Origin of the sequence: Dactylosporangium salmoneum (assembly GCF_039532525.1) — a bacterium.
Classification (GTDB): domain Bacteria; phylum Actinomycetota; class Actinomycetes; order Mycobacteriales; family Micromonosporaceae; genus Dactylosporangium; species Dactylosporangium salmoneum.
Window position 1 is genome coordinate 26068 of the sequence record NZ_BAAARV010000031.1, and the last position, 42516, is coordinate 68583.

A 42516-nucleotide genomic window follows, 5' to 3' on the forward strand; every position below is an offset into this window, starting at 1 on the left:
CGTGCGCGCCTCGACCGCGCACGCGAGCCCGTCGGCCAGCTCGGCCCGGATAGCGGCCCGCGTGCGCCGCCCGGCGGGCAGCGCGGCGAGCACCGCGTCGAGATACGCGGCGACCAGGCGGTCGGCGGCGGGCCCGTCCATATGTAGCGATGCTACGTTCGACGGTCAGAGTCGGCGAGCGCCTCAGCTAGTTATTTAACCTGCGGCCGGTCGGTGGTGACCCCGGCTGATCATGGGACAGCCCTTGGTTGATCCTTCTTCTTGTCGAGGGAAGAAGATCTATGACCAAGGGCTGTCTGGATGATCAGTGTGCCTGATGCTGCCGTGGCGGGCGCGTTCGGGGAGTTGGGCAGGTTCCGGCGGGAGTTCTACCGGTGTGTGACCGCTCGGGCTGACGCGTTGTTCGAGCTGACCGATGCGCTGCTGTGTACCGACGGGCCGGTCAAGACGTTGGTGGACCTGACGTTGGCGCCGGAGCACCGGCGTGGGCACGGCGCGATGTACGACGGACTCAACGCCGGCCGTATCGATGTGCAGCGGCTGCGCACGGCGGTGGCGGGCCTGCCGTTACCCCGCTCGGGCGAGGGACGGCTCATGCTTGCCGTGGATGTCAGTCCGTGGCTGCGCCCGGACGCGGCGAGCAGCCCTGACCGGCTGTTCTGCCACGTCCACGGCCGGGGCCGGAACCAGGATCAGCAGATCCCGGGGTGGCCGTACCGCGCGCCGGCACGGCCGCCGCCGGATCTGGCTGGCCGCCACGGTGGCCGTCGCGGCCCTCATCGCCGTCGCGGTGGTGGTGCTGGCTTGGCAGCGGCCCACACCCACTGTCGCCCTGCCGCTGCGCCCCGCCGGCGAGATCTCCCTACCCGGCGACAGCTCCCGATTCGACTACGCCAGCCTGGACGCCGACCGCGGGCTGCTGTTCATCGCGCACCTCGGCGCCAGCCAGGTCATCGAGGTCGACGTCCACGCCAACCGGGTGGTACGGGTCATCGACGGCGTCGACCAGGTCCACGGCGTCCTCGTCGTACCGCAACAGCATCGTGTCTACGCCACCGCCACCGCCGCCAACCAACTCGTCATCCTCGACGAGGACACCGGCGCCCGGCTCGGCCAGGCCCCCACCAGCGACTACCCGGACGGGCTCGCCTACGACCCGCAACACCACACGATCTGGACCACCAACGAGACCGGCGGCTCCGAAACCGTCATCGACGCCGACAACGGACACATCCGCGGCACCGTCGACCTCGCCAGCGAGGCCGGCAACGTCGCCTACGACCCGGCCACCGCCCGGATGCTCGTCGACGTGCAGACCCGCGACGTCCTCGCCGTCATCGACCCCGCCACCCTGACCATTACCCGACGCCTGCCACTGCCCGGCTGCGACCACAACCACGGACTCACCCTTGACCCCGCGCACCGCATGGCGTTCGTCGCCTGCGACGGCAACGCCACCCTGCTCACCATCGACCTCAACCGTTGGAAGGTCCTCGGCACGCAACGCGTCGGCGACGATCCGGACGTCCTCGCCTACGACCCGTCCGCCGGCCGCCTCTACGTCGCCGCCGAAAGCGGCCGGCTCACCACCCTCGACCAGCACGACCGCCGCCTCACCGTCGCCGGCCGCGCGCATCTCGCCGACGGCGCACACGTCGTCGCCATCGACCCCACCACCCACCGCAGCTACTACCCCGTCCCACACGGAACGACCGGCCAACCCGCCCTGCTGAGCTTCGACTCGACGCGCTAACCGATCGTCCGTGCACAGGGGTACCGGTGCCATGCACCGGCCACCCGGCATCGAAGTCGGCGACGATGCCACCCTCCGCAGTCTTCAGCACCGAGCGCGGGTCACCCGGACTCGGCTCGAGGTCACCATCGTCCAACCCGGGCTGTCCGCTGCCCGCGCCAGCGCAGCTCAACTGCAACTGCTGGCCTGCGCCGAGACGTACCTCTACGAGACCGCCAACGCACCACTCGAGGTGCTCTGCAGCAGTTAGCAACTCGACGCCAGCACCCCGGACTCCTCGGCCGCCCAATGCGGAATGCGGCAGGCTGCTCCAGCTCAGCCGTTCGCAGGCAATCTTCGGTTCTCCGAGCCGTCTGCCCAGATCGGCCGAGTCACTCTTCAGATGGCTGCCACCATGCCGGTTGAAGCCGTACGCTGAGCTGGCTACGCTATCGGCATGTGCACACGCTTCCGGCGTGTGTGCTGGCTTTCTGTGTCGAGATCCCCCCTTCGACACCAACCCATAGCATCCCTGCGTCGTCTGACGCACCCGTGTTCGAGCGTGTTCGAACACTCCAAACAAGCATCTGTGCTGGGCGAAGTTGGACGGTGGTGTCGTCCATGACCAGTACCGTGCCCGCAGTCGTGCCGAGCTCTTTCGCAACCGCTGCGAGCGGTCAGGCAGCGACGAGACGGCCTGCCAGTGGTCCGCTGCCACTGCCGGCCTTCACCGATCGACGGACCCGCCGGACGGTCTACGCGCTGCCGGCGATCGATTGCAACGGCAGGCTCGCCGATCAGGCCATCGTCCGGGTGATGGGCTGGAAGCCCGGCACCCGGTACGCCATCCAGGAGCAGAGCGGGCTGCTGCTCGTCGACGCCAACCCACGAGGGGTGTTCGCGGTCACCCGGCAGGGCCACCTGTACATTCCAGCCGTCGTCCGGCGCCGCTGCGCGATCTCGCCAGCCGATCGGCTGCTCATCGCCGCAGAGCCAGGCGAACGGCGGCTGGTGATTCATCCACCGGCCGCCATTGACGCCATGATCGCCGATCGTCACCGCCACGTGCTGGACGGTGACGCCACATGAGCGCCGCACAAGCGGACATCGACGCTGCCCTGCTGTTGCTGGACCGTCTCGGCGTATCCCCCGCCGATCTGCACCGGGCCGCACGCGACCGTCGACAGACACCCACATTCGCCGAGTACGTACCTGTGGTAGCCGACGCTGTGGGGAACGGCAGCCGCCGCGCCTACAGCTCCTACTGGAAGCGGCTGGCGGAGACCTGGGGAGACCGACGGCTCGACGAGGTGACCCCGTCCGAGATCGAACGCCTGGCTCAGCAAATCAAGGCGAACGTCGTGTCACGGCGCAACGCGCGCGGAGGCCGCAGTGCCGCAGAGCTGTTCATCGCCGCCTTGCGCTGCCTCTACAAGCGAGCCGTCGCGGACGGGTACCTGACCGCCGCGGATGATCCAGCCCAGAAAGTGGAGAAACCTCGCCGGCTGCCCAGCACCCGCCGAGCGATCGCCGATGCACGGCTGGCAGAGATCAACCAGGTCGCGAGCACCACGGGCGACGATCCGGACCTGGACACTCTGCTGCTGCGCCTGCACACCGAGACCGCGTGCCGCCGAGGCGGCGCGCTTGCCCTGTTGCCGACGGACCTTGACTCGGAGCAGTGCCTCATCCTGTTGAAGGAGAAGGGCGAGACAGTTCGATGGCAACCGGTCTCCCCCACGCTGATGCGTCACCTTCTGCGACACATCGGGGAACGCCAGGCTTCACCAAGCACTCCCGTTCTCCGCTACCGCGACGGACGGCCGATCTCCCGGCGCCGATACGACCACCTCTGGGAACGCGTCGGACGCGTACTCCCCTGGGTGACCACACAGCAGATCAGCACCCACTGGCTGCGGCACACGACGCTGACATGGGTCGAACGCCAATTCGGCTACGCGGTCGCGCAGGCGTACGCCGGTCACATGGGCGGCGACGTCAGCGTCACCGCGACGTACGTCAGGGCGACACTCCACGAAGTCGCCGCGGCGCTCGCAGCGCTCACCGGCGAGGCTCACCCCCTTGCCCCGTCAACGACATCAGGCCCGGTCGCGGTAGGCCAGGCCGTCCCCGTCCGGGAACGGTGCTAACCATGACGCTCGCCGATCAAGGCACAGCTTCACCGGCCGAACCCGCAGCCTTCCGATTACAAGGTGTCGCCTCGGCGAGGATCTGGCAGGCCAAAGCAGCTCACAGCAGGTGCATTGAGCTACAGTGATTACCCCTGTGACCTCGCGAGACCCGGTGGATCCGGGCGTGGTTTCGCTACCGATCTTGCTACCGGTTTCGCGCTATGAACGCTGTCCACGGCGGTCCAGAGCCTCCGCGGCGGTCGTTGCGTCGTGCTGCGGATGCGAATCGCCCCCTTGCTGGCGTGGGCAGGCAAGGGGGCGACGGTCAGCGGCAGGATGTCCGACTGAGGCGACGAGGCTACGCAGCGGCGTGGGAATCGCCATCCTCGAAGCCGCGGATTTAGCCGGCCAGGTAGGTGGCGCTGGGCCGAGACGGATCATTCCGGCGGTCAGGTGTCGAGGGACTGAGGCGATCACGTTTCGTGAGATGTCGTGCCAGTGCGAGTCCGGCACCGAGACCTATGAGTGCCGCGGCTCCGCAGGCCGTCATGGTCCGAGCCGTGCTGTCCATCGGCCTGTCCCCCGTCAGCGTGTCCGGAACGTCGCCTACACGATGCCGTGTCAGCGCTACCTGCGGTAGTTGGCCAGCCTTGCCGGGCACCACGTGCGCGGCTTCCGGGCCGGCATCGGCGCTAGTTGATCAAGGTGGCCTCAGCGGGTTGCCGCCCACTGAGGCCGTTCCACCCCTCTTTGGACTTGGAGTGCAAGAGAGATGGCAAGGAGCAGCGTACGTGCGCGCCCCGGACCTGACGTCGATCAGGATGGTCGAGATCCGGGTTGGCGTGAGCGTCGGGTTCGCCGGCTGGAGCGCGATGTCACTGTTGTGGAGCGGACCGGCGGGTGGATCAACCGCGCCGTGTGGGGCATTGCGTTCGGCGTGATGGTCTATGGAGCGGTCAATGTCACGCCGCTGCTGATCGAGCATGGTGTGCTGCGGTGGACGGCTCCGGGTCTGCCGTTGATGGTGGACCTTGCGATGTGTATCGGGCTCTGGGGCGACCGGATCATGCACCAGTACGGCCGCACGGCCGGGTGGGTGACCGCGCTGCGGTGGATCACGGCAACGATGACGCTCGCGCTCAACATCGCTGGCCCGATGTTGGGCCTGGACTGGGTCGGGCTGGGCATTCACGCCTGCGGGCCGCTGCTGATCCTGGTGGTCGCCGAGGCGGCCGGGTCGTTCCAGCGGCTCTTCGCCGAGATCGTCGCGGAGTTGCAGACGGATATCGACCGGCAGCGCGGCGCTCTGGCCATGGACACCACAGCGGACGCCAGCACCGTCGTAGTCGGCTCGGCCCAGCCCGGGCCACTCGCCGGAGACGAGACTGCAGAACCGCGGCCGGTGCACGATGCGCGAGACCAGGGCTGTGGCGGGCTTGTCTCGGAGCCGACCCTTCTCGGAGCGGTTGCGAGGTCGACCGCGACGCCCGCGACAGGAATCGGTCGGCTCGACCGAGACCAGACACCCGGCCGCGACCCGGTGCCCGCCGCAGGTGTCGAGGAGACTCGCCAGACCTGGCGGGACGAGACTCCGGCCGGAACACTCGCTGGCCAGCTCAGTGCGGCGGGCGCTAACGCCGACTTGAGCGAGACGGTTTCACGAGACGAGACGGCGTTGCTGGCGCGATCGGAGTCAAGACGAGACGAGAGCCGAGACCACGAGACGGGCCCCGCGCATGAGAGACGAGACGAGACGGCACGGAGTCGCGGCCGGTTGCGAGACGCGACAAGACACGGCGAGAGCCCAAGGGGCCAGAACACTCCGGACCGCGCGGTTACGCCGCTGGCAGCCGGTTCGCGTCCAGCTGACGGCGACATCCAGGGCAAGATGTGGTCCCACTTCCAGCAGTGCCGCGCTACCGGGATTCCGGTCACCGGGGCAGACCTGGATCGGGCGGCCGGAACGAACAACTATGCAAGCCGCGTCCTGCGGAGCTGGATCGAGACGGGCTTGATCACCGAGCAGGACCGCGACGACGCGCGTGCAGGCCGTGGCACGGCTGCCGCTTCGGACGTTGAGCCGGCAGCGTCCGAACGGGGCGAAAAGGACAAACGGGACGAATCGCCATTGCTGGTATCAATCTCTTCGATGGCGGGGTAGGCGGCGAGGGATGAACAACAACGACATGACCGCCCGTGGAGGCAGCGCGGGCGCTGGTGGCGCCAGCTCGGCCCGCTCGGCGACCTATCGCTGCCCGCGTGCTCCTGAGCATCACGCGGTGGCGGTCCCGATGCTGTATGAGTCCGGCCGGACGCACATCGACGGCACTGCAGCACGGCCCAGGTGGCGTACACGGCCGGTCGACGGGTCAGGCGCGAGCCGAGACGGGGCTGTCTGCGGCGCTGGCGCCGCCGGCCCAGCTGCCGTCATGGCAGCGGCCTGTTCGCGTGGCGGTCGGCGCGGTCGCGTTGTTCGCGTTCTTGGCGTTCGGTACCGCCGCTTCGCCATCTGAGCAGAACGTTGCCGCGTTCAAGTTGTTCGGCACGGTCGCGGTGATCGTGGCTGTGGTGTCCGGGCTGAAGGCGCTGGTCCGGCGTCGGGCCCACGAGCAGTTCGGCGGAGCCCACACGGCGGCGGCAGCGGCGTGGCGCCGGGCGATGTTCTGCACGCAATGTGCCGCATCGTGGGTGCCTGGCGACCGGCGCATGATCGGGCACGACCGTGTGCTCGGTCGGGTGCTCCTCCACCGGGCCAAGGCCGATCTGACGCAAGCACAGGGCTGAACGCGGCTGCACGAGGAGATGCGACGTCGACGCCTCGCGGACGACAGCACCACCGCGGCCGATGACAGAACTGATTAGCATCATGGTCCCGCTCGGGCTTACCGAGTCGCACGTCCGGCTATTGCTCTGCACGATCGTCGCCGAGTTTCCCGACTGAGAGGCCCTGACACCGTCGCGGAAGCGCGTCGGTGTCAGGTGCCAGGATGGGCGCATGGCTGTACAGGAATGTGCCTGGCCGGGCTGCGCTCTGCAGGCCGCCTACAAAACGAGATCGAAACCGGCATGGTGCGACGGGCACATAACGGCCATCCTTCGCGAAGGCGGCCTAGCACCACTGGGACCGTTCACCGGGCCGAACGCGTGGCGGCTGACTCGCTGCCTCAAGTGCGGATGCGAGGCGCACTACCGATTCGCCTACACACTCGACCGGAACACGGCCGGGGAGCCGACTTGCCGAGCGTGCTGCTGGCGCGGCCGGGCGGCCGGGCAACGCGCCTTGCTGGCCGGCTTCGATACTGGGCGAAGCGAGACCGTCGAGAGCGTCCGGGCACATGCCGAAGCCCACGGGTACGACTACCTGGGACCGCTCACCGGCCCCGTGTGCGAGGGCGACCCGCACCGGGTCCGGTGCCGCTACTGCGGCAGGATCAGCGCCGCCCGGGGCGGTGACATCGGTTTCGGGTGCAGTTGCCAGACCAACCCGCGGCGGGCCCACATGACCAAGCCCGCCGCTGAGCTGCTCCGCGACTCCGATTCTCAGGCGCGTGAATGGTGGGACCACGATCGCAACCCCGCGGATCTCTGGGCGACGGCGACCGAGCGGACCCGGCGCGCGGCGTGGTGGCGCTGCCCCGAGTGCGGGCTGAGATTCGAGGCAAAGGTCGCGGACATGTTCGCTGATCCGACGTGTCCCGACTGCGCCGAGCGTCGCCGTGCCGCGTGGGACGCGGAGTACCAACGGGCGAAGGTAACGCCGGTTACCGCCTACCCCGAGCTGCTCGCGGCTTGGGCCGACGACGCGGACCCGGCGACCGTCATGCTCGCTGGTCACTGGCTGCGCCGGTTCCGCTGCTCGAGCGGGCACTATCCGAGGGTTACACCTGGGACGTACCTCCAAAGCGGGTGCCCGACGTGCCGTGGGCAGGACACCCGGGCGGCCAACGTCGCGGCACGGGCGGAAGCGTTCACCGAGGGCCGGCACGTCGACGGGCTCACGATGAACCCCGAGATCGCCGAACAATGGCACCCGACCCGCAACGGCACCCGCCGCGCGGCTGACGTGTCTCCGGGGTCCCGAAGAGCCGCGTGGTGGCTGGAGCCGAGTTGCGGCCATGAATGGCACGCGTCGCCAGCCGAGCGGGAGAAAGGGCAACGACTGCGCTGCCCGGTATGCCGGACGATCCTCGATTCGCTCTCCTACCACTACCCAGACCTAGCCGCCGAGTGGTCGCCGGACAACCCGCGGACCCCGTGGGAGGTACGCCCCAGCGCCTCCCTGCCGTTCGTTCCGGAGTGGGTCTGCCCGACCAATCCCGCCCATCGGTGGCGTGTGGCGACCGCGGTCCGGGTCCACGGTTCCGACTGTCCGATGTGCCGGGAGACTGGCAAGTCGCGGATCGAGCTGCTCCACTTCGAGGCCGTTCGTGCCGCCTTCCGGGAAGCGTTCTCAGGGCTCGCCATGCGTCACCCGGCTTTCACCCGACGATCTGTGTGGGTGCCCGACGTGACCGTGAACCTCGCCGACGGGCGGACGCTGCTCGTCGAGTACGACGGGGCCTACTGGCACGCCGACAAGGGCGACGTCGACCGCGACAAGTCGCGCGATCTACTCGCCGCGGGCTCGCTCGTCGTCCGTCTCCGCGAGACCCCGCTGCCGACGCTCGGCCTCAGCCACCCGGACTACCTCGAGCTGACGGTCTACCCGACCCTGCCGGAACCCGAGCGCGTGGTCGAGGCGATCCGCGCATGGCTCGCAGCCCCGTCCCCCGTCACCTCGAGCCCGGTAGCGGCCGAACTTCCCGACTAGTGTCGCGTGACCCCTGTTTCCGCTATCTACTCATGACCGTTGATGGGCGTGATTCGACCTTGGCGGTCCATCATGGTCTTGCGGTGCGGACGGACGAGCAGGCGGCTGAGCTGCGAGCGGTGGTCAACAGCCGTGACGTGCCAGCGGTGATGGCGACCTGGGCTCGGACCGTGTTGTGGACGGCCGAGGGCCGGCTGCGCAAGGACGCCCGTGAGCTGCCCGGAGTGTCACTGCCCGCTGCGGACCGTTGGAGGATCGGTACGAGCGGTTCGGGCTGGCCGGTTTGGAGGAGCGCAAGCAGGGTGGCGGCCGGGAGCAGGTCCGGGCGGAGGTACGGCCTGATCCTGGTGTTGACCCACATGACGCCGCCGGTCAAGAGGGGGTTGTCGCACTGGTCGAGCCGGGAGATGGCCCGCTAGGTCTCGCGCACTGAGGAGGTGTCAGTGTCCTGGCACTACGTGGCGAAACTGTGGCGGGACGACGACCTGCAGCCGCACCGTCCGGGCGTGTTCTAGCGCAGGGACGAGCCTCGCTGGCAAACGGCACGTATCGAGGTCCCGCAGTACACATCCTGACATCGGTCACTCACTGCATTCCGGGGCGGACACGGAAACTGGCTAACCCTGGCCAACTATCGCCGGATCGGCGGGACCGGCAAGGTCGAGACGTGCCTCCCAGCTCCAGACGGCCCTCGGGTCCGGGAGCTGGGGTGCGTGTCTGACTGCTGCGCGTGTGCGCGTTGATGCCAACGGGGGCCGATCGATGACGAGTCACCATGTGAGGGGGGCCGCTGGCCGGCACCGGTCGGCTGCGGGCTGGATGGCGACGTTCACGTCGCGCTATCGGGGCCGGCACCGGCCGAAGGGCTGGACGGCGGTGCGTGGGTTGCGGGACCGCATCCGGTGACCGCGCCGACATCTGGGGCGTCCGGAACGCCGCCGGCCGTACCGCCGGCGGGGGCGGTGCTCGGCGCGGCGCGGGTGGCCGCTCATCTGCGTGGTGAGGTGGAGCGGCGTGTGCTCGAGCCGGCCGGGGTGAGTTGGACCGCGTTCGCGGCGCTCGCCGCGATCGTCGACGGCCAGGACGCCGTCCGGATGCATGTGGTGGCTGCCGCGACGGGGATGGCGCAGGGGACGACACGCAGCGCCGTGGCCCGGTTGGAACGGCTGGGGCTGGTCAGCCGGAGCACCCCGAGCCGCGATCACCGCCAGGTCGAGCTGGTGGCCACCGAGCCCGGGCGGCAGCAGGCTGCACAGCTGCGTGCGGCGGTCGCGTCCGTCGAGGCGAAACTCATCCCGGATCCGCGGACGCGGCATGTGCTGTTCGCCATGGCCGAGCGGGTCCGGCCGTATCCGCGGCGTGGTCTCCGTCAGGGCCGGGGGGCTTGACGGTGACCACGCCGCATCACGCCCAGCCCCGCCCCGCAGCCGGCGTGGCGCTGCGCTTCGATCACACGGCGGCGTTCCGGCACCCGGCCCCAGCAGAGCTGGTGCGACGTGCGCCGGGCGAGGGGTCTGTCGGCTTCGACGAGCGGTCCGGCCTGTGGCTGATCACGGGTGACGCCGTCGTTGGCCAGGCGTGTTGTGATCCAGTGACGTTCGGCGAGGTACCGGTGCCGGTCGCGCTGCCCGAGGACGCACACGGTTGGCGCGGTGCGCTGGCCCGATCACCGATCCGAGCGCCGACGGTACCGCTGGATGTGCGAGCGCGGGCGGTGCTGCGGATCGTCTGGCCAGCGTCGACGATGCAGGCCGGCCTCGTGTGGGACCGCCGCGTCCGGGTCCACGCCGGGCAGGCCGCCGCAGCGCTCGCCGGCCTGCCCGGCGGCGCCGCATCCTGGCCGGCCGGTGGCGGCGCGCCGGTCGAGCGGCTGGCGTGCGCGGTGGTCGGTTCGGCGTTCGGCGTCTGCGGCGCCACGATCGACAAGGTCGGCGCGCTTCGTGAGCAGCTCGCGGATGCGTGCACCACGCCGGTGACGGAGGCAGTGCTGCCGCTCGCGGTGCTGCGCGAGATCGTGGGCCGGATCGTACGCGACCGCGCGGCAGCACCGATGGGCGTATTGCATCCGGACCGGCCCGACACCATTGTCGACGACCTGCTCGCCTGCCGGGGTATGGGTGCCGACCGGGTGCCGTTGGACGACATCGCCGCCCTGTGCAGCGCGCTGTTCGCCGCGGCCTGGGACGCCACCGCCGAGCTGCTGCCCCGCGTCGTCGACGCCCTGGGCGTCACCATTGCGAACGACCCGGCCGCGGTCGCCGGCCTGGCCACCGACGCTGGGCAGCGGGCCGACCTCATCGCCGCCGCCATGCCACCCGCGCCGCTGGCGGCCGCGTGGCTACGAGTCACCACACAGCCGGTCCTGCTGCACGAGGTCCGCATCCCGGCCGACGTGCCATGCCTGCTCCTGGTCCACGCCGCGCCGAAAGCCGACCGGCAGCCGCCACAGCTTGCCGCGCTGCGCTGGCTGGCACCGGCCAACCCGGACGGCGCCGGCATGACCCTGGCCCGGCTGGCCGGCGATCGACTGCTCGCCGCGGCCACCCAGCGTCTCACCGGCCGCCTGACCCCTTGACCACCGCGGCGCACGTCCCGAGGTGATCGCACCTCCCCTTTGGTTGAAGGAGCATCATGCCCACCGTTGCCCCCCACGAACGCGACCGGATGAGCCTGCTGCAGCTGCAGCTGCAGGACACCATTGCCGACCCGACCGGTTTCTATGACCGGCTTCTGGACGCCGGCACGGTGCTCGATCCGGTCCTCGGGGTGTGGCTGGTGCCGCGGCACGCCGACGTCCGGGCGGTACTGGCGCACCCGGCCGCGTCAGTCGCGATGGACCACGCTGGCGCGCTCGCTCGTCTCCCAGGCGCCGGTCTGGAGCAGGCATTCGAGGCGCTGGACCTGCACGTGTCGTTCGTCGACGGCGACGGGCATCGCCGGCTGCGCCGCGTGCTGGCCGAGCCCGTCCAGGTCCGGCACGTCCGCACCCGCCTCGCCGACCTGATCACGGACGCGGTCACCGGCGCCCTCGACGACCTCACCGGCCAGCCCATGCCTGACCTGGTCACCGGGTTCGCCGCCCGGATTCCGATCGACGTCACCCGCCAGTTGCTCGCCATCCCGGCCGACGTCAGCACCGCCACCATCCGCCGCTGGTCCCTGGCCTGGGGCGACGTGGTCGCCGCCCCCGGACACGTGCCGACCACCGACCGGACCGCGACCATCGCCACGGCCGCGGAACTCGCAGTGTTTCTGCGCCAGCACGTCACCGACCGCGAGGAGGCGCCCGGCACCGCGATGATCGACGCGCTCGTCGCGGCGATGCGCCAGGAAGCGATCAGCCGTGACGCGCTGATCGCCAACCTCATGATGCTGATCACGGCCGGGAACGAGACCACCACGAACCTGCTCTCCGCGGTCCTCATGGCTCTGGCCGACGAACCCCGTCTCTGGGCCGTCCTGCGCGAGGACCCGCAGCAGATCCCCGATGCCGTCACCGAGCTCGGCCGGCTGCACCCGCCGACGCAATACACCGCGCGGCGCATGCTGGAGCCGGTGACCCTGTCCACCGGCCAGACGCTGCCGGCCGGGGCGAGCGTGGTCCTGATGCTCGCCGCCGCCAACCGCGACCCGCAGGTCTTCCCCGAGCCAGACCAGATCCGGCTCGACCGGCCGAGCCGCCCGGTGACGTTCGGCCACGGCCCGCACGCCTGCTTCGGCGCGCCCTTGGCCCGGCTCGAGGTCGAAACCGCCGTCCGCATGCTCACCGCCCGGTACGCGCGCCTGCGGCCCCGGCCGGGGCGCAGCTGGCGGCACAACGCCAACCTCCGCGGCCTCGCGCACCTGCCCGTCCAGCTCGACCGCAACAACGTGGCGGGTGCCCGGTGAGCCCGCGCAGCCGCAGCACCGTCGCTGCCGGCACCGCCGCGGACCTGATCTGGTCGTGGGCTGACCGGTCGCCGGACGCACCTGCGATCGTCGACGCCACCGGCGCGCCAGTGACCTATCGAGAGCTTGTGTATCGGGCCGACGCCGTCGCCGCCGAACTTGCCGCGGTCGCAGTCGCTGCGGACGAGGTTGTCGGGGTCTGCTGGCCGCGATCCGTCGACGGGCTTATCCAGATGCTCGGGATCTGGCGGGCCGGCGGTGCCGTGCTCTACCTCGACCCCGACTGGCCGGCCCGGCGCCTGCAGTATATGGCCGCCGCCTGCGCCGTCCGCCACGTCCGCGCCGCCGATCCGGCCTCGGACCTTTCGCCGCTGCGGCCTGCAGCCGCCTCCGCCGGTGTCGGGCTGGAGCCTGTGCACGGCCCGCTGTGCTACGTGGTGTTCACGTCCGGCTCGACCGGTACCCCGAACGGCGTCCTGATCGAGCATCCCGGCGTCGTCAACATGGCCACCGCCCTCGCCGACCGGTTCGAGGTCCGGTCCGGCACGCGGGTGCTGCAGTTCGCCGCCTGGTCGTGGGACGCCGCGATGGCCGAGATCCTCATGACCCTCACCGCCGGTGCCACGCTCGTACTCGCCCCCGACAGCGCGCGAACTGGCGGACCAAACCTGGCCCGGGCGCTGCGCGAACACCGCATCGAAGTGGCCACGCTCACCCCCTCGGTCCTCGCCGCCGTCCCCTCCGACGACCTGCCCGCACTACGTGTTGTCGTCGCCGTCGGCGAGGTGTGCCCACCCCGTCTGGTCGAACGCTGGACCAGCCCGCACCGCCGCTTCTTCAACGGCTACGGGCCGACCGAGGCGACCGTGGCCGTCGCCGTCGGCGAGCTCCACCTCGGCCATGAGGTGCACATCGGCACGCCGCTGCCCGGCGTCGCCGTCCAGATCGTCGACACCAACGGCCGCCCCCAGCCGCCAGGTACGGCCGGCGAGATCGTCGTCGGCGGGATCGGCGTCGCTCGCGGCTACGCGGGCAGCCCCGCTGCCACCGCCGCCCGGTTCACCAGCGACGCGGCCGGACACCGCTGGTACCACACCGGCGACCTCGGCACCCGGCGCGCCGACGGCAACCTCACCTACATCGGGCGCACCGACGACCAGGTCAAAATCCGCGGGCACCGGCTCACGCTCGGCGAAATCGAGCGCATCATCACCGCCCACCCCGCCGTACGCGCCTGCGCTGTCGTCGCCGTCGCCGACCGGTTTACCGCGCACGTCACCGCCGACCCGGACTACAACGGCGGGCCGCCCGAGGCCGACCTAGCCGGCACACTGCACGGGCACGCTGCGGCATTCCTGCCATCCCACGCAGTGCCCGACATCCACGTGATCGCGGCGCTGCCACTCACCGCCGCCGGCAAGATCGACCGCGAGGCCCTCCGGGCACAAGCAACCGCCGAAGCTCCGGCCACGTACGACAGGGAAGATCCGTTGCCAGGAGGAGCGCTGGCCACCGTGCTCGACGTCGTGACGGCCGCGCTCGACCGGCCTGTGCACCCGGACACCGACATCATCGACGTGGGTGGGCACTCGCTGCTCGTCGCGCAGCTGTGCGTCACGCTCAGCGACGCCCTCGGCGTCGAAGTCCCGTACGTCGCGGTGGCCCTCAACCGCACCCCGGCCGGCATCGCCGCCGCCATCGATGACCTCGCCGCCACACCCAGCCCGTCCATCGCATCGAGGAGTGCCGTGTGAACGCTACCCTCGCTACCCCGAACCGCCTGGTAACCGTCGCCGCAGGCGTCGACCTCGCCGTCCACGACACCTCCGGGCCCGATGTCGCGGCCGGCCCGCCGGTCGTGCTGCTGCACGGGCTGGCCAGCACGCACCGCTGGTGGGACCTCGTCGCCGACCGGCTACCCGACCGGCGCCTGATCTGGTTCGACCACCGCGGCCACGGCCAGTCCAGCACCCCACCCAGCGGCTACACCGTCGAGTCCTTCGCCGACGACGCCGCGGTGGTGCTCGACGCTCTGGCGACCGGGCCATGCGTCATCGCCGGGCACAGCCTCGGCGCCACCGTCGCCCTCGAACTCGCCGCCCGCCGCCCAGACCTCGTCGCCGGGCTGTGCCTCATCGACGGCGGCATCTACGACCCGCACATCCTGTTCGGGGCAAGCTGGTGGGAAGCGCAGTACCGCATGCTGCTCAACCGGCGCATCGCCCCCACGCCCGCCATGCTCACCGCCTGGGCCCGGGGCCACGGTCTTCCTCCTGCCGCCGTCCCCGCACTGCTCGCCAACTACCAACCCGAGCCCACCACCGCCCCGGATCACCACCGGCCGGCAGGGCTCAGGCTCGCCGTTGAACACGAGATCCAAGCCGCCCGCAGCCTCTGGCGCCACGACCCCGCCGCGACCCTCGCAGCGACCGCTGCCCCGACCATCGCGGTCCTCGCCCGGCCCGGGGATCCTGCGGCGGCCGCCACGCATCTGCAGGCGCTCCTGCACACCCTCGACCGAGCCGGCCGCATCGTCCCTGTGCGGTGGATCGACGGCGGCCATGACCTTCCCCTCGAACAGCCGGGGCACGTCGCAGCCGCCATCACCCGTCTCGCCGACACCGTCTCGGCGCACCACGGAGCGGACGCATGAGCCGTCAGGAGCAACGCGTCGTGGACCTGCGCAGTGACACCGTCACCCGGCCCACCCAGCGGATGCGCGCCGCCATGGCCGCCGCCGAAGTGGGCGATGACGTCTACGGCGAGGACCCCACCGTCCGCGCGCTCGAGGATCGCGTCGCCGGGCTCTTGGGCCAAGAAGCCGGGCTCTTCCTGCCGACCGCGACCATGGCCAACCAAGTCGCCATCCAGTTCCTGGTGCCGCATGGTAGCGAGCTGCTCTGCGCCGACGACGCCCACGTGGTCAGCTACGAAGGCGGCGCCGCCGCCGTCCACGGCGGCATCACCACCCGCACCTGGCACAGCCCCGACGGGTTCATCGAACCAGCCACCATCGCCGGCATGATCCGGCCCGGCGGCGGGTTCGCGCTGCGCACCGACGCGATCGCCGTCGAACAGACCGCCAACCTCCCGGGCGGCATCATCCACCCGCTCGACCGGCTCACCGCCCTCCACACCGTCGCCCGTCGCGCGGGCGTCGGCCTGCACTGTGACGGCGCCCGTCTCTGGCACGCCCACATCACGACCGGCACCGCCCTCGACGTCTACGGCCGGCTGTTCGACACCGTCGCCGTTTGCCTTTCCAAAGGTCTCGGTGCTCCCGCCGGGGCGGTCCTTGCCGGCCAGCACGATCTCATCGCCGACGCCAAGCGGCTGCGACTGCGCGCGGGAGGTGCCATGCGCCAGGTCGGCATCCTCGCGGCCGCCGGCCTCTACGCGCTCGACCACCATCTCCAGCGGCTCGCCGACGACCACGACCACGCACGCAGCCTCGCCAATGCCCTGTCCAACGCCGGTGTCGTCGACCCCGGCCGAGTGCACACCAACATCGTCCTGCTCAACCTCACCCGAACCCGGTGGAGCGGCCCGGCATTCGCCGCGGCCGCCGCCAAGCACGGCATCCTGCTCATCGCCATCGACCATTACCACGTCCGGGCCGTCACGCATCGGGACGTCACCATCGAGCAGATCGTGCACGCTGGCGGTGTGCTGCAACGCCTGCTGACGCCATAACCGGACCGGTTCGCAGAAGGATTTGACCGGTCATTGAGAGCCCCGTGACACGCCTGGGTGCGGGATGCATATCGGTCGCATGGTGATCATGCGTAGGTAGTTATGGCCTACCCCGGATTGGCTGTCAATGATGCATGCATCCAGGGCATCGATCTTAGTCACCGCAGCTGGCGTCGTCTCGATGCCAATCGTGAATTCGGCGCTGGACGACCTTTTTTGGGGGAATGCATGTCAGTCCTTACCGGTGTCGCGACCGCGGTGTCGCATGCGGTGCGGATGCGCTCGTCGGCACCCGCTGGCGCGGGCGGCGACGGGTTCGCCGTCCGTATCGACTGGCCGGCCTGCGGCGGCGATGGCATCAAGCATGACTTCACACAGTTCACTCCTAAGGTGGACACCGCGCGGCGGCGAGCTGCGCGTGCTGCGGCCTTTTGGCGACGGGGTCCGCTCCTGCCGCTGGCGGTGACGGTCGTGCCGATCAGCCGGGCCGCGTTCTGGGTGCATCCGCGCGACTGCACCTTGCGGGAGTGTCCGACGGCGGCGCCGCTGTACGGCATGCGCGCGGACGGCCACGGATGACCGGCGGAGCAGGCCGACCCGGCCAGCAGCGACGCATCGCGGACGAACCGCGTGCGGAGCGGCAGTACACGGGCCGGGCCGATGCAGCCGGGGCAGACGCAGACCGGGCGGATCGCTGGCTGGACGCGGTCCAGCAGGAGTTGCACCTTCTCGCGGAAGCCGGGGAAGGCCGTGCAGGTTCGGCCGCGGCTCCTGCCGCCGGGTTGCCCCCAGCGGTGGCTGCGCGGCTGGCGCAGCATGCTGCCGCGGCGAGCACGGCTGCGTGGCATGTGCGGCTGACGGCCCGGGCCGACGTGGTGTCGTGCGGGGTGAGCGTGCATGCCTCGCGGTAGCCGCCGGGCGGTTTCGGCAGGACCAGGTGGGCGGTGGCTGGCGAACGCGCCAGTGGCCCGCAAGGTGTGGATGCTGCTGGTAGCGCCGCTGGTGGCGGTGCTGCTGGCGAGCGCTCCGGCGGCGTGGTCGGCGAGCACCGCGGTCGGGCAGGCCGGGCAGCTGCATGCGACCGCCGCGTTGGATACCGCGTCGTCGGTGCTGGCGACGCAGTTGCACGTGGTGCGGGTGCGGCTGGCGGCCGCGTCGTTGGCTGGGGCGGATGCGGCATCGCGCGGGGTGGTTCTGGCGGCGCTGGACCGGGCGGCGGCGCTGCGGGCCGAGTTCGACGCCGCCGGGTCGGCGGTGTCGGCGCCGTCGGCGGCGCTGCGGCGGGCCATGCCCGAAGCGTTGCGGGCGCTGGATGCGGTGGATCAGGCGGCACTGCAGGTGCGGGCGAATGCGCCGATGGCGTTGTCGCCCACGCTGCTGCTGTTTCGGGAAGCGATCGTCGACTTGATCGCGGTGCGGGACGCCTCGGCGCAGAGCAGCCCGGATCCGGTGTTGGCCGATGCGATGCACGCGGCTGCTGCGTTGTCGCGGGCGCGGGAGGCGGTGGGTCGCGAGCAGCTGGTGGTGTTGCAGGCGGTTGCGGCGGGGCGGATGTCGGCGGTTTCGGCGCAGGCGGTGATCACCGCTCGGGCGGACGCGGCGACGGCGCTGGAGGACTTTGGCCGGCTTGGGCGCCCACAGTGGCGGGAGCGGCTCGCGGATGCTCAGGATGATCCGGGCGTGGAGGCCGCGACGCGGCTGTCCGGGGTGGTTCCGCTGTCGGCCGGTCCGCTGCCGGTCCTGCCGGGCGGTGCGGCGGGGTGGAACGCGGCGATGCAGGGCTGGGCGGATCGGCTGGGTCAGCTTGAGGCCGGTGTCGATGCCGATATTGCCGCGGCGGCGGATGCGATGCGTGCCCAGGCGTCGTGGTCGGTGGTCGTGGTCGGCGGCGGGGTGCTGCTGGCCGTCCTGGCCGCGCTGGGGCTGACGGTGGTGGTGGCGCGGTCGTTGACCGGGCGGCTGCAGCGGCTGCAGGCTGCGGCGCGGCGGGTCGCGGATCAGGAACTGCCCACGCTGATTAGCCGGATCATCACGGCGGAGGACCGGGACAAGGCGGCTCGGCTGGCGGCGGAGGCGTTGCGGGCCTCCGCGATGCCGCACACCGACCGCGATGAGATCGGGGTGCTGGCCCAAGTGGTGGACCGGCTGGTGCGGGCTGCGGCGTACGCGGCGGTCAGCCAGGTCGACTACCGGCTGGTGATGCTGGCGCTGGTCCACACGATCGGCGGGCGGGTCGACAGCGGTACGAAGCGAATGTTCAAGGTCCTCGACCAGATCGAGGGCCAGGAGACCGACCCGGCCCGGCTGGACAGTTTCTTCGAGCTGGACCTGGCGGTGGCGGAGCAGAGCCGGTTCGCGATGAACCTGGCGGTGCTGGCGGGTGGCGCGCCGATGACGCAGGCGGGGCCGGCGCCGCTGGCCGAGGTGGTCGGTGGCGCGGTGTCGAAGGTCCGCGACTACCGGCGGGTCGATGTGGGGCAGCTGCCGCTGGTCCGGGTGACGCCGGGCGCGGTGCTGGCGGTGCTGCACATCGTGGTCGAACTGCTGGACAACGCGGCCCGGTACTCGATGCCCGACACCAGGGTCCGGGTGGCCGCGGAGATGACCGACGGCCATGTGCGGGTCAGCGTCGACGACCTTGGCCTGGAGGTGTCCGATGCCCGGCTGGGCGAGCTCAACGCGACGCTGCTGCGCCCGCCGGTCGATGTCGGCAACGCCGGGCGGATCGGACTGCTTGTCGTGGCCCGGCTCGCCCGGACCCACGGCATCGGCGTGGCCTTGAACCGCAACGAGGATCGCGGGCTGACCGCTGTCGTCGACCTGCCGCCCGCGATCCTGCTGCCGGCCGGCCCGGACCGCTACCCCGCGATCACCAAGGTGCCGCAGCCGGCAGCGTCCGTCAGTGCGGGGCCGGCCGGCACGGCGGCGGCGTGGGACTTCCAGCCAGCGCCGAGGCCCGCGCTCACAGCGGTAGCCGGCCGGGTGGCCAGCGGTGAACCGGCCGTGCTCAGCACGGCGGCCCGCAGCGGCGGCCCGCCGCCGACAGGTGTCGCCGCCGAAGGGCCAGCTCCGCCCCCCCGGTTCGCCGCAAGCGCCGGGGGCTGGGGATGACGGGTTGCCGCGGCGGCGCAAACAGCGGCATGCCAGCGCGATGCCGCCGGTCGGGTCCGCGGCGGTCAGCAGACGGGATGTGCAAGCGGTCGCGGCCCAGATCACGGCCGTGACAGCAGCGATGCGGGCGACCAGGCCCGCACGGCGGACGCAGTGAGACGGGGAGACCGACCATGACCAGTACCACGCCCACCGTGGGCACCACCGGGTTGTTCGGCGACGCGAGCCTGGACACGTCCCGGTTCAGCTACGCCCTGGACGAGTTGTGCCAGCGGGTCCCAGGTGTGCTGGCCGCGGTCGTCGTGTCCGGCGACGGACTGCTGCTGGCCGCGAACACCACGTTGGAGAAAGACGACGGCGATCAGATCGCGGCCCTCGTCTCCGGGGCGATCGGGCTCAGCCGCGGCTTCGGCCAGCTAATCCAGGCCGGCAACATCGGTGTTCATCTGCGCCAGGACGACACGGTCGAGCTGGACTACCTGCTGGTGGCGTTCACCCACGCGAACTGGCTGGTCATGACTGCCGGGGACACGCTCCTGCTCGCCGCTGCGGTCCTCTTCGACAGCAACACCGCAGCCGTGGCCAACGAGCTGGACACGCTCGGGAAACGGTTCGTCGGCCACCTCACCCAAGCCCGAAGCGGTGCCTCCGGGACGTGAACCCACGCACCGGCCATGACGGCAACGACGAGCACCCCTGCCCGGCCCGTGGGTCCGGCGAGGCCCTCCGAGAGCAGATGAGAAGGTATCCATGACCGTTCTTCCAGGTTCTCCACCTACACACGCCCGCCCGGCACCGGCGACAGCAGCGCCGGTGCTAGAACGCCGCCAACTTGGCGCGCCGACGCTGTTCGTGCTCGCGATCAGTGCCTCGTCACCGTTGACCGTCCTCGGGGGTGGTATCCCGGCGACGCTCGCCGCGACCGGCGTGATCGCGGTCGCGGTGTCGTTCCCGCTCCTGTCGGTCATGCTGGCCGCGCTCGCCGTCGGCTACACCGCGGCGGTGAAGGCGATGGCGCACGCACCGGCTGGGCGGCGGTCCCCGGCGATCTCCGCGCCCGGGTACGCGTTGTGGACGACCGGGTTCGGCCGGGTCTTCGGCCCCGCCGGTGGCCTGCTCGGCGTGGTCGGCTACAGCGCCATCGGGATCAGCCTCTACGGGCTGTTCGGCTGGTACATGGCCCTGTTCCACGTCGGCGGCTGGCAGCTGTGGTCGTGGGTGGCCCTCGCTGTGGTGACGGTGTACGGGTTCCTCCCCGCCCGCGCGACGACGGTGACGGTGGCGGCGGTGTTCATCGGCCAGGTCGCGGTGATCGTGGTGTACCTGGTGGCCGCGTTCACCCATCCCGCCGCCGGTGCCGTCAGCTCCGCCGCTGTGGACTTCGGTCAGGTCTTCGCCGGCGGCTTCCTGGTCGTGTTCCCGCTGAGCCTGGCCGCATTCATCGGGTGGGAGGGTGTAGCCGCCTACAGCGCCGAGGCCCGCACTCCACGTAGCGTCGGCCGGGCCATCCATCTGGGGGTGTGGTTCCTCGCCGGGCTGTTCCTGCTGCTGGCCTGGGCGGTCGTCACCGGCTACGGCGAGGACACGGTCGTCGACGCGGCCCGTAACCCCAACGGTGGGGTGCCGTTCGGGCTGCTCGCCCGCGCCGTCGGGCCGGCGGCCGAGGTCATCGCCGGGCTCGTCGTCGTCCTGGCCGTGTTCACCGCGATGCTGGCCTTCCACCAGACGGCGACCCGGCACTGGTTCGCGATGAGCCAGGAACACCTGCTGCCCGCAGCACTGCGGGCGGTCACCACCCGGGCGCACCGCACCATCCCGACCGGCGGCGCCCTCACCCAGACCGTGCTCACCGCCGCCGTCCTCGCCGGGTTCCAGCTGGCCGGCGCCGACCCGATCGCCACCATGTTCACCTGGCTGTCCGCCATCGGCGCGTTGACCGTGCTGGTCCTGCTCATCGGCGCGGCTCTGGCCGCGGTCGGCTACTTCCACCGCGGCGGGGGCACCAACGAAACCCTATGGACCCGCACCATCGCCCCCGTCGCCGGCGCCGGCACCGTCGTGACCGGGCTGCTGCTGTGGCGGCTCCCGGTCCAGCTCAACACCACCGGCGACGACCACCACTGGCTGCTCGTCCCGGCCGTCACCGCCACCTGCCTCATCGGCGGCACCGTCTGGGGAGCCCTGGTCCGCCGGCTGCGGCCCGCCACCTTCCAGCAGCTCGGCCAGGCCCAGCCCGGCGCGCTCGAGGTCCCCGAAGAGCGATTGGCGAAGTACCTTGCAAAGTAACCCGCCCACACACCTCGCTACCGGGACGGCCGCCGGAAACTGGCCGGTCACGACGGCGATGGACGCCGCCGCCTGGGACGCCTGGTACGACCTGTGCGCACAGGTCGTACGGCAGCAGGCTGCCTGGAGCGAAGACCACGCCGGGATCGTGTGGCAGCAGCGCCGCGCCGACCCGATCTGCCCGCACGCCGTCGTACTGCTCTACCGCGACCCCGAGACGTTGCATCCGCCCCGATACCGGCTGCGTACCGCGACCCGGATCATGCACGACGAGCCCACCACCGCGGATCTGCTCGCCGTGCTCAGCGAGCTCGCCGCCGTCACCCGCCGCCGCCGGCACGAACCCGGCTACGACCCGCGCCCGGCCTTGACCCAGGTCCAGGAGCGGATGAGCCCGCACGCCGAGTACATCGGGGTGGCCGTCTCCACGCTCAACACCCCGGCCGGCGCCTGGACCGACCTGCGCGACCGAGTCCGGTCCGAGGACGACCTGCCCGGCATGTGCTACATCGTGCTCGCCGACCGCACCTACCTGAGGCTGCACCGCGACGCCCGCAGCCGCGGCGCCGCGCAGGAGCTGGCCGCCACGATCACCGTGCCGCTCGCCACGCAATCGTTGATGAGCCAGCACCTGCTCGACCAGGACGGCCCGGACCGGCTCGTCTGGCAGCAGCTGTGGCACCTGCATGAACAGATCGGCGGCCACCCATGACCGGTTCCGCGACCACCGCCGACGCCATCGGCCCGCCACCGGTCCTGCCGTGGGAGTCCGCTCCGGCGTTGAACCGGATCTGGCACATCGACCCGACCGCGTACAGCTGGCATTTCCTGGCCGAGCTGGCCCGGGCGATCTGCTGGGGGTGGCAGGCATGGCGGTGAGCATCGACGGGCCGCTGACGTTGCCCGTGGATGGGCCGCTGACGGCGGCTTGGTTGCGGCAGCGGCGCCAGCGGTGGGTGGAGCGGTCCGAGTTCGACATCGGCTATCCCAACGCGGTCGACTACCCCGACGGGGACGACTTCGACCTGTCGATATCGGAGATCCTGGCCGGCGTGTCGTTGAACAATGTCGGGCACCCGTTCACCCCGACCAGTGGCTTTTCCGGTCACAGCCTGCCGCTGGAGCAGCAGCTGATCCGAGAACTTGGCGCGATGTTCCGCTGCCCGCCGGGCTCGGTGACCGGGTTCGTCACGTCTGGCAGCACCGAGTCCGTGCGGGCCGCGTTGCTGGCCGCGCGGCGCCGGTTCCGCCGCCGCGCCGTGGTCTACGCCTCCACGGCCGCGCACACCTGCGTGGCGAAAGTCACCGAAGAGCTGTGTCTGCCGTTGCAGCTGGTCCCGGCTGGCGCCGGCGGCGGCATGGACTATGCCGCGCTCACGACGCTGGTCGCGCAGCGGCGGCGTGGTCTGGCGGTGGTCGTGGTGGCCACGATCGGCACCACCATGGTCGAGGCCGTCGACGACGTCCCGGCCGTGCACGCCGCGCTGGACGCCGCAGGTGTCCCCGCCGGCCGGCGGTGGGTCCACGCCGACGCGGCCCTGGCCGGGATCCCCCTGGCCATGCTCGACCCGGCCGACCGGCCCGGGTTCGACTTCGGCGACGGCGCCGACAGCCTCAACATCTCCGGCCACAAATACCTTGCCGTCAACACCTCGTGCAGCGCGCTCGTGCTGCGCGAGGATCGGTGTGCCCCACTGAACCCCACCCCGACCTACACCGGGGCGCCGGACCTGACCCCGGCCGGGTCCCGCTCCGGACACACCCCGGTGCTGATGCTCGCCGCGCTGCACGGCTTCGGCACCGACGGACTACGCTCCCGGGCCGAGACCTGCCGGTCGCACGCGGCGGCCCTGGTGGAACTCCTCACAGCCGCGGACGTCCCCGCGTGGCGGCACAAGGACGCCTTCACCGTCGTCTTCCCCGCCCCGTCCGACCGGCTCCGCGCCCGCTGGCCGCTGCCGGTGCAGGACGGCTGGGGCCACGTCATCTGCATGCCCGGCAAACCCTTCACCAGGTACGAACGCTTCGCCGCCGAGTACCTCGCCGACCGCCGCGACCACGGCGGCCACCCCCTGCCCGGCCGGCCAACGGCCGTGGCAGCCGACCTCGAGGACGCGATCGCATGCTGACCCTGCACACCCCGCTGCGGCTGCTGCAGCACATCCCGGCCTTGTGCACACCCGCGGCAGCGGCCGGCACCACCCTGTATGTGCTGCGCGCCGCGCAACTCGTCCACATCGGCGCCGTGCCGGGCAGGGACGGCCGCTGGGCCGGCTGGCCGCTGGGCCGCGGACACGGGCCGGACTGCCGGGTCGACCTCGACGACGCCGACCTGGCAACAGCCGTCCCGCCGGCCTGGCTGACCCTCGCTGGACACCCCGACCCGCAGCGACACCCGGCCGGATACCGGGTCGCCTGGTGCTCCAGCATCTGGCAGCAGCACGGAGCCCGCCGCGGCCAGGCCGCCCGTCAGCTTGCCGCCGCCGCATACCCGAGCAGGCCGCCAACCGGCCGCCCCGCACCGTGGTTCGAGGTCCAGGACGTCCTGCGCGGCTATGCACTTGCCGACCACGGCAGCATCCGCCGCTACGCCCTGGCCGCACACCTGCACCCCGTCGGGTTCGGCCGCCATGTGGCGGTGCTGCTGGAGGCCGGATGGTTGCTGCAGGCGTCGGTTGCCGGCGCGGCGGTGTTTCGGCTGACGTTTCCGCGCGCGGCCGACGGCCCTGTAGCGGCCGCGCACATGCCAGCCCTGATTGGCCGCGCATGAGCGCGCCGCCGACCGATGCCACGGCCGGGGCCATCGACGGCTGCCCGGGATGCACGGATCTCTTCGACCCGCCGTCGTACGTGCGGGACTGGCGGCCGGTCCAGCCGGGACGGCCGCGGTGAGCACCGACAGCAGCGAGCAGTTGCGCCGGCTGCGGGCGGCGGTGCTGGATCTGCTCCCGGCTCCGGGTCAGGAGCCGGTGTCGACCAGCGACCTGCGCACCGCGCTGCACCTGTCCGCCTACGAGCACAGCACTCAACTGTGGCCGATCCTCAACGAGCTCGCCAACGACGGCGTCGCCGAGCGCATCGCCCGGCCCGGACAGACCATGCGGTATTGGCGGTGCACTCCCGCGCCGGCGCCGGACGCCGCTGGGCAGCCGTCAGGGCAGCCGCAGGAGCCGCGATGAGCGGCCTGTCGTCCGCGGCCGGTGCCCGTAGCCCATGGACTGCACCGCCGGCGCGTGGGGTCGCTGCTACGCGCGCCGGCCGATCCAGCGCGCTGCGGCCTGTGGGCGGCTGCCGCGGCGTGCTCGCCGGGACGGCCGCGGGGAAAACGGTGCCCCCGCGGCCGTCCCCGCCACCACCTGGACGCCGGGTGCCGGCCGCCGCCCCGGCCAACGGCGGGGTGTCGACGTGTTGAGCGGGCGGGCCCGGCGGGTCGTGCGGCAGGGCTGGCCGGCCGAACGCGCCCTGCGCGAGGCGGAGCGGCAGTTCGATGCCGGCCGTCCGGGCGCTGCTGTCCGGTTGCTGGCCGCTACGGTGTTGTCGGGCCGGGACCCGGACACGGCACCGCCGGACGAGGATCTGGTGCGGGCTGCCGTGTTGTTGGTGCGGGCTGTTGAGGCCGTCCCGGAGGGTGAGCGGGACACCGCCGGGCAGGTGTCGCTGGCGTGGGCCGGCTATGCGCACCGGGCGGCGCATGCGCTGCACTCGGCCAGCCCTTCGCTGCACCTGGTGCAGATCGCCGCGGGCGCGCTCGCGCTGGCGTTGCAGGGCGTGGGCCGGTGGGAGGACGCGATCGCCGCCCGCCGGGAGTCGGCCGAGGCCGCGGCGGAGCTGGGCGACGTTCACGCCGCGGTCCTGGGGTGGCTGGGGCTGGCGTTCACGCTGCACACCGCCGGCCGCTGCCACGACGCGCGAACGGCGGCGGCCGCGCACGCCCGCGCGCATCACGACGGTGCCGTGTGTGCCGACCGGTGCTGGAGCCGGGTCCTGGCGGCTGCGGCCGACCGGGTGCATCAGGAGGTGCTGGGGACGCTGCTGCCGCTGCATGAACAGGACCGGTCCTCGGAGGTCCTGCCGGTCCTTGCCGCGTATCTGGCTGGCCTCGACCCGGCGGGCAGCCCGCCGGGGGTCGGTCCGGCCGGTCTCGCCGTCATGTACGCGCTGCACGCGGTGACCCACCCGGTCTCGCACCCGGCGGAGACCGTCCTGGGATGGGCGTCCCACGCCTGCCGGGCCGCCGAGACGTTGGCCGAGGAGGCGGCGTTCTGGGCTCTCGCCCAGACCGCGTTGCAGCAGGCGGCCGGCGTCTATCAGGCGCGCGACCTGGCCGTGGACACCGCCCGGACCCTGCTGGCCTATCACACCCGCAGAGGAGCCGGCGACGCCGCGGCGGCGGTCAACGCCCGGCTGGTGCTCGGTGAGGCCCTCCACACGGCCGGTTACTGCACCGACGCGGCCGAGCAGGCTCTGGCCGGCTGGACGCAGGCCATGCGCCAGCTGAACCCGGACGACCCCGCCCAACGGCAAGCCGGACTGGACGCCGGGACCGCCACCGCGACCCTGCTCAGCGACTGCCACCGCCACAGCGACGCCGTCACCGTGCTCGCCGACACCGTCCGCCGCTTCCACACACCCGCCGGCGACGCCGATGACAGCGACGGTGCGTGCCGGGACGCGGCCGCCGGCGTGCGCGGCCGCAGCGGCCGGCACAGCGCCGAGTTTCACCCCGACGACCCCTGCAGCGGTGACGAGCATGCCGGCCAGCTGACCGCCGCGACCGCTGTCCTCAACCCAGCCACGGCGGGACCCTGTTCGGGAGTTGCCCGATGAGCGCAGCCACACCCTCCGGCGACGCGTCGGGCCTGCCCATGCCCGACGCGGACTTGCTGGCCCGGATCGACACGACGGTGGCGCACCCGGCCCGCCGCTACAACTACTGGCTCGGCGGGAAGGACAACTTCGCGGTCGACCGCGCCTCCGGCGACCTGATCGCAGGGCGGTTCCCCGCGGCCCCTGCCGCGGCCCGGGCCAACCGGGCGTTCGCCGGCCGGGCGGTGCAGTACCTGGCCCGCCGGGGCATCCGCCAGTTCCTGGACATCGGCACCGGCCTGCCCGGCCCGGGCAACACCCACGAGATCGCGCAGCGTATCGACCCGCTCAGCCGGGTCGTCTACGTCGACAACGACCCGATCGTGCTCGCCCACGCCCGGGCGCTGCTCACCGCCGCCGCCCCGGACACGGTCGCCTACCTGGACCGCGACCTGCGCGACCCGGACAGCATCCTGCACGACCAGGTCCTGACTGCCACGCTCGATCTGACCCGGCCGGTCGCGGTGCTGCTGGTCGCGGTGCTGCACTTCATCGACCACCCCGACCCGCACCACATCGTCGCCCGGCTGCGGCAGGCCCTCGCCCCCGGCAGCTACGTCGTGATCAGCCACGGCACCGCCGACTTCCTCGACATCCAAGCCAAAGCAGCGCTACCGGGTCTGACCGCCCGGGACGCCGCAGGCTTCTACCCGCGCAGCCGCGACGACCTCCTCGCCCTGCTCGACGGGCTCGGCCTCGTCGAACCGGGGCTCGTCTCGGTCATCGACTGGCACAACCCGGTCGAGCCCGGGCCGTTTACCGCGGAGCAGATCGGCGTCTACGGCGCCGTTGCCCGCGTCCCATAACACCCGCCACCGGTGCATCAGCCCGGCGTAACCCAAGCCTGGCGCCGCCGGTGACCGGGCGTCCCCCATCAAACCATTACCACTGCAGGGAGTGTCAGGAGTGCGGATCCGAGTGGTACATGACTTGCGGTTGCGGGCCGGTGCCGTCGTGGCGGCGTGGCGGGCGATTGCCGCCGTGCAGCGGCTGCCGGAGCATCGGCAGCCGCGGGTACCGCCCCGGGCGACCTGGACACCACCAGCACCCAACACCACGCCGGCGGCGTTGACCGTGACCGACCTGCTGGCTCGCCTGCTGCTGCTGCACTGGCGGGGCTGGGGCAGCAGCCCGGTCGACGGCTTCGGCTGGATCGCTGAGGACCATCCCGCCCCCGCTGAACAGCGCCGCGCCGCCGCGGAGGTCTTCGACCGGTACGACGCGGCCGTGACCGGCGTGGACATCAGCGGCGCCGGCGACTCGTGGGTCGGTCTGCACGTCTGGTACCTCGCCCCGCAGCCCGCCCCACCGACAGAACCCACCACCGAGCAGCCCACCGCGCCTGCAGCGGCCACCCCAGTCTGGACCTCGGCCCGGCGGCCGGTGGGTCGTCGAGCCCGGGCCGTTGCCGTAGTCGTCGCAGGGCTGGTCGCAGCCGGGACCGCACTGCCACCGCCAGCCGTGCTGCCGGCCACCGGCGTTGCGGGGCTACGCCGAACGCACCGGGAACACGCAACCGCCACGGTCGCTGCGGGAAGGCGGCGTGAACCTGCACGTGTTCCTGTCCAGGCTCCACACCGACCATCACGCGGGCCGCTTGACCGAGGCTCAAATCGCCGCCGCCGAGGCCATCGGCGTGCGGTGGACGACCGTCAGCGCAGGCCCAGACCCCAAGGACCCGATGTGAGCCTTGGCCCCCATGCCAACGACGGTGGGCGTCGAGCCTGGGGACATCACCAGACCCATCCCGACGGCCCGCGCCGACACGCTTGGACACCCCGGCCCGGGCGCGCCGCACGGCGTCGCGACGAGTCCCGGCCAGCAACCCCAGTTCCTTCCCGATCGTGGCAAGCCCAGAGGCAGGAGATCCACCGATGACGCTGCACCCCAACCAAGCCCCTACCGGGGCGCAGCGACTGCCGAGGCCACCCCTGCCGGTCGGGCAGGATCACGGCGGACGTCCACCACGCCGGCCCGGCCCGGTACGGCGGGCGGTGGACCAGCACACCACCCTTGCGCACCTGGGGGAGCAGGCGTCGCGCCGAGCAGACCGCCGCGGTGGTCAAGCGCTACGTCGACGACCGGCTGCCGATCCGGGCGGTCGCCGCCGAGCTCGGCCTGTCATACGGCAAGGTCCACGCGCTGCTCGTCGAATCCGCAACGCCGCGGCGGCCTGTCGGCGGCCGCCGCACCCGCAGCCAACCGGCGCCGGACGCAGCCTCGTCAGCCCAGCCGACCGCCACCCGGCCGACGGTGTCCGCGGCGGCGGGGCCTGCGGGCGCGGTCCGCGGGGTGTCGGCGTGCTGACCGGCTGCGCCCGCCGGGTGGTGCCGCCGCCCTGCCGACAGTCACCGCCGCCGGCAACCGCATCAATCGGAGGTAACGAATTCCCACAGGTTATCCACAGGAGTTGTCCACGGTATGTGGACAACGCGTGACCGCTTCGCCGGGTCGCACTTAGCCATCGGGCTGTGACTGAGTGCGTTAGATGGCGAAGTTGAGCGCGATAGTTGGCGAGTGGCTACGCCGGACGAATCGAGCTCCATCGCGAAGTCGCAAGCAGCCCACCCCCGAGCGGACCGCAAGGTCGTCAGGGTGACGATGTGTGAGGAGCCCAGTCTTCTGCAGCTGGTGCCCGGACGTCGCACGTAGCCGATGTGTACGTGATGCCGATGCTGAGCGGGTCGAGGGGCCGCCGCGACGTGTGGGCGCACGTCGAATGCCTGCAGGTACACGATGCAGAAATCGAGCACCCGTGCCGGTCCACCGGCCGGGTCCGTTCGGCCGGTCCCAAGGGAGTGTTACTGAGGGTGGGGACAGCTCGGGCGAAAACCCACCGTGTCCGAGCCTGCGGTCACCTTGCGCGGCGGGTGCACCGCGTTTACTAGCAGCGCCCCGACGACGTCGTGATCAGTGGGCGGCAAGTGGAGCTGCTACGCGGGTGCGGCTATTCGTCTGCCCCGCCTCACGTCGATGTGCACGCCGGTGCTACGCCAAAGCATCGCCCGACGGACCGGACCGCCGCCGAGGCAGATCGCCGATGATCGTAAGATATTAAACAAAGATCGTTTTCGCGTCTATTCTTCGCTCGGCGAAACATCTTCTCCCAGTGACCGTCGCAGGCGGAAATTCAGCGCCTGCACCGCTGCTACTTGATCAGAGACCTCTTCGGAGTGGGCCAGTTCATACCTAACAAGGTCGCGCCGGAGGCGTTGAAGCAGCGCGTCCACGAGATTGGACGGATCCATATCCGGCAGAAATGCCGCCTCGACATGAGATATGATGCTAATCAATATATGCAGATCGCCGTCGCTAACGGTATTACGACCGTCGTCCGCCTCGACGGCACTCATTTTCTAACAAGTTCGTTGTCGGCAGTGAGGTCGCGCGGGGTGATCGCAAACCCCTGACTGTGCTGGTTCATGATCGGTTGGTCCTCGTCTCTGGGTAGATGATGGTATGAGATCTGTACCCAGACTACCGGATGAGTGAGGCGTTGTCCGCTAACGAAGGCGTCAACGGCTGCGGCGCACGGCGGGTGCCGGTTATCCGAAGCCAATACCTCGCACGGAGAATATTCTGTGAAGTAGACGTCGTGGTCTGTAAAGCTATGCGCAGGGCCGCCGAAATACCTTGTCGCACTTGCGAGGTGCAGGTCATATGACGCTGTATGGTGATCGGAGTTAACTAGGCTCGTGCTTGACACGCGCCATGACCGGTTATCGGCGCGATCCTCAGCAAGCTCCTGATCGACGCGCTGCGACGTTGTTTGATGCTGCGCGTCGACGATTTTGGTATCAATCTGTTCTATCCGGTTTCCGTCGAGATCGAACTGAAGGCGCCAGAAGACGTTATGATAGTGGGACATGGCGAAGGCCGTCTGCCCTGGACCTACCGGTTGACCGTTTCTGTCATCCCCAAAATAGTGCGGCGCGAGTGTACCGCCAGCGTCGACTGACGGCAGTATCGAGCCGTCATCACACAACTGCCATTTCACGGCATACGTGTACCACGATGCCGGCGTGACCGAATACACTAGAAGGCACTCACCTGCTGACGAATGATTGCCAGAACCGAAGTCGTAGTCGGACCACTCATATCGCAAAGGCTCCTGCCGGACCATTGCGCAAAGGACATCGGGAAATCCCTGGATGGAGAAGCGCTGACCACCCACGCAATCCTCGGCTCGAAGCTGACTAGTCAGCAGCCCGAAGCCCGGGAGATCGACCTGTTCATGCTGGCCGTCGTCGTACGGGACGTCGATCTGAGCCAGGGCAGCACTCTCGAGAACGGGGATCGAGTGGCCGCGAGGTGTCGTGTACTGTACATCCGAAAGACGCAACCCGACTTCATGATCAATTTCCCAGCAGAATTTCCAACGGCTGGTGGCGTCGAAAATAACGCTCAACGACTGCCGATGCGTCTCGGTGCAATTGGTCCATGGCTCGGTATGGATAGCGCTTGAATGGGATGGTGCAGCAGAGCTTGGAGGCAGCACTAGAAACGTAACAGCCGCCCCCAAAGCTACGCTCCCTGCGATAGCGAGCGCTAGTATTGCTGTAGCGCGGCGCTCATGGTTCACCGGAGGTTGGCGATCTAGGCGCACACCTGTTGACTGCTCCAGTCGGAACCGTCATTGTACTCCGCGTATGCCACCGCACAAACGATCGTACTGCCCTGAAGCTTTGGGTAGAAGAAGTAATTCGGGTTTGCGGAACCGTTGGAGAAGCTGCCCGGGTGCGCTGCCAGCGTCACCCCGAGGGCCGGAGCGATGAGTGAACACGTCCAGTTCACCCTTACAGATGCCCAGCCAGCGTAGGCGCACTTAAACTTGTAACCGCCGTTGGCCACATCGTAAAATACGTAGTTGACGACCGACGAGCCAGCGGTGTATTGAATTTTGCCCGGGCTAGCCTGAGCCTCGTTCGATCCGACCAGGCCCGCCAGTGCGACGACGAGCGCTACGCCCGTCGCGACAATCCTGTTTCGAATCCCCACGCGCTTCCTCCTGTACTCAGATGCATTGGACGCTGAAAGCATCAACACTCTTCTACCAAACAGGGCCGGTCTAGCTCAAGACACCGGGCGCCTTCGTGCAAATCCTGCGAAGCCCGGCGGCCTGTGTTCATACTCAACCCGGGACGTAGTGAGCCTGCGAGACCGACACGGTCAAGTGATGCGGGAAAGCGCGGCGCCGAGGTTGTGCCGGAAAACGATCAAGGAGTTTCCTATCGACACTCGCGGCCGCGTGCTGTGGTGGCCGCGGTCCGATGTGGAACTGTTCAACATCGTGGTCCACGTCCTCGGCGACACTACCCTGGCACGCCGGACATACCGACATGCTGCGGCAGCAGCCTGACGGCCGGACCTGGGCGGCAGCCCGGCACGAGGAGCGGATCGACGCGGCGGCCCGAGAGGGCATCGGGCGAAGATCGAGCAGATCGCCAAGGCAGCGGCCGACAGGTCGGATCATGCTGGCCTATCCGACGCGCACGGCGCGACCGGGACTACGCCCTGATCAATCAGGACTCGGGAAATCAAGATGGGTCTTGCTGCCCGATCGGATCGGTACGACGTGCCGTCCGTCCTCCTATGCGAGCGTTGGTGGTTCGCAGTCCCGTCAACAATTGGTGTTCTGGTGGTCGTTGTCGGGTTTCTCCGGGCTCAACGGCGCGGCGCGGCATCGCATCGACACTGGTGATGTTCTATGAATGGGTGCGTGGGACATCGTCCGAGCCGTCCGTGAGCGGTTCGGCCACCGGGCTGTGGTCGGGATCGTGCACGGTGACCGATTTGTGTGTTGCGTTGCCGCTGCTGGAAAACGAGAGCACGGCCGCCGTGACGACCGTCGACTGGCTGCGGCGGTGGACGGTGTCGTGGCGCACGGCGGGGGGTGTGCTGGTGGCGCCGGTTCGGGACGTCGTGGTGGATCTCGCCGCGGGCTTGCAGCCGGTGCGGCGGTTCGCGTGGTCGAGGAGCCAACGGCATCGGCCAGGATTGCAGTTCATGGTGTCGACCGGGCGGCATCACGGCTTCGAGAGCTTGGCCGAGCAGCAGCTGTTGCTCGCGCTCGACTTCGCTGGCGCGGTTCGTGAGGTGCTGAGTCAGCCGTTTCGGCTGTGGTTCGGCACACCGGCCGCCCACCGTGATCATGTCCCGGACGTGCTGGTCGTGACCGGCAGCGAGATCTGGGTGTTCGACGTGCGCCCGGCTGGGCGGGTCAGGGACGAAGATATGGCCGCGTTCGCGGCGACGGCACGGTTGGCGGCGTTCGCCGGTTGGCGGTACCTGGTGGTGACCGGCTGGCGGTCGGCGCCGGCGCGGACGATCGAGGTCCTGGCCGCGCAGCGGCGCCCGCTGGAGGATCGCCATGGCCTGCAGGATCGACTGCCGGAGACGGTGTCGGCTCGACCGGTGCCGTTCGGTGAGCTCGCCGGCAGGCCCAGGGTGTCGGTGATGATGCCTCGCTTGCGCCCCACCACTTTCTTGCCCGCGTCGGTGCCCTGTGTGGACAGTGGAACGTTGGTGGAGGTCTTCACGCTCTGGGTGTCCATTATGGACGCGGTGGGGGTGGCCTGCTTGCCGGTGTGGTCACGGACCAGGCCGGTGAGGTCGTAGTTCAGTTCGACGAAGATGCCTTCTTTGGTCCAGGCGGCGAAGTAGCCGTAGACGGTGCGGTAGGGCGGGAAGTCGTGGGGCAGGTAGCGCCAGGGGATGCCGGTGCGGTTGATGTACAGGATCGCGTTGAAGATCTCGCGTAGGTCGTGCGTCGGTGTGCGGCCGCCGACGCCGGCGTCGGTGCGGGTCTGGCGCCACGCGGTGAGTCGGGGGGCGATGAGGGCCCAGCGGGCGTCAGACAGGTCGGAGGGGTACGCGCTGCGTTCAGCCATGCCAGTGTGCGTACGGTGGCGGTGGGCCGGTGTGACGGACACCGGGTCCGTTGTTTCCGTGACGAAAGTGAATCAGACACGATCCGCTCCTGAAACGTCCCGTATGCGGCAGACTCGAATCGGCTGTAATGATGATGTTCTTGGCCACTTCAGGCACACGTGGGCAGTGACTGTCGATGGGCGGACCGGACGTTATCCATCCCAACCAGAATCAAACGTCCAGTAAGACCGCGTCTCATTTGGGGCTGACAACCGATCCAGGTTGATGTTGAATCTTCGGCGTGTCCGATGTGGAGCGTTGGTGTCCTGATGCTCTGTGGGAGATCGCGGCGCCGTTGATCCCGCCGGCGCCGGTGCGGCCGCAGGGTGGTGGCCGGCGGCGGGTGGACGACCGGGCGGTGCTGGCTGCGATCTGCTATCTGACCCAGGCCGGGTGCTCGTGGTGGAAGCTGCCGGAGGCGATGTTCGGCGTCACCCGCGCCACGGCGCACCGCCGCTTCGCTGAGTGGACGGAGGCCGGGTTGTGGCCGGCGCTGCACCTGGCGGTGCTGCAGCGGCTGCAGGCCCTTGAGGTGCTGGACTGGTCGAGGGCGGTGATCGACTCGATCCAGGTGCGGGCTGAAAAGGGGGATCTGACCGGGCCGAGCCCGGTCGACCGCGGCAAGCCCGGCAGCAAGATCCATGCCATGGTCGACCGTGGCGGCCTGCCGCTGACCACGGCCATCTCCGCAGCGAACACCCCGGACGCGGCGGTGCTGCTGCCACTGCTGGACGGCATGCCCGCAGTCTCCGGCCGGGTCGGCCGCCCTCGCCGCCGACCCGACAAGCTACACGCCGACAAAGCCTACGACCACAAAGCACTGCGGGCTGAGGTCCGCCGGCGCGGCGTCATCGTGCGGATCGCCCGCAAGAAGGTCGAGTCCTCACAACGGCACGGCCGTCACCGCTGGGTCATCGAGCGCACCATGCGCTACCGGCGCCTGGTACGCCGCTACGACCGCTACGCCGACCACTTCGCCGTGTTCACCAACATCGCCTGCGCCCTCATCTGCTACCGCAAACTGGTCAAACACCCCAAATGAGACACGATCTTAGTGCGTCGGCAAACAGCGCATCAGCACACCCAGCGTCGACGACATTGGCCGCCGGAACGAAGACTTTGGCACCGACTCCGGTCGACTCAACCGTCTCCTTCGTGATCGGCGCCCAGTAGGACGTCCGCGTGCCGAGATCATGCAAAACGATGAAGTGGCGCAGGCGATGGGCAAGCCACCAATCGAAATGATCACGATCGGGCTCCCGAAACCACCAGCCCACGACCGCCCCATCGTGGTCTCGTTTCGGTTCACGGAAGAAGGACGGGCCAGCCTTCACCTGAGCACCGACGACGACGCCGAGATCGACGAGCCGATGATCCCGCACCATGAGGAACAGGTCCGCGCCAAGGTCATGTTCGGAGTTACGAGCGACTCCCCATCCGATGCGCTCGAAGTTCGCGGCAACCTCGTTCGCCCCGGCAGTTCCGGTCTGCTCCTGCTTCGACGCCCGCACATGTGCATTCAAGCACCGACAGTCGAGCAAACGATCGCGGCGCCGGTACCGGTTCAAATCGACCCCCATGTCGAGCCCTTTCGCTGCTGGCCAGACAGCCACCCCAGGACTTTGCACGGCCGGATCAGGCCCGGTTCGCTCGCGTTGCAGCCGACGCGCCGACGCTGTACTACCCCTGGCCGCTCGTCCGCCAAGGCCCCCCGAACGGGTGATTCTTTGCGTCCGAGGCGTCGCGTCACGCCACATCGATCGTTGAAGGTTTCGCCCTTCGGCTGGCGAGCCGCACGCGTCAGCGACACGATCACGCGCAGGAGGCATCGCTCGATGCTCAAGAAGATCGTCATCAAGAACTACAAGGTGTTCCAGGACTTCGCCCTCGACCTCGCCCCTGGCATGAACGTCATCGTCGGCAACAACGCCGTCGGCAAGTCGACCCTGCTCGAGGCGGTCAATCTTGCGCTGACCAGCCGGCTCAACGGTGTCGCCATCGCAGCAGAGCTTTCACCCTTCCTGTTCAACCTCCAGACGACCCGGACGTACATCGAGGCACTGCACGCCGGGGCGCGGCCGACGCCACCGGAGATCCTGATCGAGGTCCATTTCGACGACGTCGAAGAACACGCACGGCTGAAGGGGACGAACAACTCGCTGCGGGAGGACGTCCCGGGCGTCCGCATCCGGGTGGCGTTCAATGACGACTTCCGCGACGAGTACGAAGCCTATATCGCCCACCCGGCGCAGATCTCGACCGTGCCGGCCGAGTACTACAAGATTGACTGGCTGGGCTTCGACGGCAACGGCGTCACGGCACGCAGCGTGCCCGCGACGGCCTCGCTGATCGACGCGACCGCGATCCGGTTGCAACACGGCGCCGACGCCTACCTGCAGACGATCATCGGCAGCAACCTCGAACCGAACGAACGGGTTGAACTGTCACGCTCGTACCGCAGCCTGCGCGAGACGTTCTCCGGCATCGACGCCGTCGCCGCGGTCAACGAGAAACTGGCCGGGGACCGCGGTGACATCAGCGACCGGCGGCTGACGCTGTCGATCGACCTGTCGCAGCGGTCCGGATGGGAACGTAGCCTGGTACCGCACCTGGACGACCTGCCCTTCCCGTACGTCGGCAAAGGCGAGCAGAGCACGCTGAAGATCCTGCTCGCGCTGAATCGCAAGAAGGTCAAGGACACGCACGTCGTGCTGATCGAGGAACCCGAGAACCACGTCTCGTTCTCCACCCTCAACCAGCTGATCGACAAAGTCATCCAGAAGTGCGCGGGCAAGCAGGTCCTGGTGACCACGCACAGCGCGTACATCCTCAACAAGCTCGGCCTCGACGAGCTCGTCCTGCTGTCCCCGGAGGGCGGTCACCGGATCACCGACCTACCGCCTTCCACGGTCGACTACTTCAAGAAGCTCTCCGGCTATGACACGCTGCGGCTCGTCCTGGCCAGTCGGGTGATTCTCGTCGAAGGACCCTCCGACGAGCTGATCGTCCAGCGGGCCTACTCCGACGTCCACGGCAAACTGCCGATAGCGGACGGAGTCGACGTCATCAACGTGCGGGGGTTGTCGGCAAAACGGTTCCTCGACCTCGCCGTCCCGCTCCGCCGCCGCGTCGCGGTCGTCAACGACAACGATGGGGACCTGCAGAAGATGGCCGCGAAGTACGCCGACTACATCGCGCACCAGTTCATCACCATCCACATCGGCAAGGGCGACCCGACCACGTTGGAGCCTCAGGTCATCGCGGTCAACGGGCTGCAGCGGATGAACAAGGTGCTCGGCACGAACCATCCGACCGAAGCGGCCCTGCTGGACTACATGCTGGCCAACAAGACCACCTGGGCGCTGGCGGTCGCGGAGTCCACGGAGACGATCGTCATGCCGGAGTACATCGTCGATGCCATCTCCTTCTAACCGCGTCATCCTTGCCGCCGCCGGATCCCGCAAGACGCAGCTCATCATTGACGGCGCGGCTGAGCAGCCAGACCGGCGGACACTTATCACCACCTACACCACCGAGAACCTCGCCCAGATCACCCGCCGGCTGCAGGAGCAGACCGGGATCGTGCCCGGCAACATCACGCTGCTGGGCTGGTTCTCATTCCTGGTGAACCAAGCCGCCCGCCCCTACCAGGCGGCGCTGCTCGACCAGCCGGACTTCATCCACTCGCTCAACTTCACCGGTCAGCGGCCGCGCTACACCCCTCGCGACCAGTTGCGGAAGTTCTACTTCGACCGGGGTGCCAACCTGTACAGGGACGGCGTTGCCGACTTCGCCTGCCGCGTCGACGAAGCAAGCGGCGGCGCGGCCGTCCGCCGCCTCGCCGCCATGTACGACCGGATTTACGTCGACGAACTCCAGGACCTCGTCGGCTACGACCTCGACTTCCTCGACCGGCTGTTCCGGTCCGGCATCGAAATCATCGCCGTCGGCGATCCCCGCCAGCACACCTTCGCCACGAACAACTCCCCACGCAACAAGAAGTATCGCGGCGCCGGACTGCTGAATTGGCTTCAGACACGAAACGATCGGTGCACCGTCGAAACCCGCGCCGAAAGCTGGCGATGCAATCAGCAGATCTGCGATTGGGCCGACGCGCTCTACCCGACCATGCCACCGACCAAATCCCGCAACGACGAACGGACCGGCCATGACGGCATCTTCGCGATCGCCCACACCGACGTGCCCGCCTACATTGCAAAATACGGACCGACCGTCCTGCGTAACAGCCGAGCCGTGCCAACCATGGGCCTTCCCGCACTAAACATCGGTCTGTCCAAAGGCAGCACCTACGACCGGGTCCTCATCTTCCCAACCAAGCCGATGCTCGCCTACCTGCGGACCGCTGACCCGAACCCGCTCAAGGCGCCCGACCGCCTATACGTCGCGGTCACCCGAGCCCGGCACAGCGTCGCGTTCGTCGTCGACCAACGCGATGCAACGTTCGTCCCGTAGCGGTTACCAGGGGCAGCTGGGATCTTCGGCGACCTCGAAGGGTACGTTCGAAGCTACCGAGCCCGACATATTTGCGACGGTGATGCGGGTGAGCCCGCGGCGACACATTTGAGTTCGTACCGCGAAATGCCTAAGATTCTCGTATGGGCACCTGCATCGTGCGGGTTGCCTCAATGTGTGGGGTGGGGTCCCCTCTTCGACACAAAAACCCAGCACACATGCTGTATCTGAGGGCCGCGTGTTCGAGTGCAATCGAGCACGCGGCTTCGGCGTATCCGCCGCATGTTCCTGGCCGTCGCGACGTGGCATGGGTCGGGTGGTTGCGATGAGCGCCGGTCCGATCCCCGCTGTCGTCCCCTCTGTCCTGCCGCAGTCACGTTCCCCGCTCACGACCGGCTCGATGCGCCCGCGCGGACCACTCCCCCTCGCCCGGCTCACCCAGCGCCCGGCCGGCACGCTGCGGTTCGGGCTGGCGACGGTCGACACGAACGGGCGGGTCGCGGACGCCGCACTGATACGGGCGCTTGGCTGGACGGACGCCACCCGGCTGCACCTGCAGGCGTACGCGGGCCTGATCATGGTCGCCGCGGACGAGCACGGCATCTTCCGGCTCAGCAGCCTCGGCCACGTCCGGCTGCCGGCGGTGGCACGGCACTGGTGCCGGCTCGGCGCCGGCGACCGGGTGCTGCTGGCTGCCGACCCGGTCAACAGCCTACTCATCGTGCACCCACCGGTGGTGCTCGAGGAACTCGTCGCCGGACTGCACGCGACGCACTTCGGGGACGGTGCCGCATGACGGCCGTGCCCATGTCCGGTCGCGACGCCGACCTGGACGCCGCACGGCTGCTGCTGTCCAGGCTGGGGGTGTCACCGGAGGAGCTTCTGCAGTCGCCCGCGGTCCGGCCGGCGGTGCCGACATTCCGGGAGTATCTGCCGGTGGTCCGTGCCGCGGTCGGGGCAGGGACGCTACGGGCGTACAGCAGCTATTGGAACCGCATCGAAGAGCAGTGGGGCGAGCGGCGGATGGACGACGTGAAAGCCTCCGACATCAGCGGCCTCGTCGAGTTCGTGAAGGCCAACCGTGTGTTGCGGCGCAACGCCCGCTCCGGCCGCGGAACGGCGGAGAACCTGATCGCGGCGCTGCGATGCGCCTACAACCATGCGGTCGCCGACGGCTACCTCACCAAGGACGAGAACCCGGCCCTGAAGGTCCCGAAACCGCGGCGGCTACCCAGCACCCGCGGTGCGCTCGCAGACGCGAAACTCGCCGAGCTCAACGCGGCCGCGGCGTCCAGCGGCAACGACCCGGAACTTGACGCTCTGCTGCTACGGCTGCACACGGAGACGGCGTGCCGCCGAGGCGGGGCGCTGGCGTTGCGGCCCGTCGATCTGGATGAGGAGCAGTGTCTGGTCCGATTGCGGGAGAAGGGCGAGACGGAGCGCTGGCAGCCGGTCTCCCCCACCCTGATGCAGTACCTGCAGCAACATGCGCACGAGCGAGGTGCCTCCGGACGTCGCGACGCGCCTACCTCACCTACTGGCGGCGGATCAGGCACAACTGGGGGCAGCGCCGCATCGACGAGCCGACCGCGTCGGAGATCAAGCAGCTGGCCGAGTCCGCTCGAACAGCCGCGGTGGTCCGCAGCAACTCCCGCGGCGGCCGCAGCGCGGGTGAACACATGATCGCGGCGCTGCGCTGCATCTACCAGCACGCGATCGCCGACGGATTCCTGCCCGAGTCGGCGAATCCCGCCATCCGCGTGCCAAAGCCCCGGCGCCTGGCCAGCACCCGCCGCGCACTCACCGACGCGCAGCTGTCCCAGGTCTCCGCCATCGCCTCCACGACCGGGAACGACCCCGAGCTCGACACGCTGCTGCTACGGCTGCACGTCGAGACGGCCTGCCGCCGTGGCGGTGCCCTCGCGCTGCGCCCCATCGACCTCGACGTGGAGCAATGCCTGATCCGGCTCCGCGAAAAGGGCGAGACCGTCCGCTGGCAGCCCGTCTCGCCGACACTCATGCAAAACCTGGTCGAGCACGGTCAGCAGCGGGGCGGCGAGGATCGGCGCGGGCAACTCTTGCGGTACCGCACCGGCAAGCCGATCACCCGCAGACGGTACGACTATCTGTGGGAACGCGTCGGCAAACACCTCCCCTGGGTCGCGATTCAAGGAATCAGCACGCATTGGCTGCGTCACACAACGTTGACCTGGGTCGAGCGCAACTTCGGATATGCCATCGCCCGCGCATTCGCCGGCCACACAGGACGCAACGACGCCGGCTCAACCTCCACCTATGTCCGCGCCGACATCCACGAGGTTGCCACGGCAACAGCAGCCCTCACCGGAGAGAACCACCCACTCGTCGAAACATCACACTGAGCAACGGCCAGCGGAGCCTTTAAGCACCAAAGAGTGGCCAAGGTTGAGGGGACTCGAACCCCTAAGAGCGTGTTTGAGAAGTGGTCCTATTTGTCGTCGGGCCAGGACCAACGTGGCTGGCGAGTGGCGGGCTGACCTCGGGTGATGCGACCGGTCATGGTGTTAATCGCGGCCCAGCGGATCATGGCTTCGGAGGTGGAGGGGTCGCGTTCGTAGTCGCGGGCCAGGCGTCGGTGGGCGGTGAGCCAGGCCAGGGTGCGTTCGACGCACCAGCGGCGTGGTATGACGGCGAAGCCATGCTGGCCTGCGGGTTTGCGCACGACGTGCAGCGTGGTGCGCAGGATGGCGGTGGCCCAGTCGACGAGCTTGCCGGCGAATCCGGCGTCGGCGAAGACGAACCGGGTCGGCGTGGTCAGGTAGAGCGACAGCAGGGTGGTCTTGGCCCCGTCACGGTCCTGGACGTTGGCGGCGAGTACAACCACGACGATGAGCAGGCCCAACGTGTCAGTGACGATGAATCGCTTCCGGCCATTGATGCGCTTGCCAGCGTCGTACCCCCGGCTGCCACGCCCCACAGTGTCAGCGCCCTTGACACTCTGTGAGTCGATGATTCCCGCGGTGGGCTGCGGGTGACGACCCTGCTGCACTCGCGTCTGTTCCCGCAGTGCGGCGAGCATCGCCTCAGTGGCCTTGGCCTCTTCCCACCGCTTGAAGTACCAGTAGACCGTTTGCCACGGCGGAAAGTCGACAGGCAGATACCGCCAGGCACAGCCGGTCCGGACCACATACAAGATACTGTCCACAATGGACCGCCGTGGATGTTTCTCCGGCCGGCCGCCCAGCTTCACAGCAGGTAACAATGACTCGACCAGCGCCCACTGCTCGTCAGTCAGGTCCGATGGGTAGCGCCGCTGCCGGGACATCCGGCTACCCTGGCCGCATCAACATCGATAGTCACGCAGACACGCCGACCGCTACGGGTAGTCCGGGTGCAACGCCGCCCCACACCTGCTGGACCCGGTCGTCGAGTCGCGCTGACGCCGGCTACCTGGCGGTGCGTTTCCAGATGTCGCGCTCCGCGTCGGGCGGGATCCAGGGGCTCGGCTCGGTGGCCCAGTTGGCGTCGTAGCGTTGCACCGCTTCGACGAACTCCGCTGGCGGCCGGTAGTCGTGCGCGGTGACGTAATGCCAGATCAGCGCTGGCGCCGCGAACATCACGCCGGGCCCGGCCGGCACCCTGATCTCGTAGTACGCCAGCCAGTTCCGGCGCGGCCGCGGATAGGCGATGCTGCCCGTGCCCGGCGGGCAGAACTCGCAGCCGTGCAGGCCTCGAGTTTCGTTGACGGGTGGGCCGTCGATGATGTCGAGTAGCGCGCCGGCGAACCAGGCCGGAACCGGGCCCCTGTCAAATGGGTGCGACGCGTCCAGCCAGCCGATGTTGAGCCGCTCGTACCGCGGGCGGTAGCTCAGCTCGCCCCATTCGCGCCAGACGATGTCTTCGTCGTCTTCGTCGCTGTGGAAGTACGCGTAGGGCGTCAGGTCCGCGAAGTAGGCCACAAGGGACGGTACAGCGTCGGGTGCGGAACCGGCCGACAAGGTCGGTCGAGACCTGCTCGTCGATCAGGTCCGATGGGCAGTTCCACAGCTGAGACCTTCGGCCACTTTGGCCGCATCGATGCCGACGGTTACGCAGGCTCGGCGAGCAAACCAGGGCACTTCTCAAACACGCTCTAATACTGCAACGACAGGTTGTGACATAGGCAGGTGTCGTGGTATTTGATGTGCTGTGTTGGAGGAGATGGCTGCTGGGTGGTCGGCGGGGTTTGTGGCGTTTCTGGGTCGGTTTGCTGGTCTGTTTCCGAGGGTGGAGTCGCGGCGTCAGATGCGGGTCTATGTGCGTGGTCTGCTCGGTGAGGTGGAGCGGAAGAACGGGTGGACCCTTGCGGAGGTGGCTGGGGATGTTGGTCCTGAGCGGATGCAGCGGTTGCTGAACTTTTATGCGTGGGACACCGATGGGGTTCGTGACGAGGTCCGCGCGGCGGTGGTGGAGGCGATCGGGGATGCCCGGCGTGGGGTGTTGGTGGTGGATGAGACGGGGTTTCTGAAGAAGGGTGTGAAGTCGGCCGGGGTGGCGCGGCAGTACTCCGGGACGGCGGGCCGGATCGAGAACGCTCAGGTTGGTGTGTTCCTGGCCTATGCCTCGCCGCGGGGGCG

General features: G+C 69.5%; 38 protein-coding genes and 4 pseudogenes. 34 read left to right on the plus strand and 8 right to left on the minus strand.

Annotated elements, in window-relative coordinates:
• Window positions 1–300 precede the first annotated feature (300 nt).
• From ABD352_RS57665 to ABD352_RS21075, 27 genes and pseudogenes are all read left to right on the plus strand, one after another.
• Window positions 301–741, plus strand: a pseudogene (locus tag ABD352_RS57665) (transposase); the annotation flags it as partial.
• Between the two features lie 19 nt (window positions 742–760).
• Entirely contained in the window at window positions 761–1753 is a 993-nt protein-coding gene (locus ABD352_RS57670; protein ID WP_425553582.1) for a YncE family protein, read from the plus strand.
• A gap of 600 nt (window positions 1754–2353) precedes the next feature.
• Window positions 2354–2821, plus strand: a complete 468-nt coding sequence (locus ABD352_RS20960) for an AbrB/MazE/SpoVT family DNA-binding domain-containing protein (protein WP_344614121.1) — start codon at window positions 2354–2356, stop codon at window positions 2819–2821.
• Window positions 2818–3882 carry a tyrosine-type recombinase/integrase gene (locus ABD352_RS20965; protein ID WP_344614122.1) on the plus strand — a complete coding sequence of 355 codons (1065 nt, stop codon included), beginning with the start codon at window positions 2818–2820 and terminating at the stop codon, window positions 3880–3882. The genes ABD352_RS20960 and ABD352_RS20965 overlap by 4 nt, the downstream gene beginning before the upstream one ends.
• Window positions 3883–4747: 865 nt before the next feature.
• Entirely contained in the window at window positions 4748–6025 is a 1278-nt protein-coding gene (locus tag ABD352_RS20970) for a hypothetical protein (protein ID WP_344614123.1), read from the plus strand.
• Between the two features lie 287 nt (window positions 6026–6312).
• Window positions 6313–6648 (plus strand): hypothetical protein, encoded by a 336-nt coding sequence (locus tag ABD352_RS20975; protein WP_344614124.1) that lies wholly within the window; start codon window positions 6313–6315, stop codon window positions 6646–6648.
• Window positions 6649–7363: 715 nt separating this feature from the next.
• A pseudogene (locus ABD352_RS57675) lies at window positions 7364–8236 on the plus strand (zinc-ribbon domain-containing protein); the annotation flags it as partial.
• Window positions 8237–8362: 126 nt separating this feature from the next.
• The gene (locus ABD352_RS20980) at window positions 8363–8674 is read left to right on the plus strand and encodes a hypothetical protein (RefSeq protein WP_344614125.1); all 312 of its coding nucleotides are present in this window, start codon (window positions 8363–8365) and stop codon (window positions 8672–8674) included.
• A 1016-nt stretch (window positions 8675–9690) separates the two neighbouring features.
• Window positions 9691–10062, plus strand: coding sequence for a MarR family winged helix-turn-helix transcriptional regulator (locus ABD352_RS20985; RefSeq protein ID WP_344614126.1), 372 nt, complete (start codon window positions 9691–9693; stop codon window positions 10060–10062).
• A gap of 2 nt (window positions 10063–10064) precedes the next feature.
• Window positions 10065–11249, plus strand: a complete 1185-nt coding sequence (locus ABD352_RS20990) for a cytochrome P450 family protein (RefSeq protein WP_344614127.1) — start codon at window positions 10065–10067, stop codon at window positions 11247–11249.
• Between the two features lie 56 nt (window positions 11250–11305).
• Entirely contained in the window at window positions 11306–12562 is a 1257-nt protein-coding gene (locus ABD352_RS20995; RefSeq protein ID WP_344614128.1) for a cytochrome P450, read from the plus strand.
• Window positions 12559–14316, plus strand: a complete 1758-nt coding sequence (locus tag ABD352_RS21000; protein WP_344614129.1) for a non-ribosomal peptide synthetase — start codon at window positions 12559–12561, stop codon at window positions 14314–14316. Before ABD352_RS20995 ends, ABD352_RS21000 begins: the two co-directional genes overlap by 4 nt.
• Window positions 14313–15215, plus strand: a complete 903-nt coding sequence (locus ABD352_RS21005) for an alpha/beta fold hydrolase (RefSeq protein WP_344614130.1) — start codon at window positions 14313–14315, stop codon at window positions 15213–15215. Before ABD352_RS21000 ends, ABD352_RS21005 begins: the two co-directional genes overlap by 4 nt.
• Window positions 15212–16255 (plus strand): threonine aldolase family protein, encoded by a 1044-nt coding sequence (locus ABD352_RS21010; protein ID WP_344614131.1) that lies wholly within the window; start codon window positions 15212–15214, stop codon window positions 16253–16255. Before ABD352_RS21005 ends, ABD352_RS21010 begins: the two co-directional genes overlap by 4 nt.
• 102 nt (window positions 16256–16357) lie before the next feature.
• Entirely contained in the window at window positions 16358–16834 is a 477-nt protein-coding gene (locus tag ABD352_RS21015) for a hypothetical protein (protein WP_344614132.1), read from the plus strand.
• A 384-nt stretch (window positions 16835–17218) separates the two neighbouring features.
• Entirely contained in the window at window positions 17219–19366 is a 2148-nt protein-coding gene (locus tag ABD352_RS21020) for a sensor histidine kinase (protein WP_344614133.1), read from the plus strand.
• A 173-nt stretch (window positions 19367–19539) separates the two neighbouring features.
• The gene (locus ABD352_RS21025; RefSeq protein ID WP_344614134.1) at window positions 19540–20025 is read left to right on the plus strand and encodes a roadblock/LC7 domain-containing protein; all 486 of its coding nucleotides are present in this window, start codon (window positions 19540–19542) and stop codon (window positions 20023–20025) included.
• A gap of 154 nt (window positions 20026–20179) precedes the next feature.
• Window positions 20180–21652: an APC family permease gene (locus ABD352_RS21030; RefSeq protein WP_344614135.1), complete on the plus strand. Its 1473-nt coding sequence runs from the start codon at window positions 20180–20182 to the stop codon at window positions 21650–21652.
• Between the two features lie 58 nt (window positions 21653–21710).
• Entirely contained in the window at window positions 21711–22364 is a 654-nt protein-coding gene (locus tag ABD352_RS21035) for a hypothetical protein (RefSeq protein ID WP_344614136.1), read from the plus strand.
• Window positions 22361–22531 carry a hypothetical protein gene (locus ABD352_RS21040; protein WP_344614137.1) on the plus strand — a complete coding sequence of 57 codons (171 nt, stop codon included), beginning with the start codon at window positions 22361–22363 and terminating at the stop codon, window positions 22529–22531. Before ABD352_RS21035 ends, ABD352_RS21040 begins: the two co-directional genes overlap by 4 nt.
• On the plus strand, window positions 22522–23781 hold the full coding sequence (locus ABD352_RS21045; RefSeq protein ID WP_344614138.1) for a pyridoxal-dependent decarboxylase: 1260 nt from the start codon (window positions 22522–22524) through the stop codon (window positions 23779–23781). The genes ABD352_RS21040 and ABD352_RS21045 overlap by 10 nt, the downstream gene beginning before the upstream one ends.
• Complete coding sequence (locus tag ABD352_RS21050) at window positions 23775–24422, plus strand: hypothetical protein (RefSeq protein WP_344614139.1); 648 nt, start codon at window positions 23775–23777, stop codon at window positions 24420–24422. The genes ABD352_RS21045 and ABD352_RS21050 overlap by 7 nt, the downstream gene beginning before the upstream one ends.
• A gap of 118 nt (window positions 24423–24540) precedes the next feature.
• Window positions 24541–24831 (plus strand): hypothetical protein, encoded by a 291-nt coding sequence (locus tag ABD352_RS21055; protein ID WP_344614140.1) that lies wholly within the window; start codon window positions 24541–24543, stop codon window positions 24829–24831.
• Between the two features lie 226 nt (window positions 24832–25057).
• Window positions 25058–26479 carry a hypothetical protein gene (locus ABD352_RS21060; RefSeq protein WP_344614141.1) on the plus strand — a complete coding sequence of 474 codons (1422 nt, stop codon included), beginning with the start codon at window positions 25058–25060 and terminating at the stop codon, window positions 26477–26479.
• Window positions 26476–27324 carry an SAM-dependent methyltransferase gene (locus tag ABD352_RS21065; protein WP_344614142.1) on the plus strand — a complete coding sequence of 283 codons (849 nt, stop codon included), beginning with the start codon at window positions 26476–26478 and terminating at the stop codon, window positions 27322–27324. The genes ABD352_RS21060 and ABD352_RS21065 overlap by 4 nt, the downstream gene beginning before the upstream one ends.
• A gap of 737 nt (window positions 27325–28061) precedes the next feature.
• On the plus strand, window positions 28062–28205 hold the full coding sequence (locus tag ABD352_RS21070) for a hypothetical protein (RefSeq protein ID WP_344614143.1): 144 nt from the start codon (window positions 28062–28064) through the stop codon (window positions 28203–28205).
• A gap of 326 nt (window positions 28206–28531) precedes the next feature.
• Entirely contained in the window at window positions 28532–28825 is a 294-nt protein-coding gene (locus ABD352_RS21075; protein WP_344614144.1) for a helix-turn-helix domain-containing protein, read from the plus strand.
• 770 nt (window positions 28826–29595) lie between these two features.
• Here ABD352_RS21075 and ABD352_RS21080 read toward each other — a convergent pair.
• The 5 genes and pseudogenes from ABD352_RS21080 to ABD352_RS21100 form a co-directional block, all read right to left on the minus strand.
• Complete coding sequence (locus tag ABD352_RS21080; protein WP_344614145.1) at window positions 29596–29871, minus strand: hypothetical protein; 276 nt, start codon at window positions 29869–29871, stop codon at window positions 29596–29598.
• The gene (locus ABD352_RS21085; RefSeq protein ID WP_344614146.1) at window positions 29868–30926 is read right to left on the minus strand and encodes a copper amine oxidase; all 1059 of its coding nucleotides are present in this window, start codon (window positions 30924–30926) and stop codon (window positions 29868–29870) included. The genes ABD352_RS21080 and ABD352_RS21085 overlap by 4 nt, the downstream gene beginning before the upstream one ends.
• 188 nt (window positions 30927–31114) lie before the next feature.
• The gene (locus ABD352_RS21090) at window positions 31115–31516 is read right to left on the minus strand and encodes a hypothetical protein (RefSeq protein WP_344614147.1); all 402 of its coding nucleotides are present in this window, start codon (window positions 31514–31516) and stop codon (window positions 31115–31117) included.
• A 707-nt stretch (window positions 31517–32223) separates the two neighbouring features.
• Window positions 32224–32403, minus strand: a complete 180-nt coding sequence (locus ABD352_RS21095) for a hypothetical protein (protein WP_344614148.1) — start codon at window positions 32401–32403, stop codon at window positions 32224–32226.
• 498 nt (window positions 32404–32901) lie between these two features.
• Window positions 32902–33408, minus strand: a pseudogene (locus ABD352_RS21100) (IS5 family transposase); the annotation flags it as partial.
• A gap of 290 nt (window positions 33409–33698) precedes the next feature.
• On the opposite strand from ABD352_RS21100, the gene ABD352_RS21105 reads away from it, so the two are divergent.
• On the plus strand, window positions 33699–34490 hold the full coding sequence (locus ABD352_RS21105) for an IS5 family transposase (protein WP_344614190.1): 792 nt from the start codon (window positions 33699–33701) through the stop codon (window positions 34488–34490).
• Here ABD352_RS21105 and ABD352_RS57680 read toward each other — a convergent pair.
• Window positions 34474–35277, minus strand: coding sequence for a DUF4365 domain-containing protein (locus ABD352_RS57680; protein ID WP_425553584.1), 804 nt, complete (start codon window positions 35275–35277; stop codon window positions 34474–34476). The genes ABD352_RS21105 and ABD352_RS57680 overlap by 17 nt on opposite strands.
• A gap of 6 nt (window positions 35278–35283) precedes the next feature.
• Here ABD352_RS57680 and ABD352_RS21110 point away from each other — a divergent pair, with 6 nt between their 5' ends.
• From ABD352_RS21110 to ABD352_RS21130, 5 genes are all read left to right on the plus strand, one after another.
• Entirely contained in the window at window positions 35284–36879 is a 1596-nt protein-coding gene (locus tag ABD352_RS21110) for an ATP-dependent nuclease (protein WP_425553585.1), read from the plus strand.
• The gene (locus tag ABD352_RS21115; RefSeq protein WP_344614150.1) at window positions 36863–37921 is read left to right on the plus strand and encodes a hypothetical protein; all 1059 of its coding nucleotides are present in this window, start codon (window positions 36863–36865) and stop codon (window positions 37919–37921) included. Before ABD352_RS21110 ends, ABD352_RS21115 begins: the two co-directional genes overlap by 17 nt.
• Window positions 37922–38246: 325 nt before the next feature.
• Entirely contained in the window at window positions 38247–38717 is a 471-nt protein-coding gene (locus ABD352_RS21120) for a hypothetical protein (RefSeq protein ID WP_344614151.1), read from the plus strand.
• Window positions 38714–39604, plus strand: coding sequence for a tyrosine-type recombinase/integrase (locus tag ABD352_RS21125; RefSeq protein WP_344614152.1), 891 nt, complete (start codon window positions 38714–38716; stop codon window positions 39602–39604). The genes ABD352_RS21120 and ABD352_RS21125 overlap by 4 nt, the downstream gene beginning before the upstream one ends.
• Window positions 39601–40302 (plus strand): tyrosine-type recombinase/integrase, encoded by a 702-nt coding sequence (locus ABD352_RS21130; RefSeq protein ID WP_344614153.1) that lies wholly within the window; start codon window positions 39601–39603, stop codon window positions 40300–40302. Before ABD352_RS21125 ends, ABD352_RS21130 begins: the two co-directional genes overlap by 4 nt.
• Window positions 40303–40389: 87 nt before the next feature.
• On the opposite strand, the pseudogene ABD352_RS21135 reads toward ABD352_RS21130, so the two are convergent.
• Window positions 40390–41225 (minus strand): annotated as a pseudogene (locus ABD352_RS21135) (IS5 family transposase); the annotation flags it as partial.
• 121 nt (window positions 41226–41346) lie between these two features.
• A complete protein-coding gene (locus ABD352_RS21140; RefSeq protein ID WP_344614155.1) occupies window positions 41347–41859 on the minus strand; it encodes a DUF7919 family protein in 513 nt (170 codons plus the stop codon).
• A gap of 241 nt (window positions 41860–42100) precedes the next feature.
• Between ABD352_RS21140 and ABD352_RS21145 the strand changes: the two genes are divergently transcribed.
• The coding region (locus ABD352_RS21145) for an IS701 family transposase (RefSeq protein WP_344614191.1) at window positions 42101–42516 on the plus strand (416 nt) is incomplete at its 3' end.

Bases quoted from the DNA above. Each gene is read 5' to 3' on its own strand.
- ABD352_RS21120 (WP_344614151.1), top strand. From the start codon at position 38,247: ATGAGCGCCGGTCCGATCCCCGCTGTCGTCCCCTCTGTCCTGCCGCAG.
- ABD352_RS21065 (WP_344614142.1), top strand. From the start codon at position 26,476: ATGAGCGCAGCCACACCCTCCGGCGACGCGTCGGGCCTGCCCATGCCC.
- ABD352_RS21080 (WP_344614145.1), bottom strand. From the start codon at position 29,871: ATGAGTGCCGTCGAGGCGGACGACGGTCGTAATACCGTTAGCGACGGC.
- ABD352_RS21015 (WP_344614132.1), top strand. From the start codon at position 16,358: ATGGCCTACCCCGGATTGGCTGTCAATGATGCATGCATCCAGGGCATC.
- ABD352_RS21025 (WP_344614134.1), top strand. From the start codon at position 19,540: ATGACCAGTACCACGCCCACCGTGGGCACCACCGGGTTGTTCGGCGAC.
- ABD352_RS21125 (WP_344614152.1), top strand. From the start codon at position 38,714: ATGACGGCCGTGCCCATGTCCGGTCGCGACGCCGACCTGGACGCCGCA.
- ABD352_RS21040 (WP_344614137.1), top strand. From the start codon at position 22,361: ATGACCGGTTCCGCGACCACCGCCGACGCCATCGGCCCGCCACCGGTC.
- ABD352_RS20995 (WP_344614128.1), top strand. From the start codon at position 11,306: ATGCCCACCGTTGCCCCCCACGAACGCGACCGGATGAGCCTGCTGCAG.
- ABD352_RS21045 (WP_344614138.1), top strand. From the start codon at position 22,522: ATGGCGGTGAGCATCGACGGGCCGCTGACGTTGCCCGTGGATGGGCCG.
- ABD352_RS57680 (WP_425553584.1), bottom strand. From the start codon at position 35,277: ATGCCTCCTGCGCGTGATCGTGTCGCTGACGCGTGCGGCTCGCCAGCC.
- ABD352_RS21115 (WP_344614150.1), top strand. From the start codon at position 36,863: ATGCCATCTCCTTCTAACCGCGTCATCCTTGCCGCCGCCGGATCCCGC.
- ABD352_RS21130 (WP_344614153.1), top strand. From the start codon at position 39,601: ATGATCGCGGCGCTGCGCTGCATCTACCAGCACGCGATCGCCGACGGA.
- ABD352_RS20960 (WP_344614121.1), top strand. From the start codon at position 2,354: ATGACCAGTACCGTGCCCGCAGTCGTGCCGAGCTCTTTCGCAACCGCT.
- ABD352_RS21010 (WP_344614131.1), top strand. From the start codon at position 15,212: ATGAGCCGTCAGGAGCAACGCGTCGTGGACCTGCGCAGTGACACCGTC.
- ABD352_RS20965 (WP_344614122.1), top strand. From the start codon at position 2,818: ATGAGCGCCGCACAAGCGGACATCGACGCTGCCCTGCTGTTGCTGGAC.
- ABD352_RS21035 (WP_344614136.1), top strand. From the start codon at position 21,711: ATGGACGCCGCCGCCTGGGACGCCTGGTACGACCTGTGCGCACAGGTC.
- ABD352_RS21050 (WP_344614139.1), top strand. From the start codon at position 23,775: ATGCTGACCCTGCACACCCCGCTGCGGCTGCTGCAGCACATCCCGGCC.
- ABD352_RS21110 (WP_425553585.1), top strand. From the start codon at position 35,284: ATGCTCAAGAAGATCGTCATCAAGAACTACAAGGTGTTCCAGGACTTC.